The following is a 52,939-nucleotide window of genomic DNA, read 5'->3' on the forward strand; positions in this document are numbered from 1 at the left end:
CGCGCCCAGCTCCGCCAGCGCCAGGCCGACGCTGGCCGCCGTCGCGCCACCACCGAGGATCGTCGCGGTGCGCACCGGGCCGTCGTACCGCTCGCGCACCGCGGCCGCGGCCCCCGGCAGGTCGGTGTTGTCGCCCGCCCATCCGCTCGCCGACGGCACGAGCGTGTTCGCGCCGCCGGCCAGCTCGGCCCGCTCGGTCACCGTGGCGGCGAACGCGAGCGCCTCCCGCTTCAGCGGCGCGGTCACCGACACGCCGCGCCACGACTCGTCGAGCGAGCCGACGTAGGCCGCGAGCCCGCCGGCGGGCACCCGGACGGCGTCGTAGGACCAGCCGTCCAGGCCGAGCGCGGCGTACCCCGCGCGGTGCAGCGTCGGGGAGAGCGAGTGCGCGACGGGGTCGCCCACGACGGCACAGCGGTACTGGCCGGGTATCGAGTCAGGCATCGCTCAGCAGGCGCCGGCCGACTCGTTCGCGCAGTAGTCGCGCAGCTCGTTCTTGAACTGCAGGAACTCGTCGTAGTCCTCGGTGAACTTCGTCTCCCCCGTCTTGAGGTTGACCGTCACGTAGAAGAGCCAGTCCCCGTCCTCCGGGTTGAGGGCGGCCTGGATGGCCGCGTCGCCCGGCGCCTCGATGGGCGTCGGAGGGAGACCGGGGTTCTTGTAGGTGTTGTACGGCGTGTCCCTGGCGAGGTCGTCGCTGGTCGGTACGACGAGCAGCGACTGGTCGAGCCCATAGTTGACCGACGCGTCGATCTGCAGCAGACCGTTCGTCACCCCGTTGTCGGGGTTCTCCAGGCGGTTGTAGATCACTCGCGCGATCTTCGGCATGTCGTCGCCGCGGCCCTCGGCCTCGATGAGCGAGGCGATCGTCATGACCTCCGCCGGCGTGTAGCCCAGCTCCTCCGCCTTCGCCTCGAGGTCGTTCTCCTCGGCGGACTGCTGCCAGCGGGCGACCATCTTCTTGAGCATGTCGATCGGCTGGTCCGTGGGCGCGAAGGCGTAGGTGGCCGGGAAGAGGTAGCCCTCCGGGTTGCCCTCGGCGTAGTCCGGCAGGCCGAGCTGGTCGGTCTGCTCGAGCGCCGCCTGGAAGTCCGCCTTCTTGAACGGCGTCCCCTTGGCCAGCAGCTCGACGATGTCGACCACGCGCAGGCCCTCGGGGACCGCGACCGTGGTGGTCACGATGTTCGCCGGGTCGACGAGCACCGCGAGGGCGTCGGCCGCCTTCATCTCCTTCTGGAGCGTGTAGAAGCCGACCTGGATGCCGGCGGAGTCGGGGTTGGCGGTCGCGGCCGCGATGAAGGCGTCGACCGAGGCGATGACGCCGGCGTCCTTGAGGTTGCGGCCGATCTGCGCAGCCGTGTCGCCCTGGCGCACCTCGAAGGTGACCTCGCCGCCGGCCTGCTGTCCGGAGAAGTCGGAGGGCCCGCCGCCGAGCTTGTCCCCGAGGTCGAGGTCCATCAGCCGCGAGATCCCGAACCAGCCGCCACCGACGATCACCGCCAGCGCCACCAGGACCGCCAGGCAGCCGGGCAGCCCGCGGCCGGCCTTCTCGGCCCGGCGGCTGCCGCCGCGGCGTGGCTCGGACGCGCCGTCCTCGTCGACGTACTCCTCGGGCTCGTCGAGGAAGTCGTCCTCCATGGGCAGCACCGAGCCCTCGATCGGCTCCTCGGCCGGCACCGCGGGTCGTTCGGCGGTGTCGCCCCAGCTCTGCTCCGGGTGGTCCTGACTCATGCCGTTACCTCGACCATCTCTCCAGGCGCTTCCCCCGAGGCGCGTTCGCTGTCGAGGGCGTGCTGCAGGATCAGTACGGCGGCCGCCTGGTCCACCACGGCGCGCCGGCCCTGCCCCTTTCGCCCCCGGTCGCGGAGCATAGCCTCCGCGGAAACCGTGGTGAGTCGCTCGTCGACCAGCCGCACCGGCACCGGCGCCACCCGACGAGCGAGGACCGCAGCGAAGTCACGAACCTTCGCGGTGGCCGGGTTCTCTCCGCCCTTCAACGATCGGGGCAGGCCGACGACCACCTCGAGGAGCGTGCTCTCCTCGGCGATCTCGGCCAGGATCGCCGAGATCCTGGCCACGTCCCCCCGACCCCGCTTCACCGTCTCGACCGGTGTGGCGAGGAAGCCGCTCGGGTCGCTGCGGGCGACGCCGATCCGGGCGTCGCCCGGGTCGATCCCGACCCTCACCCCGGCCCGCATCGGGTCAGCCTCGCGCGACCAGGCCGGGCACCAGCCCGAGCGCCTCGTCGATGCGACCGACCTCGGTGCCGCCGCCCTGGGCCATGTCGTCCTTGCCGCCGCCCTTGCCGCCGAGGACCGGCCCGAGCTCGCGCAGGACGGCGTTGGCCGACAGCCCGCGGGCACGACCGGCGTCGTTGGTGGCCGCCACGATCGAGACCTTGCCGTCGGCATCTCCGATCACGACGACCAGCGCCGGGCGGTCGGCCTGGATCCGGCCGCGCACGTCGGTCGCCAGCGTGCGGACGTCGCCGGCGGCCGCACCGGTGACGTGGTGGGCGACCACGGCCACGCCGTCCACGTCGGTGGCAGCGGCCGCGATCTCCCCGGCTCGGGCGAGCAGCTGCCCGACGCGGACCTTCTCGATCTCCTTCTCCGCGCTGCGCAGCCGCTCGACCAGGTCGCCCACGCGGCCGACGAGGTCGTCGGGCTGCGCCTTGAGCAGGTCGGTGAGCTGGCTGACGACATCGCGCTCGCGGGCGAGGTAGCGGAAGCCCTCCACGCCGGTGAGCGCCTCGATGCGGCGGTTGCCCGAGCCGACCGAGGCCTCGCCGGTGACCACGACGGTGCCGATCTGGCTGGAGTGGTCGACGTGGGTGCCGCCGCACAGTTCGCGGCTCCAGGGGCCGCCGATCTCGACGACGCGCACCTTGGTGTCGTCGTACGTCTCGCCGAACAGCGCGATCGCGCCCCACTCCTTGGCCTGCTGCAGCGTCATGTAGTCCCACGACACCGGCAGGTCGGCCCGCAGCGCGTTGTTGGAGACCTCCTCGATCTCCTTGACCTGACCGGGCGTGAGGCCCTGGGTCCAGCCGAAGTCGAGGCGCAGGTAGCCGGGCCGGTTGTAGGAGCCGGACTGCAACGCGGTGGGGCCGAGCACCTCACGCAGGGCCGCGTGCACGACGTGCGTGCCCGAGTGCGCCTGCCGGGCGCCGATGCGCCACTCCTTGTCGACCTGGGCGTGGACCGCCGTGCCGGGGACGAACTCGCCGTCGACGACCCGCACCTGGTGCACCACCAGGCCCTTGACCGGGCGCTGCACGTCGAGGACCTCGAGGCGGCCCCCGTCGAACTCGATGATGCCGGCGTCGGCGGCCTGGCCACCGGACTCGGCGTAGAACGGGGTCCGGTCGAGTACCAGCTCGCCCACGTCGCCGTCGCGCAGCGCCGGCACCGGCGTGCCGCCCGCGAGGAGCGCCAGCGGCCGGGACTCGGTCTCCAGGGTGGAGTAGGCGAGCCACTCCGTGGGCCCGGTGGCGTCGAGGATGCCGCGGTAGACCGACAGGTCCGCGTGCTGCCCCTTCTTGGCCCGGGCGTCGGCCTTGGCCCGCTCACGCTGCTCGGCCATCAGGCCGCGGAACCCCTGCTCGTCCACCTGGAGTCCGGCCTCGGTCGCCATCTCCAGCGTCAGGTCGATCGGGAAGCCGTAGGTGTCGTGGAGCTGGAACGCCTTGTCTCCGGAGAGCACCGTGCCGCCCGCGTTCCTCACCTCGCCGGCGGCGAGGTCGAAGATCTGGGTGCCCGCCTCCAGCGTCTTGCGGAAGGTCTCCTCCTCGGCGGTGGCGACCCGGAGGATGCGGTCCCACTCGGAGTGCAGCTCGGTGTAGGTCTCCCCCATCTTGTCGCGGGAGACCGGCATCAGCTCCGGCAGCGCGGGGTCGGAGTAGCCCAGCAGCCGCACGTTGCGGATCGCGCGGCGCAACAGCCGGCGCAGCACGTAGCCCCGCGCCTCGTTGCCGGGCGTGACGCCGTCGCTGATGAGCATCATCGAGGAGCGGACATGGTCGGCGACGACGCGGAAGCGGACGTCGTCGTCCGGATTCGCGCCGTACTTCTTGCCGGTGAGCTCCATGGCCTTCTCGATGACCGGGAACATCACGTCGGTCTCGTACATGTTGCTCTTGCCCTGCAGCAGGTAGGCGACCCGCTCCAGGCCCATGCCGGTGTCGATGCTCTTCTGCGGCAGCGAGCCGGCGATGTCGACGTCGTACTTCGAGCGCGCCGCGGAGATGTCGTCCTGCATGAAGACGAGGTTCCAGAACTCCAGGTAGCGGTCGCCGGCGTCCCAGTCGCGGTCGGCGCCGTACGCCGGCCCGCGGTCGATGAGGATCTCCGAGCACGGGCCGCCCGGCCCCGGGACGCCCATGGACCAGTAGTTCTCCCGGGGCGGCAGCCGGACGATGCGGTCGTCGGGCAGCCCCGTGACCTTCTTCCAGATCGCGACCGCCTCGTCGTCCCCGTCCAGGACGCTCGGGTAGAGCACGCTCTCGTCGAGGCCGAAGCCACCGTCGGCCTGCGACTTCGTGACGAGCTCCCAGGCCAGCCGGATCGCGCCGTCCTTGAAGTAGTCCCCGAAGGAGAAGTTGCCGCACATCTCGAAGAAGGTGCCGTGGCGGGTCGTCTTGCCGACGTCCTCGATGTCGGGAGTGCGGATGCACTTCTGCACGCTGGTCGCGCGCGGGTACGGCGGCGTCTCCTGCCCGAGGAAGTACGGCTTGAACGGCACCATGCCCGCGTTGACGAAGAGCAGGTTCGGGTCGTCCAGCAGCAGCGACGCCGACGGCACGGCCGCGTGGGGCCCGACCGTGGTGTCGTGCTCGAAGTGGGCGATGAACCGCCGGCGGATCTCCGCGGTCTCCATCAGTGGGTGCCTTCCTTACTTTCGTCGGTCGAGTAGTCCTCGTGAGGAACGAGCGAGGGCGTATCGAGACCACTGCTCAGCTGCGGCGTCCGGTCGTACGCCGGCCCGAACCGCTCCCGCAGCTCGAGCTCCTTGTCGGTCTTGGCCTGGGCGACCTCCTCGCGGAACATCCGCGCCCCGACGCCGAGGGCCTGCCAACGGTCGTGGAGTCCGTCGGGTGTCAGCGCCTCGGCGGCGCGCCTCCCGCGGATCATGGCGTAGACGCCCATCCCCGCCCCGGCGACGAACCAGACAGCGCGGCTCATCCCGCGGGCTCCGGATCCAGCCCGGCCCGCCGGCGCGCGCGGTACTCGCGCAGCGCGGCGCGGACCTCGACCTTGCGGGCCTTGCGCGAGCGCTTGACCTCCCGCTTCATCTCGAAGCGGATCCGGTGGCGCACCTCGGGCCGCAGCGCGTGCCGCACGCCGTGGGCCAGGGCCGCCGCCTGCACCACGGTCTCGCGGACCACGGCGTCGGCGAAGGCGGGCGGCGTGAGGGTGACCCGTGCGGGGACGGGTGCCTCGGCCGGGTCGGGCTCGCCGAGCTGGGTGATGACGAACGACGCGGCGTCCGGCGCCGTCATCGACGACGACGACGGCATCTGCGCTGGCGCTGGCGCCGTGAGCCGCCGTTCCAGCTCGTCGAGGCGCACCTGCAGCGCGGCCATGGTCTCCTGGGCATCGGCCAGCCGGTGGGCCTGCGCCCGGCGCAGCCGGACCACGACGACGGCGAGGACGACGAGAGCGAGCGCGGCGAGCAGCAGCGCCGCCAGCATCGTGATCTCCCGTCCGGTCATGGCCCCCGACCCTATCGCGCTCGTGGCCGCGTGCCGCGAGTGCATGAGCGCCGTACCTACCGCTGCCCGCGGATGATGCGGCGGATCCGCTCCCACCGCTCCTTCACGCCGGCCTCCGCGCCGTGGGACGTGGGCTGGTAGTAGCCCGCGTCGCCCACGACGTCCGGCGCGTACTGCTGTTCGGCGATGCCGAACGGCTCGTCGTGGGCGTACTTGTAGGTCTCGCCGTGGCCGAGCTTCTTCGCCCCGCCGTAGTGGGCGTCGCGCAGGTGCGGTGGGACGGTCCCGATCTTTCCGGCCTTGACGTCCGCGATCGCGGCGAAGATCGCGGTGGTGACCGCGTTGGACTTCGGCGCGACCGCCAGCGCGATGGTCGCATGCGCCAGGGTCAGCTGCGCCTCCGGCATCCCGATCAGCTGGACCGTCTGCGCAGCGGCGACCGCGGTCGTCAGCGCCGTCGGGTCGGCCAGCCCGATGTCCTCGCTGGCCAGGATCATCAGCCGCCGCGCGATGAACCGGGGGTCCTCCCCTGCCTCGATCATCCGCGCCAGGTAGTGCAGCGCCGCATCCGCGTCGGAGCCACGCACGGACTTGATGAAGGCGCTGACGACGTCGTAGTGCTGGTCGCCCTGCCGGTCGTAGCGAACCGCGGCCTGGTCGACCGCCGTCTCGGCCATCGCCAGGTCGATGGTGCTGCTCCCCGTCGAGGTCGCCGCCCCGGCCGCCGCCTCCAGGTAGGTGAGGGAACGGCGGGCGTCGCCTCCGGCGAGGCGCACCAGGTGCTCCAGTGCCTCGTCGGTCAGCGTGTAGGCACCGGCCAGGCCGCGTTCGTCGGTCAGTGCACGCTGCAGCACCTCGCGCACGTCGTCGTCGGTCAGCGACTCGAGGCGGAGCAGCAGGCTGCGGCTCAGCAGCGGGGAGATGACGGAGAAGAAGGGGTTCTCCGTGGTGGCCGCCACCAAGGTGACCCACCGGTTCTCCACCCCGGGCAGCAGCGCGTCCTGCTGTGCCTTGCTGAAGCGGTGCACCTCGTCGACGAAGAGGACCGTCTCCTGGCCGGTGGCGACCAGCGCGGCCCGGGCCTGGTCGATCGCCGCGCGCACCTCCTTGACCCCGGCGGAGACGGCCGAGACCTCCATGAACCGGCGGTCGCCGCGACCGCCCTGCTGGCTCACGATCCCGGCGATGGTGGTCTTGCCGGTGCCGGGCGGACCCCACAGCAGCAGCGAGAGTGACTGGTCGCCCTCGATGAGCTGGCGCAGTGGCGAGCCGGGCGCGCGCAGCTGCTGCTGGCCGACGAGCTCGTCGAGCGTGCGCGGCCGCATCCGGACCGCCAGCGGCGCCGCGGCGTGGTCGGCCGCGCTGAGCGACCCACCGGCAGCGGGCGGTGCGCCCATCGGGAAGAGACCGTCGTCGGGCACCCTCAGCCCTTGACGACCGTCTTGCGCTCGAGGTCGAACCAGGAGTCGGCGTACCCCGGCCCGGTCGGCAGCTCGGCGGCCGGGCCGGCGGCGAGGTCCGGGGTCCCGGTCTCGTCGACGCCCAGCAGGCGCGGCGTGACCGGCTTCTCCGGCGCGTGGCCGAGCTCGCCCGGGAAGTGGCACGCCACCTTGTGCGTCGGCCCGACCTGCAGCAGTGGCGGCTCGACCCGGGCGCAGATCTCCTGCGCGAGCGGGCAGCGGGTCCGGAACCGGCAGCCCGAGGGCGGGTTGATCGGCGACGGCACGTCGCCCTGCAGCCGGATCCGGTCGCGGCGCCCGCCGACGGCGGCCTGCTTCACGTCCGGCACGGCGGACAGCAGCGCCTGCGTGTACGGGTGGTGCGGTCGGCTGTACAGCGTCTCACGGTCCGCGATCTCCACGATCTTGCCGAGGTACATCACCGCGACCTCGGGACAGAAGTGACGGACCACGGCCAGGTCGTGGGCGATGAAGAGGAACGCGATCCCGAACTCGCGCTGCAGGTCCTGCAGCAGGTTGACGACCTGCGCCTGGATCGACACGTCGAGCGCGGAGACGGGCTCGTCTGCCACCAGCAGCTTCGGCTGCAGCGTCAGGGCGCGGGCGATGCCGATGCGCTGGCGCTGGCCGCCGGAGAACTCGTGCGGATAGCGGTTGTAGTGCTCGGGGTTGAGACCCACGATCTCGAGCAGCTCCTGCACCCGGGCGAGCACCTTGTTGCGCGGCACGATCTTGTGGATCAGCAACGGCGCCCCCACGATCGCGCCGACCGTCTGGCGCGGGTTCAGCGAGGTGTACGGGTCCTGGAAGATCATCTGGATGTCGCGTCGCAGCGGGTGCAGCTCACGCTCGGAGGTCTGGGCGATGTCCCGGCCCTCGAAGCGGATGCTGCCGCCGGTCGGCTTGTAGAGCCGGGTGATCAGCCGACCCGTGGTCGACTTGCCACAGCCGGACTCGCCGACCAAACCGAGCGAGCCGCCGGCGTTGAGCTGGAAGGACACGCCGTCGACGGCCTGGACCTGGCCGACGGTACGGCGGATGATCCCGGAGCTCTTCACCGGGAAGTACATCTTGAGGTCCTCGACCTCGAGGATCGGGGCGCGCGTGTCCGGGGCGCTCGACGCCGCGTGACCGGTCAGCTCGTCGGTGGTCACTTGTCCTCCAGGATCTCGTCGACCAGGTCCGGCGCGATCTCGGGCAGGATCTCTGCCTCGTAGACCTCGTCGGGGTTGGTCAGGTGGCAGCGCTTGAGGTGGCCGAAGCCGCGCGTGCCGGGGGTCAGGTCGGGCTGCTGGGTGCGGCACAGGTCGCCGGGCACCTTGTCCTTGTGGGCGCAGCGCGGGTGGAACGCGCAACCCGTCGGCGGGTTGAGCAGGCTGGGCGGGTTGCCGGGGATCGGGATCAGCTTGGCGTCGGTGTCGCCGGTGACCTCGGGGATGCTGGAGAGCAGTCCCCAGGTGTAGGGCATCTCCGGGTGGGTGAGGATCTCCTTGCAGGCGCCGTACTCGACCGCCTTGCCGGCGTACATGACCAGGACGTCGTCGGCCATCTCGGCCACGACGCCGAGGTCGTGGGTGATGATCATGATCGCGGACTCGAACTCGCGCTGCAGGTCTTGCAGCAGGTCGAGGATCTGCGCCTGGACGGTGACGTCCAGGGCCGTCGTGGGCTCGTCGGCGATGAGCAGGCTGGGGTTGTTGACCAGCCCCATCGCGATCATGGCCCGCTGACGCATGCCGCCGGAGAACTGGTGCGGATAGTCGTCGACGCGTCGGTCGGGCTGCGGGATGCCGACCCGGTCGAGCATCTCGATCGCCCGCGTCCGCGCGGCCTTCTTGCTCACGTCGTTGTGGACCCGGTAGGCCTCCATGATCTGGTTGCCGACCGTGTAGTACGGGTGCATCGCGGAGAGCGGGTCCTGGAAGATCATGGAGACCTCCAGGCCGCGCTTGCGGCGCATCTCGTCGTCGCTGATCTTGAGCAGGTCGACGCCGTCGAGCAGGATCTCGCCGCTCACCTGGGCGTTGGTCTTGCGGTGCAGGCCCAGGATCGTCGAGGTGGAGACCGACTTGCCGGAGCCGGACTCGCCGACGATGCCGAGCGTCTTGCCCTTCTCGAGATCGAACGACAGACCGTCGGTGGCCTTGACGAGGCCGTCCGGCGTGGGGAAGTGGACCTTGAGGTCGCGGACGGAGAGGAAGCTGGTCACGGGAGACTCTCTTCTAGCTGGGCTTGTGGCCGGGCTTCTGGCCGGGGGTGGCAGCCGGCCCTCAGCCGACCCGCACGCGAGGGTCGATGAAGGCGTAGAGGACGTCGACGATGATGTTCGCGACGATCACGAACGAGCCCAGCAAGATGACCAGGCCCACGAGCGTGGGCAGGTCGAAGGTCTGGCTGGCGGTGACGGCGAGCTTGCCGAGACCGTTGTAGTTGAACACGCTCTCGGTGATGATCGCGCCGCCGAGCACCGACGCGATGTCGATGCCGGCCATCGTGACCAGGGGTGTGAGGGCGGCGCGCAGGCCGTGCTTGAACAGCACGGTCCGGCCCGGTAGCCCCTTGGCCCGGGCGGTGCGGACGTAGTCCTCGCTCATCGACTCGAGCACGAAGGCCCGCGTCATCCGGACATAGCCGGCCATGTAGAGCAGGGCCAACGTCAGCGCTGGCAGGAAGAGGTTCTTGGCCCACTCGAAGACGCCGCCGTCGGCGATGGCGACGTACTGCGGGAACGGGTAGATGTCCCACTTGATGGAGACCCAGCGCAGCAGGAACGTCCCGATGAAGAACGAGGGGAAGGCGTAGAAGATCAGCGCGGCCCCGACGATGCCGCGGTCGAGGATCGTGCCTCTGAAGACGGCCGCGGTCACTCCGAAGAGGACGCCGCCGGTGAGCCAGAGCAGGATCGCCATCAGCGCCACCGACGCCGAGATCGGCAGGGCGCCCTTGATCAGCTCGTTGATGGTCTTGCTGTTGTAGACCGAGTAGCCCAGGCACGGAGCCGCGCAGTGGGTCACGATCTCGGGCGCCGCCTCGCGCAGCTGCTCGTCGGCCGGGAAGTCGCGGCCGACCACGACGCCCTGGACGAAGTCGCTCCACTGCACGATCGTCGGCTTGTCGTAGCCGAGGGACTTCTTCGCGGCCTCGAGCGCCACCGGGTTGCCGGCGCAGGACTTGCCACACGCGAACCGTGCCGGGTCGATCGGCGAGGCGAAGAAGAGCACGAACGTCACCAGGCTCATCGCCAGGAGCAGCACGACGCCGATCACGACGCGGCGGATGACGTAGGCCAGCATGCGGGACCACCTTCGGTGGGGGTTCGATGACAAGGCTAGTCCGGGATGGCCGGGTTCGCCCTGGTCCGGGCAGTTCGGGCGGGTGGCGCCGCGGGGAGCGTTCCCTGGGCGGGCCCCACCCGAGAGCCGGGTGGGCGCGGTAGCGCCCACCCGGCCGGGTCGATCAGTGCTGGTCGACGACCAGCGTCAGATCAGTTCTTGACGCCGATGACGCCGAGGTCCGGGAACTCCGAGGAGGCCGGGGTGGTGTTGAAGTTGGCGACCTTCGAGCCGTGCAGGAAGTTGAAGACCGCGATCTCGAGCGGGATGTACGCGACGTCCTCGCCCAGGATCCTGTCGGCCTCCTGCAGCGCGGCGGTCTGCTCGTCGAGGGTCGCGGCGTTCGCGGCCTTGTCGATCGCAGCCTCGAACTCCGGCGTCGTGTAGGCGCCGTAGTTCTGGCCGTTGCTGCCCTTGGTCAGGTTGACCTTGCTGAACAGCGCCGGGGTGACGGTGATGGCCGACGGCCAGTCGGCGCCCCAGCCGGCCCAGTAGACGTCGGAGTCGTTGCCCGGCTTCTGGACGACGTCGTAGTAGGTGTCGCCCAGCGGGTCGAGGACGGTCTTGAAGCCGGCCTCGTCCCAGGTCTGCTTGAGGGCGGCAGCCTGCTTGTCAGCGGTGTCGGACTGCGGGTAGGTGAACTTGATCTCGACGTTCGACACGCCGGCCTCGGCGAGCAGCTGCTTCGCCTTCTCGACGTCACCGGAGTTCGGGCCGGCGAAGGCCGGGTTCGGCTCGTAGCCGACCACCGACGGGTTCACGATGGACTCGGCCGGGACGTAGGCCTTCTCGCCACCGCCGGCGGCGATCCAGGCGTCGATGTTGGTCGCGGCGGCGAGTGCCTCACGGACCTTGGGGTTCTTCATGTCGGGCGAGTTGAAGTTCGGCACCAGGTAGTCGACGTACGGCGACTCGATCGTGGTGAGACGCTCCTCGACCGGGCCGGTGATCTGCGAGAAGTACGCCGGGGGCACCCGCTGACCGGTGACGCCGGTCTGGGCCTCGCCACTGTCGGCGATGAGCTGGTCGTAGATGACCTCGGTGGTCTGGCCGATCTTGAAGGCGATCTTGTCCGGCAGCGCCTTGCGGATGTCGGTGCTGTCGGTGGCCGCGTCGTAGTTCTCGTTGCGGACCAGCGTGCCGCCGGAGTCCTTGTTCCAGGTGCCCTCGAGCTTGTAGGGACCGTTGGAGAAGATCTTGAAGTTGGACTTGTCGCCCTCGTCCTCGGACTGCTTGTACGGGTCCATCATGTGCAGACCCGCGACAGCGAGCGGGAAGTCCGGCCACGGCTTGTTGAAGCGGTAGGTGATCGTCTTGCCGTCGCAGGTGATCGCCTTGTCGAAGTGCTCCTGGCCCTCGCCGGTGTAGGGGCCCTTGTAGGCGGGCTCGCCGTCGACCTGCGGGATGTCGAGGTAGCTCACGATGTAGTTGGGGCCACCGGTGATGACGTCCTGGGCGAAGACACGGGAGGCGCCGTACTTGAAGTCCTCACACGTGATCTCCGAGCCGTCCTCCCACTTGATGCCGTCCTTCAGCGTGAAGGACCACACCTTGCCGCCCTCGGTGGCGGTACCGGTGTCGGTGGCGAGGTCCGGCACCGGGGTGCTGGCCTCGGTCGCGTCATCCGACGCGGGGAACGTGACCAGCGAGCGGTAGACCGTGCGACCGAAGTTGCTGATGTCGCGGCCGACGTAGATCCGCTGCGGGTCGACGTGCTCGATCGGAGCGTAGATGAAGTAGTTCAGGGTGCCGCCCTTGGCGGCGGAGGCGTTGCCGCCCTCCTCCGAACTGTTGTCGTCGCTCCCGCCGCCGCACGCGGCGAGCGCAACCGTCAGGGCAGCAGCAGCACTCGCTGCCACAGCCCGCTTCCGGTAGTTGGCCATTGCTTCTCCTTGGATGGGTGACGCGCCGGGGTCCGGCGGCACTTTCGACGGCGCCGTGCCGTCGAAGCTGGGGGTTATCCGGTTGTCGACCCGCGCCCGCTAGCGCGAGCTCTTGGGGTCGAGGGCGTCGCGGATGCCGTCGCCGAGCAGGTTGAACGAGACGACGATGATGCAGATCAGGAACGCGGGGGCGAAGAAGTAGATGAACGCCTCGGACGCGTGGGCGTACTGCAGCGCGTCCCGCAGCACGTTGCCGAGCGTCGGGGTCGGCGGCTTGATGCTGACGCCGAGGTAGGACAGCGCGGCCTCGGCCGAGATCGCCGCGGGCATGAACAGCGTGAAGCTGACCAGCACCGGGGCCCAGAGATTGGGGAGGATCTCCTTGAAGTAGATCCGGCCCTTCGAGGCGCCCAGGAGCACCGCTGCGTCGACGAACTCCCGCTCGCGGATGGTCAGGACCTGGCCCCGGATGATGCGGGCGATCGAGGGCCAGCCGAAGATGCCCAGCACGAGCACGACGTACGCGCCCTGCGCGAGGTTGCCGGCGGGGATGTGGACGTACTCGACCAGGAACGCGACGGCGGTGTACGACAGCGCGAGCAGCATCAGCGTCTGCGGGAAGGCCAGCGTCAGGTCGATGACGCGGCCGATGATCATGTCGAGCCAGCCGCGGCTGAAGCCGGCGATGATGCCGAGCACCACGCCCAGCACGAGGGCCACCAGGGTGGCCAGCATGGCGATGACCAGTGAGAACGTGATGCCGTACCACATCCGGGACAGCGCGTCCCGGCCAGCGCCGGGCTCGACGCCGAGTGGGTGGTCCCAGCTCATGCCGCCCCACTTGCCGGCAGGCAGCGTGTTCTCGTCGAGCAGGTTGCCCTCACCGCTGTTGTGCAGCGTGAAGGGGTCGAGCACACCGAACTTCACCAGGAAGGGCGCCGCGAGGGCGGCCAGGAGGTAGAGCGCGACGATGACGAACGCGATCATCGACAGCTTGTCCTTGCGGAAGCGCTCGACCGCGAGCCGGGTAGGCGACTTGCCAGCGACCTTCGCAGTCTCGTCCGGGTGACCTGTCGGGTCCGGCAGGTGCTCGGTCTCCAGGTTGCTCACCGTGGTGGTCATGTCACCTCTGTCCATTCATGTCGCCAGCCGGCTGCAGACGCCTGCCCGAGCGCCGACTCGCGGGCGCAGGATGGGTCGGGCGCCGTGCGTGACTCTATGTGAAGAGTGCGTACCGAGAGGTCACCTGTGCGTAACGATCTGGTCAAGACCACGCCGCGAGGCGTACGGCGGATCAGGCGTCGGCGGCCAGATCCTTCGGCGCAACGGCGTCCACACCGGCCTCCTTGCGCTGCTGGGCCGTGATCGGCGCAGGCGCCTCCGTGAGCGGGTCGAAGCCGCCGCCCGACTTCGGGAAGGCGATGACCTCGCGGATGGAGTCGGCCCCCGCGAGCATCGCGACGATGCGGTCCATGCCCACCGCGATGCCGCCGTGCGGCGGGGCGCCGTACTTGAAGGCGTCGAGGAGGAAGCCGAACTTCTCCTGCGCCTCCTCGTCGCCGATGCCCATCACGTTGAAGACCCGCTTCTGCACGTCCTCGCGGTGGATACGGATCGACCCGCCGCCGAGCTCGCTGCCGTTGCAGACGATGTCGTAGGCGTAGGCCAGCGCGCTGCCAGGGTCGGTGTCGAAGGTGTCGGCGAACTCCGGCTTGGGGCCGGTGAAGGCGTGGTGGACCGCGGTCCAGGCACCGGCACCCACCGCGACGTCGCCGCTGGCCACCGCGTCGGCGGCCGGCTCGAACATCGGGGCGTCGACCACCCAGGTGAACGCGAAGGCGCTCTCGTCGATCAGGCCGCAGCGTCGGCCGATCTCGAGGCGCGCGGCACCGAGCAGGGCGCGGCTGGACTTGGTGGCGCCGGCCGCGAAGAAGATGCAGTCGCCGGGCTGGGCGCCCGCGTGCTCAGCCAGGCCGGCCTGCTCGGTCTCGGAGAGGTTCTTGGCGACCGGGCCGCCGAGCGTGCCGTCCTCCTGGACGAGGACGTAGGCCAGTCCCTTGGCGCCGCGCTGCTTGGCCCAGTCCTGCCAGGCGTCGAGCTGCTTGCGCGGCTGGCTGGCGCCGCCCGGCATGACGACCGCGCCGACGTAGTCCGCCTGGAAGACGCGGAACGTGGTGTCCTTGAAGTAGTCGGTGAACTCGACCAGCTCGTAGCCCATGCGCAGGTCCGGCTTGTCCGAGCCGTAGCGGCGCATGGCGTCGGCGTAGGTCATCCGCGGGATCGGGCGCGGGATCTGCTGGCCGATCGTCGCCCACATCTCGGCGAGGACGTCCTCCATCAGCGCGATGACGTCCTCCTGGTCCACGAAGCTCATCTCGATGTCGAGCTGGGTGAACTCCGGCTGCCGGTCGGCGCGGAAGTCCTCGTCGCGGTAGCAGCGCGCGATCTGGTAGTAGCGCTCCAGGCCGCCGACCATGAGCAGCTGCTTGAACAGCTGCGGGCTCTGGGGCAGGGCGTACCAGCTGCCGGGGTGCAGGCGGGCCGGCACCAGGAAGTCGCGGGCGCCCTCGGGGGTGCTGCGGGTCAACGTGGGCGTCTCGACCTCGACGAAGCCGTGCCGGTCGAGCACGTCGCGTGCGGCCTTGTTGACCCGACTGCGCAGCCGGATGGCGCTGGCCGGGCCCGAGCGACGCAGGTCGAGGTAGCGGTGCTTGAGCCGCACCTCCTCCCCCACCTCCACGTGCTCGTCGATCGGGAACGGCAGTGGAGCGGCGGTGTTGAGCACCTCGATGTCGCCGGCCGTCACCTCGACCTCGCCCGTGGCGAGGTTCGGGTTGACGTTGCCCTCGGAGCGGGCGACGACCTCGCCGGTGACCTTGAGGCAGAACTCGTTGCGCAGCGCGTGCGCCGACGCCTCGTCGCGGATCACGACCTGGACCACGCCGCTGGCGTCGCGCAGGTCGATGAAGGTCACGCCGCCGTGATCGCGCCGCCGGGCCACCCAGCCGGCGAGGGTGACGGTCTGGCCGACGTGCGCGGCGCGCAGGGCGCCGGCCTCATGCGTGCGGATCACTGGATCTCCTCGATCTTCCTCAGGTAGGCGGCCAGCTCGGCCAACGGGACCGGGACCTGGTCGCCGGTGCTCATGGTCTTGACCTGCGCCACGCCCGCCTCGACGTCGCGCTCGCCGATGACGACGACGACCGGGGCCCCGGACCGGTCGGCGGCCTTCATGGCGCCCTTCAGGCCGCGCTCGCCGAAGACCTGGTCGGTGCGCAGGCCGGCGGCGCGGAGCTCGGCCACCACGAGGGCGGCCCGCTGGCGCGCGGCACCCAGCGGCACGACGTACGCGTCGAGCGGGGAGGCCGGCCCGGGCGTGAGTCCCTCGGCCCGGCAGGCGAGGAAGGTGCGGTCCAGGCCGAGGCCGAAGCCGATGCCGGAGAGCTCCTGGCCGCCGAGCTCGGCCATCAGGCCGTCGTAGCGGCCGCCCCCGCCAATCCCCGACTGCGCTCCCAGCCCGTCGTGGACGAACTCGAAGGTGGTCCGCGTGTAGTAGTCCAGGCCGCGCACCATCCGCGGGTTCACGACGTACGCCGTCCGCTGGGCGTCCAGCAGCGCGCGGACCGCGCCGAAGTGGTCGGCGCAGGCCTCGCACAGGTGGTCGAGCATCAGCGGCGCGTCGGCGAGCTGCTGCCGGACCTCGGGCCGCTTGTCGTCGAGGACGCGGAGCGGGTTGATCCGCGCGCGCTCCCGGGTGGGCTCGTCCAGGTCGAGGCCGTCGAGGAAGGCCACGAGCTTCTCGCGGTACGCCGGCCGGCACTCGCGACAGCCGAGGCTGGTGAGTTCGAGCCGATAGCCCGTCAGGCCGAGCGCGCGGTAGCCGCGGTCGGCGATCGTGATGACCTCGGCGTCCAGCACCGGGTCCTCGGAGCCGATCGCCTCGATGCCGAACTGCTGCAGCTGGCGATAGCGACCGTGCTGGGGGCGCTCGGCCCGGAAGAACGGGCCGGCGTACCAGACCTTCACCGGGAGCTGGCCGCGATCGAGCCGGTGCTCGATGACGCTGCGCATCACCCCCGCGGTGCCCTCGGGGCGCAGCGTGAGGGAGCGGTCGCCGCGGTCGGTGAAGGTGTACATCTCCTTGGAGACCACGTCGGTGGACTCGCCGACGCCGCGCACGTAGAGCGCGGTGTCCTCGAAGATCGGCAGCTCGACGTACCCGTAGCCGGCCAGCACGGCCTCGCGCGACAGGGCGTCCTTGATCGCCAGCCATGCCGCCGAGTCGGGCGGGAGGTACTCGGGGACGCCCTTGGGCGCCTGGATGGTGGTGTCGCTCATGCGCTGATCAGGTCCTGGAGGAAGGGGTTGGTCGCGCGCTCGCGACCGATGGACGTCTGCTCCCCGTGGCCGGGCAGCACCACGATGTCGTCGGCCAGCGGCAGCACCTTGGTGGCCAGGCTGCGCAGCATCGCGGCGTGGTCGCCGCCGGGCAGGTCGGTGCGGCCGATGGAGCCGGCGAAGAGGAGGTCACCGGAGAACATCAGCTCACTGACGTCCTCGCCGGCGTACGGCGTGCGGAAGGTGACCGACCCCTCGGTGTGGCCCGGGGTGTGGTCGACGACGAACCGCAGCCCGGCGAGCTCGAGCGCCTGGCCGTCGGAGATCTCCTTGACGTCGTCCGGCTCGGCCCAGCGGTAGTCGCCGCCCAGGAGCATCTGGGTCGTCTCCGGCGACATGCCGGCCATGGGGTCGGCGAGCAGGTGCCGGTCGTCGGGGTGGATCCAGGCGGTCGCGTCGTAGGTCCCGGCGACCGGGGCCACGCACCACATGTGGTCGACGTGGCCGTGGGTGACGAGCACCGCCACGGGCTTGAGCCGGTGCTCGCGGACGATCGCGTCGACCCCGGCCGCGGCGTCCTTGCCCGGGTCGATCACGACGCACTCACTGCCGGGGCCGGTGGCCGCGACATAGCAGTTCGTGCCCCAGGGACCGGCGGGGAAGCCTGCGATCAACACCGGCAAAGCCTATCGAGCCAGCACGGTCGCCGTCGCACCGGGCGGTCTGACTACGATGGGCGCCGTGACGAGTGAGCAGTGGGGCCGGGTCGACTCCGAAGGCAACGTCTACGTCAAGTCCGGCGACGACGAGCGCTGGGTCGGCCAGTACCCCGACGGCACCCCCGAAGAGGCCCTCAAGCTCTTCACCGACCGCTACGACCAGCTCGCCTTCGAGGTCGAGCAGCTCGAGCGGCGGGTCCACGCCGGCAAGGCCTCCCCCGACGAGGCGGCCGAGGCGGTCAAGACCGTGAAGGCCAAGGTCGCCGACGCGCACGCCGTGGGCGACCTGGCCAGCCTGGCGGGACGCCTCGACGCGCTCACCCCGATCATCGCCACGCAGCGCGACGCCCGGCGCGCCGAGCGCGCCGCGCGGGCCGAGGAGGCGCGCGCGGCCAAGGAGAAGATCGTCGCCGAGGCCGAGCGCCTCGCGCAGAGCGAGGACTGGCGCAACGGGGCCAACCGGCTGCGCGACCTCCTCGACCAGTGGAAGGCCCTGCCCCGGATCGACCGGTCCGGCGACGAGGCGCTGTGGAAGCGCTTCTCGACCGCGCGGACGGCGTACACCCGGCGCCGCAAGGCGCACTTCGCCCAGCTCAACGAGCAGCGCGAGTCGGCCCGCTCCGTCAAGGAGAAGCTCGTCGTCGAGGCGGAGGCGCTCGCCGAGTCCACCGACTGGGGTGCCACCGCCGGGCGCTACCGCGACCTGATGCAGCGCTGGAAGGCTGCCGGGCCGGCCCCCAAGGATGTCGACGACGCGCTGTGGCGGCGGTTCCGCACCGCCCAGGACACGTTCTTCGGCGCCCGCGACGCCGCCAACGCCCAGCTCGACGCCGAGTTCGCCGCCAACGCGGAGGTCAAGGAGTCGCTCCTGGCCGAGGCGGAGGCACTGCTCCCCCAGGTCGACACCGCTGGCGACCTCACCGCGGTCAAGGCAGCCTTCCGCGACATCGCCGAGCGCTGGGACGCGGCCGGCAAGGTGCCGCGCGACCGGATCCGCGACCTCGAGGGCCGGATCCGGAAGGTCGAGCAGGCGATCAAGTCCGCCGAGGACGAGCAGTGGCGCAAGTCCGACCCCGAGAAGTCCGCCCGTGCCGACGACATGATCACCAAGCTCGAGGCCGCGATCGCCCAGGTCGAGGCCGACCTCGCGAAGGCCCGGGCCGCCGGCGACGCGAAGAAGGTCGCGTCGCTCGAGGAGAACCTCGAGTCGCGCCAGCAGTTCCTCGACATGGCCCGCCGCGCCGCTTCGGACTTCTCGTAGCTCTCAGCCCGCGAGCCTGCGAGCGGGATGAGAACGCGGAGAGGGTCGAGCAAGCCCCGCGACCGAGCTTGCGAGGTCGCGACGGGCGTGTCGAGACACCACCGTCCTACTGGGTGACTCGATAAGCGTCGAAGACCCCCGGGACGCCGCGGACCGACTTCAGCACGGTGTCGAGGTGCTTGGCGTCGGCCATCTCGAAGGTGAACCTGCTCTTGGCGACCCGGTCGCGGGTCGTGGAGAGGTTCGCGCTGAGGATGTTCACGTGGGCGTCGGAGAGCGCCATCGTGATGTCGGAGAGCAGCCGGGACCGGTCGAGCGCCTCCACCTGGATGTTGACCAGGAAGGTGGCCGAGCCGCTCGAGCCCCACTCGACCTCGACCAGCCGCTCGGTCTGCGCGAGCAGCGCGGCGGCGTTGGTGCAGTCCTTGCGGTGCACCGAGACGCCACCGCCCTTGGTGACGAACCCGAGGATCGCGTCGCCCGGCACCGGGGTGCAGCACTTGGCGAGCTTGACCCACACGTCGGCGACGCCCTTGACGACCACGGCTGACTCGCCGTTGACGTCGGCCATGGCGCGGTTGCGCCGGGCCGTGATGGTGACGGCCTCGGCGAGGTCCTCCTGCGCGGCGTCGTCACCGCCGTGCTCCTCGATGACGCGGCGCACGACCGCCTGGGCGGAGAGGTTGCCTTCGCCGACGGCGGCGTAGAGCGCCGACACGTCGGCGATGTTGAAGTGCCGGGCGGCGAGCGTCAGCGACTCGTGCGACATCAGCCGCTTGAGGGGCAGGCCCTCCTTGCGCATCAGCTTGGCGATCTGCTCCTGGCCCTTCTCGATCGCCTCCTCGCGCCGCTCCTTGGTGAACCAGGCCCGGATCTTGGAGCGGGCGCGGTTGCTCTTCACGAAGCCGAGCCAGTCCTGCGAGGGGCCCGCCGTGGGCGACTTGGAGGTGAAGACCTCGACGACGTCGCTGTTCTCCAGCGTCGACTCCAGCGGCACCAGCCGCCCGTTCACCTTCGCACCGATGGTGTGGTGTCCGACCTCGGTGTGGACGGCGTAGGCGAAGTCGACCGGCGTCGCGCCCGCGGGAAGCGGGATGACGTCGCCCTTCGGGGTGAAGACGTAGACCTCGGTGCGGTTCATCTCCAACCGCAGCGACTCCAGGAACTCCCCCGGGTCCTCGACCTCGGACTGCCAGTCGATGAGCTGCTTGACCCAGCTCATGTCGGCCGCCGCGTCCTTGGGGTCACCGGCCCGCTTGTCGGTGTCGACGCCGTTGCGGCCGTCCTCCTTGTACTTCCAGTGCGCCGCGACGCCGTACTCGGCGCGGCGGTGCATCGCGAAGGTGCGGATCTGCATCTCCACGGGCTTGCCCTGCGGGCCGATGACGGTGGTGTGCAGCGACTGGTACATGTTGAACTTCGGCATCGCGACGTAGTCCTTGAACCGGCCCAGGACCGGGTTCCAGCGCGAGTGCAGCACGCCCAGTGCGGAGTAGCAGTCGCGGTCCTCGGCGACCAGGATCCGGATGCCGACCAGGTCGTAGATGTCGGCGAAGTCCTTTCCGCCGACGATCATCTTCTGGTAGATCGAGTAGTAGTGCTTCGGCCGCCCGGTGACCGTCGCCTTGATCTTGGCCTCGCGCAGGTCGTTCTCGACCTGGCTGATGACCTGCGCCAGGAACTGGTCCCGGGAGGGGGCGCGCTCGGCGACCAGGCGCACGATCTCGTCGTAGATCTTGGGGTGCAGCGTCGCGAACGCGAGGTCCTCGAGCTCCCACTTGATCGTGTTCATGCCGAGCCGGTGGGCCAGCGGAGCGTAGATGTCGAGCGTCTCGCGCGCCGACCGCTCCTGGCTCTTCAGCGGCACGTAGCGCAGCGTGCGCATGTTGTGCAGCCGGTCGGCGAGCTTGATGACCAGGACGCGGATGTCCTTGGCCATCGCCACGATCATCTTGCGGATCGTCTCCGACTGCGCCGAGTCGCCGTACTGCACCTTGTCGAGCTTGGTGACGCCGTCGACGAGGTGGGCCACCTCCTCGCCGAAGTCCCGCGTCAGCTGCTCCAGCGTGTACGGCGTGTCCTCGACGGTGTCGTGCAGCAGCGACGCGACGAGGGTCGGCTCGGTCATGCCGAGCTCGGCGAGGATCACCGTGACGGCCAGCGGATGGGTGATGTACGGGTCGCCGCTCTTGCGCTTCTGACCCTCGTGGAACCGCTCGGCGGTGCGATAGGCCCGCTCCAGCAGGGCGAGGTCGGCCTTGGGGTGGTTGGCGCGCACCGCGCGGAACAGGGGCTCGAGCACGGGGTTCGTCGTGGGGCCGCCGCGCGGGCCGATGCGGGCAAGCCGCGCGCGCATGCTGCGCCCCGAGGGCGCGGCGTCAGCGGGACGGGCCTCAGGGACACGGCCCCGAGGAGCTGCGACTGCGCGGTCCTCGCTCACGGGGCTCAGTCTAGGCCCCGTCGACCACCAGCAACGCTGTGAGGGGCAGATCGCCGGCGGCCTCCCGGCCGGGCAGGAACGCCAGCTCCATCAACACCGCGGCCGCGACGACCGTGCCACCGCACGCGGCGACCAGCTGCCGCGTGGCGGCCAGCGTGCCACCGGTCGCGAGCACGTCGTCGACCACCAGGACCCGCTCACCGGGCGCGATCGCGTCCTGGTGGATCTCGAGGGTCGCCTCGCCATACTCCAGCGCGTAGCCCACGGCGTGGGTCTCCCGCGGCAGCTTCCCGGCCTTGCGAACCGGGACGAAGCCGGCACCGAGCGCGAGCGCGACGGGCGCGGCGAGGATGAAGCCGCGCGCTTCCATGCCGACCACCTTGTCGACCACGGGCCGGCCCGCGTCGTCGCGACCGGCATCCGCGAGCGCCTGCACGACGGCGGTGAAGCCGTCATGGTCGGCCAGCAGCGGCGTGATGTCCTTGAACACCACGCCGGGCTGCGGGTAGCCGGGCACGTCCCGGATCATCGCCCCCAGCCGCGTGGCCAGCTCCGGGTCGCTCACGCTAGCTCTTGCCGCGACGCGAGCGCGGCTGCCGGGACGGCTGCTGCCGGCCCGCGGCGCCGCTGTCGCGGACCGGGCCCTTGGCCTGCGGCGCGATGCGCCCCTTGCCGTACGCCGCGGCGGCGCCGCTGCCCCGGGCCGGACCGCGCGAGACCGGGGTGCCCTGGTCGTCGTGGTCGGGGTCCTCGTCCTCGTCGCCGATCTCGAGGTCGCCGTAGTCGACGCCCACGTCCGAGCCCGGCGCCGCCTCGGTGAACACCGGGACCGAGGCGTAGGGGTCGGCCATGGCCTTCGCCCGCGCCTTCGCGCGCCGCTCGGCGAGCACCACCTCGGACTCGTTGGACTTCAGGTGGACCAGGATGCGCGGTGCCACCCAGACCGACGAGAAGACGCCGGCGGCCATGCCGACGAACTGCGAGAGCGCGAGGTCCTTGAGCGAGCTGGCGCCCAGCTGGACCGCGCTGACGTAGAGGATCGCGCCGATCGGGATCAGCGCCACGATGCCGGTGTTGATGGAGCGGACCAGCGTCTGGTTGACCGCCAGGTTGGCCGCCTGGGCGTAGGTCTGCCGGGTCTGCTTCATCGCCGCGGTGTTCTCGCGCACCTTGTCGAAGACGACGACGGTGTCGTAGAGCGAGAAGCCGAGGATCGCGAGCAGGCCGGTGACGGCGGCCGGCGTGACCGGGAACCCGGACAGCGAGTAGACGCCGATCGTGATGACGATGTCGTGGACGAGCGCGGCCAGGGCGGCGATCGACATCTTCCACTCGCGGAAGTAGAAGCCGATGAACAGCATGACCAGGACGAGGAACACCACGACGCCGGTGATGGCGCGCTGGGCCACCTCCTGACCCCAGCTGGCGCCGATCTCGGACGGCGAGATCTGCTCGTCGGTCACGTCGACCACCGAGCGGATCGCCTCGATGACCCTGGCGCTCTCCTCCTCGGTGAGCTCCTCGACCACGATGAGCATGCCGGCCCCGCCGCTGGTGTTGACCTGCGGATCCGCGGCGTTCTCGATGCCGGTGTCGGCGACGGCCTCACGCAGGTCGTCGGCGGTCCCCTGGGTGACCTGCGAGGACTCCAGCCCGTTGAGCTGGTACTGCACGCCGCCGGTGAACTCGACACCGAAGTTGAGGCCACGCAGGACGACGACCAGCAGCGCGACGAGGACGATGGCCCCCGAGACGGCGTACCAGAAGGCGCGCTTGCCGACGAAGTCGATCGACTTGTGGCCCGTGTAGAGCTCGTTGCCGAGCCGGTTGAACTTGCCCATCAGGCCTTCCCTCCCACGGTGGCCGGGGTGCCGGCCGGCGCGTCCATGCCGAGCGTCTCCTCGCTGAGGCCGGACAGCTTCCCGCCGCCGTTGAAGAACTTGTAGCGCGCCAGGTAGGACACCGCCGGCTTGGTGAACCAGAACAGCACGGCGAGGTCGATGAGCGTGGAGAGGCCGAGCGCGAAGCCGAAGCCCTTCACGACGCCCGTGGCGAAGATGTAGAGGACGGCCGCGGACAGCAGCGAGACCACGTTGGCGGCCAGTCGGGTGACCTTGGCGCGGACCCAGCCGGACTCCACCGCGACCCGCATCGACTTGCCGTCGCGCATCTCGTCGCGGATGCGTTCGAAGAAGATGATGAACGAGTCGGCGGTGACGCCCACGGCGATGATCAGACCGGCGATGCCGGGCAGGGTCAGCGTGAAGTTGGCCGTCTCGCTGAGCAGCAGCACCATGGCGTAGGTCCACGCCGCGGCCACGACCAGCGAGGCGAGCACGACCAGGCCCAGGCCGCGGTAGTAGAGCAGGCAGTAGAGCATGACGAGCCCGAGGCCGAAGGCGCCGGCGGTGAGGCCCGCGGAGAGCTGGTCACCGGCGAGCGTCGGGCCGATCACCTCGGCGGAGACGTCCTTCTCGAAGGCGACCGGCAGGGCGCCGTACTTCAGGCTCGTGGCGAGGCTCTCGGCCTCGGCCTGCGTGAAGTCACCGCTGATCTGGGCGTCGCCGACGATGCGGGTCTCGGCCGTCGGGGCCGAGATGACCTGGCCGTCCAGGACGATCGCGAACTGCTGGTTCGTCCCGGCGATGGTGCCGGTCGCGTCCGCGAAGACGTCGCCGCCCGGGCCGTCGAAGCTGAGGGACACGACGTACTGGACGTCGTTCTGCGGGATGCCGGCGGCGGCGTCGGTGACGTTGCGGCCCTCGATGATCGCCGGCGTGAGGAGGTACTTCGCGCTGCCGTCGGGCGAGCAGGTGACCAGCGGCTGGGCCGGGTCATCCACGAGGGTCTGCGGGTCGACGGGGCAGGTGAGCTCGTTGTACTTGGTGATCCACTCGGCCGGCGGGTTGTTCATGAACGCCACCGCGTCGTCGAAGCGGGCCTTGCCGGCGTTGTCACCGCCCTGTGTCGGGGACGGCGACGGCGTCGGCGTCGCGGTAGCGGCGGAGCCTGCGGTGGGCGCCGTGGTGGGCACAGCGGTGGGCGTGGCGGTCGCCGACGGCGTCGCCTCGCCGGCCTTGAGGTACCCGAGCGGGGCCCGAGGAGCCGCCGGCGCGGCCGGGTCGGCGGGCGCCGGGGTGCCGCCGGTCAGGCCCTGGTCCAGCCCGCCCGCCGGCGCGGCGCCGCCGCAGCCGCCGGTGGTGGAGTCGCACGCCACGAGGCGGAACCGCAGCTGCGCCTGGCGCTTGACGGTGTCGACCAGGTCGCGGCGGCTCGGTCCCGGGATCTCGACGACGATGATGTTGTCGCCCTGCGTGGTGACCTCGGCCTCGGTGACACCGGAGCCGTTGACGCGCTGGTCGATGATGCCGCGCGCCTCACGCATGTTCTCCGCGCTGGGGTCACCCTTCGCGATCAGCGTGATCCGGGTGCCGCCCTCGAGGTCGAGCCCCAGGGCCGGCTTCCAGGTGCCGGCGAGCGCGACGAGCCCGTAGGCGATCGCCAGGGCCAGGAAGAACACCACCAGGGTGCGTCCCGGCCGGTAGGCCTTGGCTGCCATGTGTCAGTTCTCCTCCGACCCGGGTGCGCTGATGTCGCCCTCGGGCTCAGGCTTCGGGACGACCCGGCCGATCGCGCCGCGGACGACCTTCACGGTCACCCCGGTCGCGACCTCGACCAGGAGGTACTCGTCGGTGATCTGCTCGATGGTGCCGAACAGTCCCGAGGTCAGCATGACCTCGTCACCGGGCTTCAACGCGGACTGCATCTGCTGGAGTTCCCGCGCCCGCCGCTGCTGCGGCCGGATGAGCAGGAACCAGAAGACGAGGACGATGAGTACGAGCGGCAGGATGGCGCCGAGGTCCGACACGAGTGATCTCTCCGACGAGGTGGGCTGGGCGTGACCGACCCAGATCGGCCGACGCGCAAGCATAGCCGTGCGCGTCGCCGCGTCGGGGAATCGGGCGAAATCGCCTGCTACTCCTGGAAGAGGGGGTCCTGCCCAGGCGTCGACGCCGGTGCGCTCAGCCCGAGATGGGCCCAGGCCGCGGACGTGGCGACCCGCCCCCGCGGGGTGCGGGCCAGGAAGCCGTTGCGGACCAGGAACGGCTCGGCGACCTCCTCGACGGTCTCCCGCTCCTCCCCCACCGCGACCGCCAGCGTGGCGACGCCGACCGGCCCGCCGCCGAAGCGGCGGCACAGCGCGTCGAGCACGGCACGGTCGAGCCGGTCCAGCCCCAGCGCGTCGACCTCGTAGAGGTCGAGCGCACGGCGGGCGAGCTCGAGCGTCACGGTGCCGTCCGCGCGCACCTGCGCGTAGTCGCGCACCCGGCGCAGCAGCCGGTTCGCGATCCGCGGCGTACCCCGTGAGCGCGAGGCGATCTCGGCGGCTCCCTCGTCGGTGAGGGGTACGCCGAGCAGCCCGGCCGAGCGCCGCACGATGAGCTCCAGCTCGCCTGTCTCGTAGAACTCCAGGTGTCCGGTGAAGCCGAACCGGTCCCGCAGCGGCCCGGGGAGCAGTCCCGCACGGGTGGTGGCGCCGACGATCGTGAACGGCGGCAGCTCCAACGGGATGGCCGTGGCGCCCGGACCCTTGCCGATGACGACGTCGACGCGGAAGTCCTCCATCGCCAGGTAGAGCATCTCCTCGGCCGGGCGCGACATCCGGTGGATCTCGTCGACGAAGAGGACGTCGCCCTCGTTCAGGCCCGACAGGATCGAGGCCAGGTCGCCGGCATGGGTGATGGCCGGACCGCTGGTGAGCCGCAGCGGGGCGCTCAGCTCGGCGGCGATGATCATCGCCAGCGTGGTCTTGCCCAGGCCCGGCGGGCCGCTGAGCAGCACGTGGTCGGGCGCCCTGCCGCGCTGGCGGGCGGCTTCGAGCACCAGGCCGAGCTGCGCCCGCACGCGGGCCTGCCCGACGACCTCGTCGAGGCTCTTGGGACGCAGCGCCGCCTCGACGACCCGCTCGTCGCCGTCGGCGTCCGCCGCCGTCAGGCGGCTGTCCAGGTGCGCCGACTCGAGTGCCGACAGCTGGTCGCTCTCCTCCTCGTGGAACGGCATCGGCTCAGGCCTTGCTCAGCGCCTGGAGAGCGGCTCGCAGCAGCGCCCCCACGTCGGGGATCGGCCCCGCCTCGTCGGCGACGGCGTCGACGGCCTTCTCGGCATCCTTGGCGTTGTAGCCGAGTCCCACCAGGCCCTGGTGGACCTGGTCCCGCCACGCGGGAGTGGTCACCGGAGCGCCGTCGGCGAGGCGGGCGGCGGTCGGCGACCCGATCCGGTCCCTGAGCTCGAGGATGATGCGCTGGGCGACCTTCTGCCCGATGCCGGGCACCTTGGTCAGCGTCTTCACGTCGTCGGTGGCGACCGCCGAGCGCAGCGCGTCGGGACTGAGCACGGCCAGCATCGCCTGGGCGAGCTTCGGCCCGACGCCCGAGGCCGTCTGCACCAGCTCGAAGGTGGCCTTCTCGTCGTCGTCGGCGAACCCGAACAGCGTCAACGAGTCCTCCCGCACGACCATGCTGGTGGGCAGCGCCGCCTCCTGCCCGGTGCGCAGGGTGGCGAGCGTGTTCGGGGTGCAGAGCAGCTCCAGACCGATCGATCCGGAAGCCCCACCGACCTCCACGACGGCGCTGGACAGCGACACGGCCGCGACCTTGCCACGGACGAAGGCGATCATCGGGTCCTCCCTGCGGCGAGACGGGCCGTCGCGGCGGCGGCAGCGGCCTCGAGGCGCGCCTGCGCCCCACCCCGCCAGATATGGGTGATGGCCAGCGCCAGCGCGTCGGCGGCGTCGGCCGGCTTCGGCATCGCGTCCAACCGCAGGATCCGGGTCACCATCGCGCCGACCTGCGCCTTGTCGGCCCGCCCGCTGCCGGACACCGCCGCCTTGACCTCCGACGGCGTGTGCAGCGCGACGGGCAGCCCGCGTCGGGCGGCGCAGACCATCGCGATGCCGGCGGCCTGGGCGGTCCCCATGATGGTCGAGACGTCGGAGCGGGCGAAGATCCGCTCGATCGCCACCGCATCGGGCCGGTGCTCCTCAATCCAGGCGTCGACGCCCTTCTCGATCGTGACGAGTCGCTGCGGCACCGGCAGCTGGGACGATGTGCGCAGCACGTTGACGTCCACGAGCGAGAGCGGCCGGCCGGCCTGACCCTCGACGACACCCATGCCGCACCGGGTCAGGCCCGGGTCGATGCCGAGCACACGCATGGGGCGCCCCTCCAGTTCCGATCGAACGTCTGTTCTACGGACGCAACCGTAGCCCGACCGCCACCGATGCGGGCCAGCGACACGCCCCGGGAACGGGCCGGGGGCTGCTAGGCGTCGAGCTCCTCGAGGACCTCGTCGGGGATGTCGGCGTTGCTGAAGACGTTCTGCACGTCGTCGAGGTCGTCGACGGCGTCGACGAGCTTCATCACCTTGGCGGCGGTCGCGGCGTCGGCGACCGGGATGTCCATCGTGGCGACGAACTCGACGTCGGCGGACTCGTAGTCCACCCCCGCCTCCTGGAGCGCCGAGCGCACCGCGACCACGTCGGTCGGCTCGGAGACGATCTGGAAGGCCTCCCCGAGATCGTTGACCTCCTCCGCGCCCGCGTCCAGGGTCGCCTCGAGGACGTCATCCTCCGAGACGCTCCTGCCCTCCTGCTCCTTGGCGACGACGACGACGCCCTTGCGGTTGAAGAGCCGGGAGACCGAGCCCGGGTCGGCCATCGTCCCGCCGTTGCGCGTCACGGCGGTGCGGACCTCCATGGCGGCACGGTTCTTGTTGTCGGTGAGGCACTCGACGAGGAGCGCGACGCCTTGCGGGCCGTAGACCTCGTACATGATGGTCTGGTACTCCGCGCCGCCGGCCTCCAGGCCGCCGCCGCGCTTGACCGCGCGGTCGATGTTGTCGTTCGGGACCGACTGCTTCTTCGCCTTCTGGATGGCGTCGTAGAGCGTGGGGTTGCCCGTCGGGTCGGGCCCGCCCAGCCGCGCGGCGATCTCGATGCTCTTGATGAGCTTCGCGAACAGCTTGCCGCGCTTGGCGTCGATGGCGGCCTTCTTGTGCTTCGTGGTCGCCCACTTGGAGTGGCCAGACATGGGGTCCTCTTCTACTCGCTCGGTCGGCGGCCGATCCTACCGCCGCCGCGGGAGGCTCAGCCGTGCACCAGGTCCAGGAACAGCCGATGGAGGCGCCCGTCCCCCTCGACCTCGGGATGGAAGGAGGTGGCGAGCAGGTGCCCCTGCCGTACGGCGACGGGGTGGTCGGCTGCCTCGGCGAGCACCTCGACCCCTGCACCCACCTCCTCGACCCAGGGAGCGCGGATGAACACCGCGTGGACCGGGTCGTCGATCCCCGCGACGACGAGCTCCTTCTCGAAGGAGTCGACCTGTCGCCCGAAGGCGTTGCGGCGCACGGTGACGTCGAGGCCGCCGAAGGTCTCCTGCCCCTCGGCCCCGCCCAGGATCCGGTCCGCGAGCATGATCATCCCGGCGCAGGTGCCGAAGACCGGCATGCCGTCCTCGATCCGCTGACGGATCGGGTCGAACAGCTCGAAGGTGCGCGCCAGCTTGGCCATCGTGGTCGACTCCCCGCCGGGGATGACGAGCCCCTGACACCCGTCGAGCTCGGAGGGACGTCGTACGGTCCGCACCCCCACGCCGAGCTCGCCGAGCATGCGCACGTGCTCGCGCACGTCGCCCTGGAGCGCGAAGACACCGATGGTCGCGGAGCTGGTCACGACGGGATCGTAGGCGCAGGCGCCTCCCTAGCCGGCGGTCAGGGTGAAGCTGCGGACGATCGTGCTGACGTTGCCCCACGAGTCGGTCGCGCGCACCGTCAGCGTGTACGCGCCGGCCGACGGGTAGGCGCGGTCGGCGAGGTTGTTGCTGCTGGCCGTGTTGAACCAGGCCGTGCCCGCGGCGATCGACGGCTGCCAGCTCGTGCAGTCGCCGGTGTAGGACGTGGTCGTGTCCTGCCAGCACTGGGCGTCCTTCTGCAGCCGGAACTGCACTACGACGCCCCCCGACGCGTCGGAGACGGTGCCGCAGGTGATCCGCTTCTTCGTGCACGCCGTGCTGACCGCCGTCTGCATCGCCGACACCGTGGTGCTGGTGCTGGTCGGAGCCGTCACCGTCAGCACGGGCGGATCGATCTCCTGACACACCGGCTGCGAGCTCTGGTTGTGCCCGGTCAGGAACTTCCAGGTCGTCGGTGGGGCCGTCCAGGAGGCCACGCCTGTCGGACGGGCCACCGCGGTCACGGTGACCATCGCGTCGGCCGCCACCGCGGACGGGTCGTAGCGGACGCTGAGCGTGTTCGGATCGAGCGAGCTGTCCACGGTCGGCGCTGTCGGAGGCGTCGTGGTGACGCCGCTGACCGTGACGTCGTAGGTCAGCGGGACGGCCGTGACCCTCGGCCAAGTCAGGTCGACCCCGCGCAGGCTGGTGGTGCCGGGGACCACGGTGCAGGTGGTGTTAGGCGGGGACGGGACCGTGTATGCCTGCTGGGTCGTGCCGGTGACGCTGGGCGCGTCGGTCCAGGACGCCAGCGTGGAGGCCGACCGGTGCTGCAGCACGAGCCCGGAGACCGCGGCGACGACGAGGAGCGGCACCACGGCGCCGGACCGGCCGGCGCGCCGCCGCCACGGCGTCCTCCCCCGGCGCCGGTGGCCTCCCGCCGGACGGCGCTCGTCGGACCGGCGCTCGTCGGGCCAGGGTCCACCGCCTGCCGGACCGCGCAGCAGCACGGAGAGCAGGAAGGCGGCGTACGCGCCGAGCAGCGCCATGCCGGCCGGGCTGGTCAGCCATCCCACGGCGTAGCCCACCCAGGGCAGGTGGAACAGCACGACGTCGGCGTGCGTCACGCGGTACGGCGCGGCGTCGACCACCTTGTTGGCGTCCCCCTTGAGCCGGAGGATCGCCGCGCCGGGGACCCGCTCGACCGCGTGGATCCGGTGGGTGACCCGGGCCCCGGCGGGAGTGGGGACGGAGACGATCTGGCCGCGCTCCAGGTCCCGGGCGGGGACCTGGTGGGAGATCGCCAGCGCGCCGGTGCCGATCGTCGGCGACATCGACCCCGACATGAAGACCAGCGGCCGCAGCCCGAACAGCAGCGCCGCGAGGGTGACGACGATGCACAGCAGCCCGGCGACCGCCCCCACGGTGAGGACGGTCTGTCGCACGCCCGTCGCGAGACGGGACGACCGGCCGGTCACGAGAGGTCCGAGGTGCCGGTGAACGTGAGGACGACATTCGAGACCGCGCCCTGGAGGGTCGTGGACGCGTTCGCGTCGAGCGTCACCTGGACACACACGGTCTCGCTGGCGCCTGCGGCCAGCTGACGCCCGGTCGCGAGCAACGGCCCGTTCAGGGTGGTCTGCGAGCCGGGCAGCGCGCTGCCGGCGCAGGTGGCGAACGGCGATGTCCCGGTGACGGTCGCGTCACCGGTGACCTTGACGACGAGGCTGCCCCGGAGGTTCTTGCCGTCGGCGTCGGTGGCCGTCGAGCCAGCGGTGTACTTCAGTGCCGCGGTCCCGGCGTTCGTGACGGTGAGCACGCCGGCGACCGAGTTGCCCGGGACCATGGTGGAGATGCTGAGCGTGGTGTAGCCGGTGACCGCATCGCTGCCGTTGACCTTCAGGTCGATGGTGGCGGCCGTGAAGGTCGTGCCGCTGACCGCCGTCGCGTCCGACCAGTGGGCGAAGGTGCCGGTGACGCACGCCGAGAGCACCACACCGAGCCCCAGCGCGGCCCGGATCCGGACGGACACGAGGGCATGGCGCAGGAACCCGCGCCGCGCCGGGCGCACCGCCCGCCTCGCCTTCGTCCCCATGGTCGCTCGTCCCCCCGTGCGCCGTTCAGTGCCGCGTCGATCGCAGCCGCACCCGCAGGTTGAACGGCTGCTGTCGACGCATCGTCGAGTTTCCTGCCTGTGGATGCAGCTGCACCCGCACCCAGACCCGCTTCACACCGCCGGGCCGGAGCCGGACGTTGAACATCCACCGGCCCCGTGGCCGGGCGATCCGGACCCAGCGCTGGCGCGTCTTCACGAAGAAGCGGAGATCGCCCGCCCGTACCAAGGTGTGCCGGTCGTCCATCGCGAGGCGGACCGACAGCCGCGCCTGCCCCTCGCCGCGGTTCTTCACGTAGAAGCTGTGCGTCGCGGTGTCGCCCGGCACCCAGACCATCCGGCTGTCGAACAGCGGCCCCGTGAGGTTCCGCTGCCAGTGGTGGCCGTCGTGGCTCACGGCGACCTTCGACCAGCGGCGTGGTGCGGCCTCGGACGGGCCCACCAGTGCGGCTCCCAGCGCCAGCGTCGTCAGCAGGACGACGAGGCCGCGGGACCGCCGTGTGCCCGGCGAGGTCATGACCCTGCTCCGCCCTCCACCGGCCGCTTGCGCCGACGGTCGCGAACGGCCCCGACCCACTGGGCGAGGGCGTAGCCGGCCAGGCCCACCGCGATCAGCCCGACCAGGACGCGGCGCTGCGCCGGCGAGACCGATGACGTCGCGTAGCCGACGTACGGCACGGCGTACCAGAGCCGGCCCCGCACCTGCTCCGGCAGCACCCAGGCCCGGTCGGCGGCGCTGTTCGCATCGCCCTTGGTCTGCCAACGCACGTCGCCCGCACCGTCGTAGCCCACCGAGAGCACGCGGTGCGTCACCACGGTGGGGTCGCCCGAGCGGAGCTGGTAGGTGATGACGTCGCCGGCGGCGATCGTCGACGGGTCCACCTGCCGTACGGCGACCAGCGTGCCCGGCGGCAGCTCCGGGCGCATGGAGCCGGTCTCCACGACGTAGGTGGTGGCCCCGGCGAGGCGGGGCACGACCAGCGTGACGAGGAGCAGCGCGCCGATCGACAGCACGACGAGCCAGGACACGACCTGGCCGAGCCAGGAGACAGCCCCGCGCGTACGCCGGCGGGGCTTCTCCTCGACTGCGGCGTCATTCCCCCCGGTCATGACGGCCATGGGACTAGACGTTCGGGTCGAGCTGCGTCGCGGTGAGCGTGACGTCGTCGAGCAGGGCGACCCCGGTCTGCGAGTCGTTCGTGGCGGCCACGAAGTCGAAGACCACCGTCACCGTCGCGCGGTAGGTCTTCGAGGCCGCCCCGTCCACGGTCGTGACACCGTCGACCACGGTCGAGTTGTCGGACGTGTCCTTCCAAACGGCCGTCGGGACGAGCTCGTCGTCGAGCGTGGTGGTCGCATCGGTCAGGTCCGGCGTACTGACACCGAGCTGGACCTTGATGTTGGTGCCGACCGTCGTGAGCGTGACATCGCAGACCTTCACGATGGTGTCGCCCGGCACGACCGTGTGGCTGGCCGGGTCGAAGACCTCGCCGTCATGGATTCCGCCGGAGAACTCCCACTCGTGGGTCCCGGCGCTCGTCGCGTCGTCGCAGACCGGCGTGTCCATGGTGATGCTGCCGGAGTTGATCGTCGCTCCGGCGATCGTGCCGGTGCCGGTCCAGAACGCCAGCGTCCCGGCGCCACCGAGCATCAGCGTGCCGGCCGCCAGTGCGGCCAGCGCCCCCTTCGTTGCCTTGTTCATGCCTTCCCCCCTTGGAAGTCACTAGGCGCGTGGGGCCATGGCCCGACGCCCCACGCGGACTCTCCACCACCGGGGGTCGGCGAGGTCGCGACTTCTCAGGGTTTGTAGATGACTTGACGACAAACTGTGGACGAACGGCGTTCGCCGAGGGGCGCTCGTTACCAGCCGCGCTCGGCCAGCCGGTGCGGCTGGGGCAGCTCCTCGACATTGATGCCGACCATCGCCTCGCCGAGGCCGCGGGAGACCTTGGCGACCATGTCGGGGTCGTCGTGGAAGGTGGTCGCCTTGACGATCGCCTCGGCCCGCCGGGCCGGGTCACCGGACTTGAAGATGCCGGAACCGACGAAGACGCCCTCGGCGCCGAGCTGCATCATCATCGCGGCGTCGGCCGGGGTGGCGATGCCACCGGCGGTGAACAGCACGACGGGCAGCTTGCCGTTGGCGGCGACCTCGCGGACCAGCTCGTACGGCGCCTGCAGCTCCTTCGCCGCGACGTACAGCTCGTCCTCCGAGAGCGAGCCGAGACGCCGGATCTCCTTGCGGATCGTGCGCATGTGGCCGACCGCGTTCGAGACGTCGCCGGTGCCGGCCTCGCCCTTGGAGCGGATCATCGCCGCGCCCTCGGTGATCCGGCGCAGCGCCTCGCCGAGGTTCGTGGCACCGCAGACGAACGGCACGGTGAACGCCCACTTGTCGATGTGGTTCTCGTAGTCGGCCGGGGTCAGCACCTCGGACTCGTCGATGTAGTCGACACCGAGCGACTGCAGCACCTGGGCCTCGGCGAAGTGGCCGATGCGGGCCTTGGCCATCACCGGGATCGAGACCGCCTCGATGATGCCGTCGATCATGTCGGGGTCGCTCATCCGCGAGACGCCGCCCTGGGCGCGGATGTCGGCGGGAACCCGCTCCAGCGCCATGACGGCGACCGCGCCGGCGTCCTCGGCGATGCGCGCCTGCTCGGGCGTGACGACGTCCATGATGACGCCGCCCTTGAGCATCTCGGCCATGCCCCGCTTCACACGGCTGCTGCCGACGATGGGGCCGGCGGCCGTGTGCTCGATGCCGGTGTCGATGCTGGTGCTGGTGTCGGTGCTGGCCTGGGGTCCGGTGCTGCTCATGGGTTTCATGCTAGGTCCGCTCGCGCGGGCCCGACGCCACGGGGGCCGTCCGTGGACCAGGTTTTACCCGGCCTGCTGGGCGAGCGCCTGCTGGCGCACCACCCAGATCCGCTGTCCGACCGTCACCGTGCTGGCGATCGCGAGCACCCACAGGGCGGCGTACATCAGCGGCGGGAAGTCGAAGATCGCCGAGAGTCCGGTGAGCACCAGCACGGTGACGAGCCGGTCGGCGCGCTCGGCGATGCCGACCTGCGCCTGGAAGCCGAGTGCCTCCGCACGGGCACGGGCGTAGGACGTCACCGATCCCATGACGGTGCACACCAGGGCGAGCACCAGATAGAGCCGGCTGTCGCCCGGCCCGGCGAAGTACAGCGCGAGGCCGCCGAAGATGGCCCCGTCGCCGATGCGGTCCAGGGTGGAGTCGAGGAAGGCGCCGAAGGAGGAGCTGCGCCCCTGACGGCGTGCCATCGCCCCGTCGACCAGGTCGCTGAAGACGAACGCGGTGATGAACAGGACCCCGGTCAGCAGGCGGCCCTGCGGGAAGAACACCAGCGCCCCGACGCACACGCCGACGGTGCCGACGAGGGTCACCGCGTCCGGGCTGACCTTGAGCTTGATGAGAAGGGTCACGACGGGCGCGAGGACGACGCCCTGCCAGAACGCCTTGAACCTGTCCAACATGGTGGCGTCAGGCTAGCGGGTCAGCGCGGCGCAGATCTCATCAACGGCTGTCGGCGCTCCGGCGACGGCCCAGGTCCGGCCCGCGGCCGCCACCTCTCGGGCCGTACCGCCCGCACCGAGGACCAGCGCGGCACCCGGCAGCCGGTCCCACGGCGGCACCGAGTGCTGACAGCTGGCGTGGAGCCGGCCCTGAGCCACCGCCGTGAGGTCCATGGAGCCCGAGCCCAGCATCCGCAGGGTGGCGGCGCGCGAGGCCACCGTGGTGAACGCGTCACCGACCGCGTCGCCGAAGAACGGCGGGTGGAGGTACGTCGTCAGGCACGACTCGCTCAGCGGACGGTCCGCGATCGGCTCGATCGGGACGCCGTTGCGGGTCGAGGGCAGCCCCGGGCCGCCGACGTAGAGCGCGTCGTCGGCCGGGTGGTAGATCGCCCCGAGCAGCAGGTCCTCGCCGTCGGTGAGGGCCAGGGCGGAGCACCACCACGACAGGCCCTGGACGAAGTTGTAGGTGCCGTCGACCGGGTCGATCACCCAGGTGCGGCCGCTGGTGCCGGGCGACGAGGCACCTTCCTCACCCAGGACTCCGTCGGCCGGCCGCTCGCTCGCGAGCCGGCGCACGACGATCTCCTCCGCCGCCCGGTCGGCGGCGGTGACGACGTCGGTGAGCGAGGTCTTGGTCTCGGTCTCGACGCCCTCGTGTCGCATGCGCAGAGCGAGCCGGCCGGCGGCGCGGACCAGCTCGCCGGCGAGCGTGACGTCCGCGGGGTCGGGAACGCGGGTCATGCCGGCCAGGCCCGGGCCAACAGGTCCCGGGTGTCACCGAGCAGCTCGGGCAGCGTCTTGGTGCGACCGATGATCGGCATGAAGTTGGCGTCGCCGACCCAGCGCGGCACGACATGCTGGTGCAGGTGCGCGGCGATCCCGGCACCGCCGGCGACGCCCTGGTTCATGCCGATGTTGAACCCCGGCGCCCCCGACACCGACCGCAGCACACGGAGCGCGGTCTTGGTCAGCTCGGCCATCTCGACGGCCTCAGCATCGGTCGTGTCGACGTACTCCGCGACGTGACGGTAGGGGCAGACCATGAGGTGACCCGCGGAGTACGGGTAGAGGTTGAGCACCACGAAGGCGAGCTCCCCGCGATGGACGACGAGCCCGTCGGCGTCGTCGAGACCGGGGATCCGGCAGAAGGGGCACTGCTCCTCGCTCGGGTCCTCCGGCTTGCTCTCCCCGCGGATGTAGGCCATCCGGTACGGCGTCCAGAGCCGCTCGAGCGCGTCGGGCTCCCCCACGCCGTCCTGCACGTGGGTCGCGACGGGGTCGGTCACAGACCGGCTCCGGGGACCACGGGGACGATGTCCTGGATGGGCTGCGCGGGATCGATGGTGACGCCGAAGGAGCGGGCGTGGCCGTCGACCACGAACCACACCGACTGGCTGACGAGTTCGATGAGCATCTCGGGACTCAGCCTACGGTCCGGCTGGAAGAGCCAGTTGCGCACCGAGGAGAACACGCCGCCCACGACGCCGTGCACCAGCGGGTCGAGCACGTCGGCCAGCTGCCCGTCGGTGACGCCACCGAGGACCTCCAGGCCGAGCGCGATCACCTCGCGGACCTGGTGCGCGATGCGCGCCAGTCCCTGCTCCAACGGACCGCCGCCGTGCTCGCCGTCCCGCTCGTGGTCGGCGAGGCGGTGCAGGGCCGGGTGGTCGACCGCCCAGCGGACGTAGGTGCCGACCGCCCGCCGGATCACGTCCGGCACCGTGCCGTCGAGGGCCAGCGACGGCACGAGCTGCTGCCAGACGTCCTCGAGGATCTGGGCCTGCACGGCTCGGTCGAGGTCGGCCCGGTCGGCGAAGTGCCGGTAGATCACCGACCGGTTGAGGCCGGCTCGCTCGGCGATCCGGGCGACGTTGACCTCGGCGCCGGGCTCGCCGTCCTCCACCACGGCGATGGCCGCGGCGATGATCTGGCGCCGCCGCTCGGAGTTGTGCTGCCGCCAGCGCGCCTGACGCCCGTCGCCCTGCCCCCCGGCGGTCATGTCACGCCCGGACCCGGAGCCTGCTGACGTTGCGCACCAGTCGGGTCGGCGAGTAGAGCGCGCCGGTTCGCTGCTCCCGGGCGATCCGCCGCATCTCCTCGACGTCGACGATCTTGACCCGGGGACGACCCGAGTCCTGTCCTCGCCGGCGCTCCTCGCGCTCGATGGCCTGCCAGCCCGCCAGGTCGACGACCTCCGGCTGGCGCCTGCGGACCATCGCAGCGATGGTCGCGGCGTTGCCGGCGGGCTCGGCGTAGTCGCCCTTGTCCAGGTCGTCGAGCACCTGCTCCACCGTCTGCTCGGAGTCGGTCTTGTTGGTCCCGATGAAGCCGTTCGGCCCGCGCTTGACCCAGCCCGAGACGTACACCCCGCGCGAGACTCGGCCGTTCTCGTTCGGCACGACGCCCCGCGCCGCGTCGTACGGGAGGTCGGCGACCGGCAGTCCCTTGTAGCCGACCGCACGGAGCACGATCCCGGCCTCGATGACCTCGGTCTCGCCGGTGGCCACGGCGCGCGTGGTGCCGTTCTCGTCCACCTCGAGCCGGTTGCGCGACACCTCGACCCCGGTGACCCGCTCGTCCCCGAGCACCCGGATCGGTGAGGCGAGGAAGCGGAGCACGATGGTGCGCTTCGCAGGGTCGAACGGCTTCTCGGCGAGGTCACGCAGGAGACGGGACTTGGTGTCCTCCCCGGTGATCGGGACGCCACCGGTGTCCACGACGACGTTGATGTCGTCGTGGCCGGCCAGGCCCACGAGCTCGGGCACGGTGAAGGCGGCCTCGGCCGGGCCGCGCCGGCCGAGCACGACCACCTCGCGCACGGAGCTGCGCCGCAGCCGCTCCAGCGGCAGCGTGGCGATGTCGGTGGACTCCAGGTGGGCGACGTCCTCGGTCAGCAGTCGCGCCACGTCGAGGGCGACGTTGCCGTTGCCGACCACCACGACGCGCCCCGACGCCACCGTGTCGAGCGGGATGAACAGGTCCTGCTTGTCCGGATGGCCGTTGTACCAGGCGACGAAGTCGGTGGCCGACAGCGAGCCGACCAGGTCCTCGCCGGGCACGGCCAGCGGCCGGTCGGCGGCAGCGCCGACGGTGTAGATCACCGCGTGGTAGTGCGCCGCCAGCTCGGCGTGGAGGATGTCCTTGCCGACCTCCACCCCGAGGAAGTAGCGGAAGCCGGGCTGCCGCTCGATCTCCTTGAAGAGCTTCTGCACCTGCTTGGTGTGCGGGTGATCGGGAGCGACGCCGAAGCGCACCAGGCCGTACGGCGTGGGCAGCCGGTCGTAGACGTCGACCGTGATCTCCGGGTGGGTCAGCAGCTCGTCCGCGGCGTACATGCCGGCCGGGCCGGCGCCGACGACGGCGACCCGGAAGGGGCCCTCGTTGAGCAGCCGGCGCTGCGGTGGGACCAGCGCCAACGGCGTCCGGTCGGCGTGCGGGAAGACCTGGTAGTACTCGGCGTTGAGCGCGAGGAACGGCTGCTGGGCCGGCGTCAGCGTCGTATGGGGCACGATCGCGTCAGCCGGGCACGCCGTGGTGCAGGCCCCGCAGTCGACGCAGTAGTTGGCGTCGACGTAGAGCATCTCGGCCTCGGCGAAGCCGGGCTCGCCGGGGGCCGGGTGGATGCAGTTGACCGGGCAGGCCAGGACGCAGGAACCGTCCGAGCAGCAGGACTGGATGACGACGTGAGGCACGTAGGCGGCTATCTAGGTGACGCGCGGACGCGGTGGCGGACGGGACTGCTGACGGTCAGTGCGTGGCGGAGGCCGGCTCGCCCCGGAAACGGGCCGGCTTGCCGTCGATGCCCACGGCCTTCCAGATCAGCTTGGTGACGGGGTTCCGCAGGCCGAGGTCGTCGGCGAGCATGCGGACGTCGGTGAACATGTCGCGCAGCGTCTTGCGCGAGTCCGGCGAGTCCCACCAGATCTCCTTGGCGACCTGGTCGGGAATGCCCATGTCGCGCCGGGCCTGCTTGCTGGGGACCATGATCACGTCGCACAGGCCGCGCATGATGATCGGGTACAGCACGGCGAGGATGTGCTTGCGCACCGGGTCGAGCCTCGGCACGTGGTGCTCGAGGTACTGGTGCGCGAACCCGATGTGGCGCGCCTCCTCGGCGATGTGGATCTGCATGATGCGGTCGATCAGCGGGTGGCTGCCGCCCGCCCGCATGACGCTCTTCTGCAGGTGGTCGATGGGCTCCTCGCCGGCGAGGATGCCGACGAAGAAGGCCTCGGGGAACCACGCGCCGGCGGAGGTGATCAAGGGAACGATCAGCTTGAACGGCGTCGACGCCCCGGCGACCTGGACCCCCGTGACCTCGGCGAACCGGTTCACGGCCTCCTGGAACATCTGGGTGTGGTGAGTCTCCTCGGTCACCTCGTGGGTGGCGTAGCGGAACTCCGGGTTGTTGTCCTCCATCCAGATCAGCCGCTGCATGACGCCGGCGACGAGCACCTGCTCGAACTGGCGGCCCACCTTGGCGATCTGCGCGTAGCGGTACATGCCGATCTCGATCTGCCGCTGGCGGGGCAGCGCCTTGTACCAGGGGTGCCGGCCGATCTCGTCGGCGTCGTTGAGGATGAACCGGTCGTCGTCGAGGAAGACGGCCATCGCCGGGTCGTCCCAGGCGATGTCCTTGAAGGCGTCGAAGTGCTGGTCGACCGAGGCCTGGGAGAGCGTGCGCAGGGTGTCGTAGTAGTCCTGCCTGCCCTGCGGCACGTGCTGCCCGGCCTGGGCCTGCTGGGACTGCCCGTGCTCGCGGTGCTTCTTCTCGGGCTGAACGGCGGTCATGTCGCTCACCTCTCGACGTTGAACGTAAGGACGTGACCCACGTTACTAGGACGGCTGTCCCACTTACAAGAGTTAGCGCGACGTGGCGTCACAATTATTTCGCACCCCGCCGCCCGGCCAGCGATCTGGCCTCACACCTGCACGTGGGTCTCCACGGCCGACACGACCCGCGCCACCGCGTCCTCGACGGAGACGCCGTTGTCCTGGCGTCCGTCGCGGTAGCGGAAGGAGACCGCACCGGCAGCCACATCATCGTCCCCAGCGATGAGCATGAAAGGGATTTTCTGCAACTGCGCGTTACGGATCTTCTTCTGCATGCGGTCGTCGGAGTGGTCCACCTCGACCCGGATGCCGGCCTTCGTGAGCCGTGCGGCCACCTCGTCGAGGTAGTCCGCATGCCGTTCGGCGACGGGGATCGCCACGACCTGGACGGGAGCCAGCCACGGCGGGAAGGCGCCGGCGTAGTGCTCCACGAGCACCCCGAGGAAGCGCTCGATCGAGCCGAACTTGGCGGAGTGGATCATCACCGGCTGCTGCTTGGAGCCGTCGGGGGCGACGTACTCCAGGCCGAACCGCTCGGGCTGGTTGAAGTCGTACTGGATCGTCGACATCTGCCAGGTGCGGCCGATCGCGTCGCGCGCCTGCACCGAGATCTTCGGCCCGTAGAACGCCGCGCCACCCGGGTCGGGGACGAGCTCGAGGCCGGAGTCGGTGGCGACCTGCTCCAGAATCATGGTCGCGGTCTCCCACTGCTCGTCGGTGCCGATGAACTTGTCGCTCTCGGGGTCGCGCGTCGACAGCTCCAGGTAGAAGTCGTCGAGGCCGAAGTCCTTGAGGACGCCCAACACGAAGTCGAGCAGGTGCTTGATCTCGGCCGGCGCCTGCTCCGGGGTCACGTAGGAGTGGCTGTCGTCCTGCGTCAGGCCGCGGACGCGGGTCAGGCCGTGGACGACGCCGGACTTCTCGTAGCGGTAGACGGTGCCGAACTCGAACAGGCGCAGCGGGAGCTCCCGGTAGGAGCGACCGCGGCTGGAGTAGATCAGGTTGTGCATCGGGCAGCTCATCGCCTTGAGCTGGTACTTCGCACCCTCCAGCTCCATCGGCGGGAACATCGTGTCGGCGTAGTAGGGCAGGTGGCCCGAGGTGTGGAACAGGCCGTCCTTGCTGATGTGCGGCGTGCCGACGTACGAGAAGCCCTCCTCGATGTGGCGCCGGCGGACGTAGTCCTCCATCTCGCGCTTGATGACGCCGCCCTTGGGGTGGAAGACCGCGAGGCCGGAGCCGAGCTCGTCGGGGAAGGAGAACAGGTCCAGCTCGCGACCGAGCTTGCGGTGGTCGCGCCGCTCGGCCTCCTCGATGCGGTGCAGGTGCTGCTCGAGGGCCTCGGCGGACTCCCAGGCGGTGCCGTAGATGCGCTGGAGCTGCTTGTTCTTCTCGTCGCCGCGCCAGTACGCCGCCGCGCTGCGCATCAGCTTGAAGGCGGGGATCCGCTTCGTCGTCGGGAGGTGCGGGCCGCGGCAGAGGTCCTTCCACGCCACCTCGCCGTTGCGGTCGAGGGTGTCGTAGATCGTCAGCTCGCCGGCGCCCACCTCGGCGGAGGCGCCCTCGGCGGCATCCGCCGCCGAGCCCTTCAGCCCGATCAGCTCGAGCTTGTAGGGCTCGTCGGCGAGCTCGACGCGGGCGTCGTCGTCGGTGGTGACGCGCCGGGAGAACTTCTGGTTGGCCTTGATGATCTTCTTCATCAAGGACTCGATCTTGGCGAGGTCCTCGGGCACGAACGGCGTCGGCACGTCGAAGTCGTAGTAGAAGCCGTCCTGGACCGGCGGCCCGATCCCGAGCTTGGCCTCGGGGAACAGCTGCTGCACCGCCTGCGCCATCACGTGCGCGGTGGAGTGGCGCAGGATGTCGCGGCCGTCGGGGCTGTCGATGGCGACGCCCTCGACGACGTCACCGTCCGCCACCTCGGTCGCGAGGTCCTTGAGCTGCCCGTTGATGCGGGCCGCGATGATCGAGGGGTCGTCGACGAACTGCTCCCATGCCTTGGTCACGGGCGCGATCGTAGCCCTCGCGCCACCACCTACGCTCGTGGGTTGGCGCCGCGACGGCGCGCGTGCAGCGTCGAGTCGTGGACGTCGACGCTGGCGCCGTCGCGCACCATCGTCCGCGGCCGCTGCTCGGCCGCGAGCACCTCGAAGTCCTCCGGGAGCCCCGGCAGCAGCTCCTCGGCGAGGAACATCGCGCGGCGGTGGCTCTCGCTCAGGTGGGTGAAGGTGTCCGAGGGTGCGTGGCCGACGACGAGGAGATGCCCGCCCGGCGCCACCGCCTGCGCCAGCCGGCGCGTGACGTCGACCATGCCGCCGTCCGGCGGGTGCAGGAAGTGCGTGGTGACCAGGTCGTAGCGCCGGCCGTCGGCCGCGAACGTGCGGGCGTCGACCTGCCACCAGTCGACGCGATCGCCGACACCTGCCTGCTCCGCGTGCCGGGCGGCCCTGGCCAGGCCGTTGGCCGAGAAGTCGGCGCCCGTGACGCGCCAGCCCTGCTGAGCCAGCCAGATCACGTCGCCGCCCTCGCCGCAGCCCACATCCAGCGCGGCCCCGGGCGTCAGCTCGGACACCTCGACGACCAGCTGGGCGTTGGGGTTGCCGCTCCAGATCGGCTCCTCGCCGGCGTACCGCTCCTCCCAGGCGTCGGGCTCGAACATCTCCTGCGCGTCGTGTCGGCTCATGCCACCAGCGTGCCGCGGCGCGCGCTGGACGCCCAGCGTCGTTGCCGTTGCGGCAAATGCCCGAGACCCCGCACGGAGGCAGGGCGTCCGTACGGGGTCTCGGTGCGGGTGGTGAGTCGCGGGCTCAGCGCACCGCGCTCAGCGCCAGCTTCGTCAGCTGGATCGACTGCGGGATGGAGGGCGCCGTGCCGTCCATCGACATCGCGCTGGCGTAGACGACGAACTTGCCCGAGCGCACGAAGAGCGTGTTCCCGATGACGGTCTGACCCGAGTACGTGGCGGTGGTCTGGTAGCCCCAGCGCTCGTTGCCGAGCTTGAAGCGGATCGGCTTGATCTTGGCCTTCACCTTCTGGCCGTCGATCGTCGGCGTCGCGACCGGGCACTTCTTGGTCGAGGCCGAGGAGGAGTGCAGGTACTTGATCGCGGCCTTCGCGGTCGGGAACCGCATCGCGGAGACGAAGACGCCCGGCCGGGCACCCGTCATCAGGTAGGAGGTCGGGTCCTCGTAGTTGACCGGAGCCGAGTACGACGCGGTGCGGGCGCTCGCGCCCTTGATCGGCTTGCCGGGCTTGCACTTCTTGCCGGGGCCGAGCACCTTGCTGGTGCTCTCCGAGGACGTGCCGCCGGCGAAGTGCGGGTAGACGGTCGCGACCTGGGCCACGGTCGGGACGCCCGGTCCGTTGACCGCTGCGGTGGCGGAGGTCGTGAGGGCGGGGGCGGCGAGGGTGGCGGGAACGACCAGCGCGATCAGCGCGCGCGTGAGCCAACGCTTGGGCATGAGGTTCTCTCTTCGGGTTGGGGATGGTCCGCGGCCGGGACCGGCGCGACCTACGTTGCCGGCCCGGGCTTGCGACGGGCTTGCGGCTGGCTTGTAGCGGCGACACCCCGAAGCGGTTCACCGCCGGGCGGGTCAGCCGAGGCTGCGGTACGCGCTCCTGAAGAAGACCAGCGGGTCGTCGGCGTCGCCGACGGTGAGTTCCTGCACCCGGCCGACGACGAGGTAGTGGTCACCGGCCTCGTGGACGGCCTCGATGGTGCAGTCGATCCACGCGAGGCTGCCGGTCAGCTGCGGATCGCCCAGTGCCGAGGACGACCAGTCCACTCCGGCGTACTTGTCGGCGCCGGTGCGCGCGAACTGGTTCGAGACCGCCTCCTGCCGGGCGGAGAGCAGGTTGACGGTGAAGTGGCCGGCGTCCTGGATCAGCGGCCAGGCCCGCGACGTCCGCGCGGGGACGAACATGACCAGTGGCGGCCGGAGCGAGACCGACGAGAACGACTGGCAGGTCAGCCCCACCGGGCCCGCCCCCGTCATCGCGGTCACGACCGTCACCCCGGAGCAGAACCGGCCCAGCACGTCGCGGAAGCCGCGCGCCTCCTGCTCCTCCTCTGCGGTGGTGGCCGCGTCCGCGGGCGGCAGCGGCGAGAAGTCGAAGCTGCCCTGGAAGGAGTCGATCAGCGCGCGTGGCAGCCGAGCCGGCGCGGCGTCGGCCGACACGTCCTCTGGGGTTCCCACACCACCATGGTGCCCGTTGGCCCGTGCGACCGAGCTCGCGGCCCCACGCCGAGACGGCCCGCTCAGAGCTTGGCGAGCCTCGCGAACGGGCTGGCGATGCGGATGAGCTGCGGGCGGAAGTCGACCGTCACGGCCTGTGCCTCGACGCTCACGACGCGCCCCATGCCGTAGGAGTCGTGCGAGACCATCTCGTCGACCTCGAACTGCAGGATGACCGGCTCGGGGTCGGCCTGGAAGGGACTGCTGGCGAGGTGGCGGCGCCGGGGCGCTGAGGTTGTCATCGACCCCAGTATGCGCCCCCGGCGGCCGGTCGGCGAGTTCCCGGCGGGCCCGCGAACCACGACCTCCGACGCGGACCCCGATGTCCGCCGGTGGGTACCGGGCGGCGTGACCACGCACACCGCACCTCCGCAACAGCCCGCCCACGCCACAGGACCGGCCCGCCCCGGCGGCCTGACGACCGCCGAGGTGAGGGAGCTCGGCCGCCGGCTGGACGCGATCCGGCAGGAGGTCCTCGACAGTCGCGGCGCACGCGACGCGGCGTACATCCGTCGTGTCATCACGGTGCAGCGGGCCCTCGAGGTCGGCAGTCGGGTCGTGCTTCTCGGCAGTCGCCACAAGGCGGCATGGCTGCTCGGCACGACCGGCCTCGCGGTGGCGAAGATCCTCGACAACATGGAGATCGGCCACAACGTCCTGCACGGCCAGTGGGACTGGATGCGCGACCCGAAGATCCACTCCAGCACCTGGGACTGGGACCACGCCTCGCCGCCGGAGCAGTGGAAGCGCGCCCACAACGAGGTGCACCACACCTTCACCAACATCGTCGGTCACGACAACGACCTCGGCTACGGGATCATGCGCGTGGACGAGGCCCAGGAGTGGCGGCCGCGCTACCTGGTGCAGCCGGTCTGGAACCTGCTCACCGCCTGCATCTTCGAGTGGGGCATCGCGATGTACGACCTCGACCTCGGCGACCACCTCCGCAACCGGCGCCCGATGTCTCCGGAGAAGAGGCGGGAGGCGTTGCGGACGCTGCGCAAGGTCGCCCAGCAGCTCGCCAAGGAGTACGTCGTCTGGCCGGCGCTCTCCGGCCGCGGCTGGCGCTCGACGGCGACGGCGAACGCCACCGCCAACCTGGTCCGCAACGTGTGGTCGCACTCGGTGATCATGTGCGGTCACTTCCCCGAGGGCGTCGAGGTCTTCGAGCTCGACGAGCTCGACCCGACCGAGAGCCGCGGGGACTGGTACCTGCGCCAGATGCTCGGGTCGGCGAACATCTCGGGGTCCAAGGCGATGCACCTGATGACCGGCAACCTCTCCCACCAGATCGAGCACCACCTCTTCCCCGACCTGCCGAGCAACCGCTACGCCGAGATCGCGCCGCGGGTCCGCGCGGTCTTCGCCGACTACGGCCTCCCCTACTGCGCCCGACCGCTGGTCGCCCAGGTCGGGTCCGCCTGGCATAAGGTCGTGCGCCTGGCGCTGCCCAACGGCTGGCTGCGCGAGACGCGTCGCGACAACCTGCTCCCCCAGCTGCGCAAGCTGCGCGGACGCCCGGCCTGAGACGCTCAGCCCTCCTCGGCCAACCGCATCGCCTCCACGGCGATGGGCGGCGGGGCGTGGAAGTCGTAGGCGCGGAACAGCGTGGCGTGACGTACGCCGAGCCGGCGCCCCTGCAGCGCCGCGACGCCGGTCAGCATCAGACGCGGCGGCGGGTGGCCGGTCCGGGCGGGGGCATCCCCGGAATCAGCGGTCCGACTGGCCGGGCAGCGCGCCCAGCTTGCGGTGGTCCCAGCTGGTCACCCGGACCGGCTCGACGATGACGCCGACGCGCTTGCGGGCCTGCCCGCTGACGATGTCGTCGAGGAACCTGCGGCCGTCCTCGTCGAGCGGCGTGTCACCGGCCATGCGTGCGCTGACGCGGGCGCCGAGCGCCTTGACCTCGTCGTACTCCTCGACCAGCGTCGCGGTGCCCTGGATGCTCACGCCCCGCAGCTCGAAGTAGTCCTCGCCGTCCTCGACCAGGCAGCTGATTCGCGGGTCACGGCGCAGGTTCGCGACCTTCTGGGACGCGCCATAGGTCCAGAAGGCGATCCGCCCCTCGTCGAGCACGTAGAACAAGGTGGTGAGGTGCGGGGCGCCGTCGGCCCCCACCGTGGCCACCTGCACCTTCATGCTGTCGGCGAGGAAGGCGGTCACCTCCTCGTCGCTGAGCCGCACCGCCTGGCGTCCCTGAGCCATGCCTCCACCTCTCCGGACCTCGCACCGTCGTCGCACCAGCAGAACGCGAACGGCCCCCGACGATGCCGGGGGCCGCTCTGCGCTGGTGGGCGATACTGGGTTTGAACCAGTGACCTCTTCCGTGTCAAGGAAGCGCGCTACCGCTGCGCCAATCGCCCGGGTCTTGAGTTGTGGTGGGGGTGGAGGTGGGTACGGGATTTGAACCCGTGTACACGGATTTGCAGTCCGTTGCCTCGCCTCTCGGCCAACCCACCGTGGAGGCCAGACACAGGCCGGAAGGATCCTGCTTGTGCCCCTCAGAGCGGACGACGAGGCTCGAACTCGCGACCTCAACCTTGGCAAGGTTGCGCTCTACCAACTGAGCTACGTCCGCTTGCTTCCCCGACCGGCTTCCCGGTCCGGGCAACGACGAGAACATTAGCGGAGACCCCAGACCGTGCCAAATCCGGGGTGTCGCAGTGAGACACAACGGTGTGATTCGGCCCGACACAGCGCGGCACGCCGCCGAGGGTTGCCTAGGGTTGCCGCCATGCTCACCTGGATCAACGGCGACCTCCTGCCCGACCCGACGACCCCGGCGGTCCGGGCCGACGACCACGGCCTCACCGTCGGCGACGCGGTCTTCGAGGCCGTCAAGGTCGTCGACGGGCAGCCGTTCGCGCTGACGCGCCATCTGGACCGGCTGCACCGCTCGGCCGCCGGCCTCGGGATCGGGCCGGTGGCCGACGAGCTGCTGCGCGACGGCGTGGCCGCCGTCCTGGCGGGACAGCGCCTGCCGCTGGGCCGGATCCGCATCACCGTGACCGCCGGACCGGCGCCGATGGGGTCGGGCCGGGGCGACGCCGCTCCCACCGTCATCGTCGCGGCCGGCCCGATGGCTCCCGCCGCCGACAGCGTCGCGGTCGTGACGGTCCCTTGGCCCCGCAACGAACGGGGCGCGCTGGCCGGGCTGAAGACCACCTCGTACGCCGAGAACGTCATCGCCCTCGCGGAGGCGCAGCGGCGGGGTGCCAGCGAGGCGATCTTCGCCAACACCCAGGGTCGCCTGTGCGAGGGCACCGGGACCAACGTCTTCTACGTCGTCGACGGCGAGCTGCGGACCCCGACGTTGGCCAGCGGCTGCCTGGCCGGCGTGACGCGGGCCTTGGTGCTGGAGTGGTACGGCGCCACCGAGGTCGACGAGCCCATCGAGGTCGTCGACCGGGCCAGCGAGGTCTTCTTGGTCTCGACCACCCGCGACGTGCAGCCGGTGGCGCGCTGGAACGACCGCGAGCTGCCGTGCGGGCCCATCACCCGAGCGGCCCAGCAGGCCTGGCGCGCCCGCGAGCCGGAGCTCCTGGGCCGCTGAGCCGGGCTGATCAGGAGGCCAGGAGAGCGGCGACGAGGCCGTCGAGGTCGAGATGGCGGCCCTCGGTGCCGACCGGGACCGCGGCGAAGGTCTGACCCAGGAACGCCTGGAGCTCGTGGGCGTCGGTCTCCGCGACCAGCCGGCCGTCGGGCGAGCTGAAGTCGAGGACCGCCACTCCGTCCCCGTCCTCGCCCAGGCCCGGCCAGACCTTGACGTCGCCCTCCCCCGCCGGCGCCGCGAGCCCCTGGAGGAGCAGGGTCCGCGACACCACCCACTCGACGTCGCCGGCGCTGGAGTGGAACAGCAGCGAGACGGCGTACGGGTCGTCGGTGCGGTAGCGCAAGGTGGTCTCGACCTCGACCAGGCGACCCCACGGGTCCAGACACCACAGCGTGATGTCACGGGCGAGCTCAGGTTGCTGGGTGTGCTTCCTGTGGTTGGTCATCGGTGTCTCCTCGTCGGTGCTTACCCTGTTAACGAGACGGACGCCGAGACGATCCGTGACGAAGGTCGTGATTTTTTCGTTCTGCTGGCCCCGATGTGAGTCCTCGGCGTGGATGCGCTAGCCTTTCGGCGCACCACAGCGGGCGATTGGCGCAGTGGTAGCGCGCTTCGTTCACACCGAAGAGGTCACTGGTTCGAACCCAGTATCGCCCACCAGGAGAAGGCCCCGCCAGCAGGTCGGGGCCTTCACCCTTTTCCGGGATGGCTGGGACGGGAAAACGGACCGGCAATTGGTCGCCGATCGGGCGGAAATGGACACGGCGTCCCCCAGCCCACCGGCCCAGGGGACGCCGTGCGTCTGTGGGGGAACCGATCAGTGGTCGCGCACCTGCAGGTCGAGAGCGACGTCAGTGGCGACGGCGGTGACGGCGGCCGGGCGGCTCGTGCGAGCACGCGGTCGTGAGGTCATGCGCGCAGACTAGGACATCGTCGTCACCGTGTGCACGAAACGGCCGAGGTCTGGACTCCGTCGTACCCCGTCGCACCCCGTCGCACCAGCCGGCACCCGTAGGGTTGCCCCTCGTGACGCAGATGCCGGCCGACCTGCTCGAGCACGCCCTGGCGGCGAAGGGCTTCATGCCGCCCGAGGAGGGCGCGCTGCTGTTCCGCCACGCCCTGCAGCGGCTGCCGCACGGGCCGGTGCTCGAGGTCGGCACCTACTGCGGCAAGAGCGCCGTCTACCTCGGCGCCGCCGCCCGCGAGGCCGGCGAGCCCGGTGCGGTCGTGTTCACGGTCGACCACCACCGCGGGTCGGAGGAGAACCAGGCCGGCTGGGAGCACCACGACACCACCCTCGTCGACCCCGACCTGGGCCGGATCGACACCCTGCCGTTCTTCCGCCGCACCATCGCCGCCGCCGGGCTGGAGGAGCACGTCGTGGCGGTCGTCGGCCGCAGCGGCACCGTCAGCGCGCACTGGCGCACCCCGCTGTCACTGCTGTTCATCGACGGGGGCCACGGCGAGCAGCCGGCGCGCGAGGACTTCGCGGGCTGGGCTCCCTGGGTGGCGTACGACGGCCTGCTGGTCGTCCACGACGTCTTCCCCGACCCTGCCGACGGCGGCCGGCCGCCGTACGAGCTGATCTACCTTCCCGCGCTGGCCTCCGGCGCCTTCGAGGAGGTCGAGGCGCTCGGGTCGATGCGGGTGCTGCGCCGGGTCCGCGGCGAGGCCGGCGACGCGCTGGGCTGAGGCCCCCGGCCGTCCAGGCCGCGCCGGAAGGACCTCAGCGCCCGCGAGCCGGTGGTCCAGGCGCGCTCGGCCGCGATCCCGACCAGCAGCGAGGCCGCGACCGCGAGGTAGGGATGGCCGGCCCCCTCCAGGCCCGGGTAGACCTGCCAGTGGGTGAGGTAGATCCACAGCGAGGCGGCGCCGACGACGCGCAGCGGCGTCGCGAGCAGCCGCGGCACGGTGACGGTCCGCACGGCCAGCAGGAGCACGACGGCGGCCACCACGGTGAGCTCGCGCTGCAGGTCGCCGAAGAAGCCGAGCCCGGCCGTCAGCGCGAGTGCGGCCACGGTGGCGCGCTGCCAGCGGCTGCGTGCCTCGTAGGCCACCCAGCCCAGCGCGACGCACCACAGCACGGGCCCGACGCTGTAGCGCTCCACCGGGCCGGCCTCCACGCCGACCCACGCGTAACGCGCCGTCAGCGCAGCCACGGTCACGGCGAGCGCGAACCCGAACGGGTGGGCTCGCTGCGCACGTCCCAGCCTCGGCACGGCGAGCAGCGCGGCGAGTCCGGCGCAGCCCCAGACCACCGCCTCGAGGAACCAGAACTGCCAGTCCGGCGACCACCGGTCGGTCCCGACGACGCCGTTGAGCAGCAACGCCGTGGTGGGCCGGTAGTCGCCGGTCACCAGCGCGGCGCCGCCGATCCACAGGGCGGACGGGACGGCGACGGCGGCGAGGGCGCCGAGCAGCCGACGTACGCGCCGGTGCTGCTGCGGAAGGACGAACCGTGCCAGGTTGTAGCCGACGAGCGCGAGCAGCAGGTGCGCGCCGCCCGGGACCTGCACGATGTCGGTGTGGGTGAGGAGCACCATCATGATCGCGACCGCCCGCAGCAGGGCCGGCAGCTCGACCGGTGTCGTCCACCGGCGGCGCGGCCCGGCCCGTTCGGCGAGCTCGGCGATCGTCAGGTGCTGCCAGCCGGCGGGGAGCTCACCGAGCCGGTCGGCCAGCCGCATGGAGACCTCGACGAACGAGAGCGAGTCGCCACCGAGGGTGACGAACGTGTCCTCGACGCGCGCTTCTGGCCGACCGAGCAGGACGGCGTAGAGGTCGCGCAGCGCCGCGGGGCTCGCCCCACCATCGGCGGGCGCGGGCGTCGACGCCGCGACCTCCTCGGCCGCGGTGGCGTGCCGGCCCAGCGCCGCGTAGTCGACCTTGCCGTTGGCCGTGCGGGCCAGCTCGTCGACGACGTGGACCTGCACCGCGGCGGCCGGGACCGCGGCCAGCCGGGCGACCCGGCCGCGCAGCTCGCGGGCGACGCGCTCGCTGTCGGTGAAGGCGTGCAGCGAGGAGCCGGGCGCCACCAGGCGTACGCCGGGTCCGGCCTGCTCCTCGAGCCGGTCCAGGTCCAGGCGCAGTCCGAAGACCTTGCCGAACCGGCTCAGCCGGCCGGTGATCTCCCACAGGCCGTCGTCGCACTGGCGCGCGAGGTCACCGGTGCGCAGCTCGCCGAGCTCGGGACCGCGGGCCAGATCGAGCGGCCCCGCGGCGTACCCCATCATCACGTTGGGACCGCTGTAGACCAGCTCCCCCAGGTCCTCGGGCAGGCCCGGGACGGGGTCGAGCCGGAAGGAGCCGCCGGGGATCGGCACGCCGATCGCCTCCGGCCGGTCCTCGGCCAGGTCCGGCGGCAGGTAGGCCATCCGGGCGGTCGCCTCGGTCTGGCCGTACATGACGAAGAGGTCCCAGCCCCGCTCACGGCCCAGCCGCGCGTGACGGCGGACCTGCTCGGGCGCCATCCGGCCGCCGGCCTGGGTCACCAGCCGGAGACTCGGCAGCCGGCGCCGCTCGAACCCGGAGGCGTCGAGCAGGTCGAAGGTGTAGGGCACTCCCGCAAACGACGTCGCCCGGGCCCGGTCGAAGAGCTGCCAGAAGCATTCGTCGGCGACCGAGTGACCGGTCAGCACGACGGCGGCGCCGGTCAGCAGGTGGCTGTTGAGCACTGACAGGCCGTAGCAGTAGTGCAGCGGCAGGGAGGTCATCGCGCGGTCGGTCGGCCGCAGCCCGAGGTAGTCGGCGATGCTGGCCGCGTTGGCGACGAGGTTGTCCCGGCTGAGCCGGACCAGCTTCGGGGAGCCGGTCGAGCCGGAGGTCGAGAGCAGGACGGCGAGGTCTGGGTGCAGCGCGCCGACACCCTCGCCGTCGCCCGGGCACTCCTCCAGGCGGTCACCGCGGGCGATCACCCCGGGGCGGTAGCGCTCCACCAGGTCGCCGTGCCGCGTGGCGTCACCCGGACCGACCAGGATCACCGGATGACGACCGGCCAGCGCAGCGAGGTAGGTGACGACGCTGTCGACGTCGTTGGACGCCTCGAGCATCACCAGGCGGCGCGCACCACCCAGCCTCTCGGTCCGCTGCGCGACGGCCTCCTCCAGCTCGGCGTAGCTGAGCGTGCGGTCCTCGGTGACCAGCGCCACGGCCTCGGGTGCGCCGCGCAGCAGCAGGTGGCCGACGTCGGGCCGGGTCCCGCCCTGCAGGGGCGTGCTGGTCACGGCAGCACCTCGGCGTCAACGGGGACGTCGACCGGGGCGCCCACCGGATCGGGGAACGCGACGGCGGACCCGGGGATCCGCAGCCGGACCCGGTCGCCGAGCGTCGCGGCCGCCTCGCCCGTGAGCCGGGCACCGACCACGTCTCCCGACGGCAGCCGGACCTGCAGCGTCCCGTCCTCGCCGCTCGCGACGACCTCACCGACCAGCAGCGTGGCGTGGCCGAGGAAGTCGGCGACCGCCGGCACCGGGTCGCTGCTGAGCTCGGCCGGCGTGCCCGCCTGCAGCAGCACACCGTCCGCGAGCACGGCGACCTGGTCGGCCAGCGAGAGCGCCTCACCCTGGTCGTGCGTGACCAGCACCGCGGCGGCGCCGCTGGCCCGCAGCGCCCGCACGACCGCACGTCCGGTCTCCTCGCGCAGTCCGGCGTCGAGCGAGGAGAACGGTTCGTCGAGCAACACCAGTCCGGGCTTCGGAGCCAGCGCGCGGGCGAGCGCGACGCGCTGCTGCTGGCCGCCGGAGAGCTGGTGGGGCTGCCGGTCGGCGAGACCACGCGGCAGCTCGACGAGGTCGAGCAGCTCAGTCACCCGGGCCGACCGCTCCTCCCGGCGCAGGCCGAAGCCGATGTTGCCCGCGACGTCGAGGTGCGGGAAGAGCGCGCCCTCCTGGGGCACGTAGCCGATGCCCCGCCGTCGGGGCGGCACGGCCCGACCGGCACCGACCACCGTGCGGCCGGCGATCGCGACCGTGCCGGCGTCGGGAGTGAGGAACCCCGCCACCACCCGGAGCAGCGTGGTCTTGCCGCAGCCGGAGTGGCCCAGCACCGCGGTGACGCCGCTCTCGACCCGCAGGGAGACGTCGCGGAGCACCGGCCGGGCGCCGTACGACGCGGTCAGGCCGGCCACCTCCAGCGCCGGCTCGGTCACCGTGGTCATGCCCGGCCTCCCGTCGCCAGCCGGCCCAGCAGCCAGGTCGCCGGGATCGACAGCAGCACCATCGCGACGGCGTACGGCGCGGCCGCGCCGTAGGCGACGGCGGACGCCTCGGACCAGAACTCGGTGGCCAGGGTCGTGGTGCCGAGCGGCGCCAGCAGCAGCGTCGCGGTCAGCTCCGTGGCGACGGCGAGCGAGACCAGGGCGACCGAGGTCGCGAGCCCGGGCACCAGCAGCGGCACGGTCACTCGCAGTACGGCGGTCGCGGGCGTGCAGCCGAGCGACTCGGCCGTCTCCTCGAGCCGTTGGGGTGCGAGCTCGAGGGTCGCCCGCACGCTCACCAGCGCGCGAGGCAGGAAGAGCACGACGTAGCCCGCCACCAGCACCGGCACGGTCTGGTAGAGCCCGGGCAGCCAGCGGATCGAGACGGTGACCAGGGCGAGCGCGACGACGATGCCGGGCAGGGCGCTGGTCGTGAACGCGGCGCGCTCGACGACGGTGGACAGCCGGCCGCGATGGCGCACCGCGAGCCAGACCACCGGGAGCGCGGCGAGCGTCGCCGCGGCGCCGGCGACCGCGGCCAGCGCGAGGGTGGTGCCCGCGGCGGTGGCCAGCGCGCCGACATCGACGGTGGCCG

52 protein-coding genes and 4 tRNA genes are annotated in these 52,939 nt (G+C 71.3%); 5 read left to right on the forward strand and 51 right to left on the reverse strand.

Annotated features, from left to right (window positions below; genetic code table 11):
• From VGE38_RS01210 to VGE38_RS01280, 15 genes are all read right to left on the reverse strand, one after another.
• On the reverse strand, positions 1-444 hold a 444-nt coding region (locus VGE38_RS01210; protein WP_414690882.1), incomplete at its 3' end, for a shikimate dehydrogenase family protein.
• A 3-nt stretch (positions 445-447) separates the two neighbouring features.
• Complete coding sequence (mltG, locus tag VGE38_RS01215; protein WP_331140708.1) at positions 448-1,731, reverse strand: endolytic transglycosylase MltG; 1,284 nt, start codon at positions 1,729-1,731, stop codon at positions 448-450.
• Positions 1,728-2,198, reverse strand: coding sequence for a Holliday junction resolvase RuvX (gene ruvX, locus VGE38_RS01220; protein ID WP_331140709.1), 471 nt, complete (start codon positions 2,196-2,198; stop codon positions 1,728-1,730). Before ruvX ends, mltG begins: the two co-directional genes overlap by 4 nt.
• Before the next feature lie 4 nt (positions 2,199-2,202).
• A complete protein-coding gene (alaS, locus tag VGE38_RS01225; RefSeq protein ID WP_331140710.1) occupies positions 2,203-4,878 on the reverse strand; it encodes an alanine--tRNA ligase in 2,676 nt (891 codons plus the stop codon).
• Positions 4,878-5,183: a DUF6167 family protein gene (locus VGE38_RS01230; protein ID WP_331140711.1), complete on the reverse strand. Its 306-nt coding sequence runs from the start codon at positions 5,181-5,183 to the stop codon at positions 4,878-4,880. Before VGE38_RS01230 ends, alaS begins: the two co-directional genes overlap by 1 nt.
• The gene (locus VGE38_RS01235) at positions 5,180-5,713 is read right to left on the reverse strand and encodes a hypothetical protein (RefSeq protein ID WP_331140712.1); all 534 of its coding nucleotides are present in this window, start codon (positions 5,711-5,713) and stop codon (positions 5,180-5,182) included. Before VGE38_RS01235 ends, VGE38_RS01230 begins: the two co-directional genes overlap by 4 nt.
• A gap of 56 nt (positions 5,714-5,769) precedes the next feature.
• Positions 5,770-7,110, reverse strand: coding sequence for a replication-associated recombination protein A (locus VGE38_RS01240; protein ID WP_331140755.1), 1,341 nt, complete (start codon positions 7,108-7,110; stop codon positions 5,770-5,772).
• Between the two features lie 26 nt (positions 7,111-7,136).
• Complete coding sequence (locus VGE38_RS01245; RefSeq protein WP_331140713.1) at positions 7,137-8,327, reverse strand: dipeptide ABC transporter ATP-binding protein; 1,191 nt, start codon at positions 8,325-8,327, stop codon at positions 7,137-7,139.
• The gene (locus VGE38_RS01250; RefSeq protein ID WP_331140714.1) at positions 8,324-9,382 is read right to left on the reverse strand and encodes an ABC transporter ATP-binding protein; all 1,059 of its coding nucleotides are present in this window, start codon (positions 9,380-9,382) and stop codon (positions 8,324-8,326) included. Before VGE38_RS01250 ends, VGE38_RS01245 begins: the two co-directional genes overlap by 4 nt.
• 61 nt (positions 9,383-9,443) lie before the next feature.
• A complete protein-coding gene (locus VGE38_RS01255; RefSeq protein ID WP_331140715.1) occupies positions 9,444-10,466 on the reverse strand; it encodes an ABC transporter permease in 1,023 nt (340 codons plus the stop codon).
• A 191-nt stretch (positions 10,467-10,657) separates the two neighbouring features.
• The gene (locus VGE38_RS01260) at positions 10,658-12,388 is read right to left on the reverse strand and encodes an ABC transporter substrate-binding protein (protein WP_331140716.1); all 1,731 of its coding nucleotides are present in this window, start codon (positions 12,386-12,388) and stop codon (positions 10,658-10,660) included.
• A 99-nt stretch (positions 12,389-12,487) separates the two neighbouring features.
• A complete protein-coding gene (locus VGE38_RS01265; protein ID WP_331140717.1) occupies positions 12,488-13,510 on the reverse strand; it encodes an ABC transporter permease in 1,023 nt (340 codons plus the stop codon).
• Between the two features lie 172 nt (positions 13,511-13,682).
• Positions 13,683-15,461: an aspartate--tRNA ligase gene (aspS, locus tag VGE38_RS01270; protein WP_331140718.1), complete on the reverse strand. Its 1,779-nt coding sequence runs from the start codon at positions 15,459-15,461 to the stop codon at positions 13,683-13,685.
• A complete protein-coding gene (gene hisS / locus VGE38_RS01275; RefSeq protein WP_331140719.1) occupies positions 15,458-16,726 on the reverse strand; it encodes a histidine--tRNA ligase in 1,269 nt (422 codons plus the stop codon). The genes aspS and hisS overlap by 4 nt, the downstream gene beginning before the upstream one ends.
• On the reverse strand, positions 16,723-17,403 hold the full coding sequence (locus tag VGE38_RS01280) for an MBL fold metallo-hydrolase (protein ID WP_331140720.1): 681 nt from the start codon (positions 17,401-17,403) through the stop codon (positions 16,723-16,725). The genes hisS and VGE38_RS01280 overlap by 4 nt, the downstream gene beginning before the upstream one ends.
• A 55-nt stretch (positions 17,404-17,458) precedes the next feature.
• On the opposite strand from VGE38_RS01280, the gene VGE38_RS01285 reads away from it, so the two are divergent.
• Complete coding sequence (locus VGE38_RS01285) at positions 17,459-18,706, forward strand: DUF349 domain-containing protein (protein ID WP_331140721.1); 1,248 nt, start codon at positions 17,459-17,461, stop codon at positions 18,704-18,706.
• Positions 18,707-18,812: 106 nt separating this feature from the next.
• On the opposite strand, the gene VGE38_RS01290 is transcribed toward VGE38_RS01285, so the two are convergent.
• The 27 genes from VGE38_RS01290 to VGE38_RS01420 all read right to left on the reverse strand — a co-directional run bounded on the left by VGE38_RS01290 (position 18,813) and on the right by VGE38_RS01420 (position 43,839).
• Positions 18,813-21,062 carry a RelA/SpoT family protein gene (locus VGE38_RS01290; protein WP_331140722.1) on the reverse strand — a complete coding sequence of 750 codons (2,250 nt, stop codon included), beginning with the start codon at positions 21,060-21,062 and terminating at the stop codon, positions 18,813-18,815.
• A 94-nt stretch (positions 21,063-21,156) separates the two neighbouring features.
• The gene (locus VGE38_RS01295; RefSeq protein WP_331140723.1) at positions 21,157-21,711 is read right to left on the reverse strand and encodes an adenine phosphoribosyltransferase; all 555 of its coding nucleotides are present in this window, start codon (positions 21,709-21,711) and stop codon (positions 21,157-21,159) included.
• A gap of 1 nt (position 21,712) precedes the next feature.
• On the reverse strand, positions 21,713-22,987 hold the full coding sequence (secF, locus tag VGE38_RS01300; protein WP_331140724.1) for a protein translocase subunit SecF: 1,275 nt from the start codon (positions 22,985-22,987) through the stop codon (positions 21,713-21,715).
• A complete protein-coding gene (secD, locus tag VGE38_RS01305) occupies positions 22,987-24,705 on the reverse strand; it encodes a protein translocase subunit SecD (RefSeq protein ID WP_331140725.1) in 1,719 nt (572 codons plus the stop codon). Before secD ends, secF begins: the two co-directional genes overlap by 1 nt.
• 3 nt (positions 24,706-24,708) lie before the next feature.
• Complete coding sequence (gene yajC / locus VGE38_RS01310; protein WP_331140726.1) at positions 24,709-25,014, reverse strand: preprotein translocase subunit YajC; 306 nt, start codon at positions 25,012-25,014, stop codon at positions 24,709-24,711.
• A gap of 107 nt (positions 25,015-25,121) precedes the next feature.
• Positions 25,122-26,207, reverse strand: a complete 1,086-nt coding sequence (gene ruvB, locus VGE38_RS01315; protein ID WP_331140727.1) for a Holliday junction branch migration DNA helicase RuvB — start codon at positions 26,205-26,207, stop codon at positions 25,122-25,124.
• A gap of 4 nt (positions 26,208-26,211) precedes the next feature.
• Positions 26,212-26,823 carry a Holliday junction branch migration protein RuvA gene (gene ruvA / locus VGE38_RS01320; protein ID WP_331140728.1) on the reverse strand — a complete coding sequence of 204 codons (612 nt, stop codon included), beginning with the start codon at positions 26,821-26,823 and terminating at the stop codon, positions 26,212-26,214.
• Positions 26,820-27,359 (reverse strand): crossover junction endodeoxyribonuclease RuvC, encoded by a 540-nt coding sequence (gene ruvC / locus VGE38_RS01325; RefSeq protein WP_331140729.1) that lies wholly within the window; start codon positions 27,357-27,359, stop codon positions 26,820-26,822. The genes ruvA and ruvC overlap by 4 nt, the downstream gene beginning before the upstream one ends.
• A gap of 107 nt (positions 27,360-27,466) precedes the next feature.
• Positions 27,467-28,234: a YebC/PmpR family DNA-binding transcriptional regulator gene (locus VGE38_RS01330; RefSeq protein ID WP_331140730.1), complete on the reverse strand. Its 768-nt coding sequence runs from the start codon at positions 28,232-28,234 to the stop codon at positions 27,467-27,469.
• Positions 28,235-28,290: 56 nt separating this feature from the next.
• On the reverse strand, positions 28,291-28,875 hold the full coding sequence (pdxT, locus tag VGE38_RS01335; RefSeq protein WP_331140731.1) for a pyridoxal 5'-phosphate synthase glutaminase subunit PdxT: 585 nt from the start codon (positions 28,873-28,875) through the stop codon (positions 28,291-28,293).
• A 27-nt stretch (positions 28,876-28,902) separates the two neighbouring features.
• Positions 28,903-30,318: a signal peptidase I gene (locus VGE38_RS01340; RefSeq protein ID WP_331140732.1), complete on the reverse strand. Its 1,416-nt coding sequence runs from the start codon at positions 30,316-30,318 to the stop codon at positions 28,903-28,905.
• A 29-nt stretch (positions 30,319-30,347) separates the two neighbouring features.
• Complete coding sequence (locus VGE38_RS01345; protein ID WP_331140733.1) at positions 30,348-30,968, reverse strand: TasA family protein; 621 nt, start codon at positions 30,966-30,968, stop codon at positions 30,348-30,350.
• Between the two features lie 25 nt (positions 30,969-30,993).
• Entirely contained in the window at positions 30,994-31,503 is a 510-nt protein-coding gene (locus VGE38_RS01350; protein ID WP_331140734.1) for a hypothetical protein, read from the reverse strand.
• Positions 31,500-32,096 carry a signal peptidase I gene (locus VGE38_RS01355; protein ID WP_331140735.1) on the reverse strand — a complete coding sequence of 199 codons (597 nt, stop codon included), beginning with the start codon at positions 32,094-32,096 and terminating at the stop codon, positions 31,500-31,502. Before VGE38_RS01355 ends, VGE38_RS01350 begins: the two co-directional genes overlap by 4 nt.
• Before the next feature lie 13 nt (positions 32,097-32,109).
• Entirely contained in the window at positions 32,110-32,688 is a 579-nt protein-coding gene (locus tag VGE38_RS01360; RefSeq protein WP_331140736.1) for an alternate-type signal peptide domain-containing protein, read from the reverse strand.
• A gap of 158 nt (positions 32,689-32,846) precedes the next feature.
• Complete coding sequence (gene pdxS, locus VGE38_RS01365; protein WP_331140756.1) at positions 32,847-33,695, reverse strand: pyridoxal 5'-phosphate synthase lyase subunit PdxS; 849 nt, start codon at positions 33,693-33,695, stop codon at positions 32,847-32,849.
• A 174-nt stretch (positions 33,696-33,869) separates the two neighbouring features.
• Positions 33,870-34,487 carry a phosphatidylinositol phosphate synthase gene (gene pgsA / locus VGE38_RS01370; protein WP_331140737.1) on the reverse strand — a complete coding sequence of 206 codons (618 nt, stop codon included), beginning with the start codon at positions 34,485-34,487 and terminating at the stop codon, positions 33,870-33,872.
• Between the two features lie 12 nt (positions 34,488-34,499).
• Positions 34,500-35,270, reverse strand: coding sequence for an inositol monophosphatase family protein (locus tag VGE38_RS01375; protein WP_331140738.1), 771 nt, complete (start codon positions 35,268-35,270; stop codon positions 34,500-34,502).
• On the reverse strand, positions 35,267-35,815 hold the full coding sequence (locus VGE38_RS01380; RefSeq protein ID WP_331140739.1) for an HIT family protein: 549 nt from the start codon (positions 35,813-35,815) through the stop codon (positions 35,267-35,269). The genes VGE38_RS01375 and VGE38_RS01380 overlap by 4 nt, the downstream gene beginning before the upstream one ends.
• Complete coding sequence (locus VGE38_RS01385; protein ID WP_331140740.1) at positions 35,812-36,528, reverse strand: TetR/AcrR family transcriptional regulator; 717 nt, start codon at positions 36,526-36,528, stop codon at positions 35,812-35,814. The genes VGE38_RS01380 and VGE38_RS01385 overlap by 4 nt, the downstream gene beginning before the upstream one ends.
• Before the next feature lies 1 nt (position 36,529).
• Positions 36,530-38,221, reverse strand: coding sequence for an FAD-dependent oxidoreductase (locus VGE38_RS01390; RefSeq protein WP_331140741.1), 1,692 nt, complete (start codon positions 38,219-38,221; stop codon positions 36,530-36,532).
• Positions 38,222-38,276: 55 nt separating this feature from the next.
• Entirely contained in the window at positions 38,277-39,320 is a 1,044-nt protein-coding gene (locus VGE38_RS01395; protein WP_331140742.1) for an AurF N-oxygenase family protein, read from the reverse strand.
• Between the two features lie 131 nt (positions 39,321-39,451).
• Positions 39,452-41,368: a threonine--tRNA ligase gene (thrS, locus tag VGE38_RS01400; protein WP_331140743.1), complete on the reverse strand. Its 1,917-nt coding sequence runs from the start codon at positions 41,366-41,368 to the stop codon at positions 39,452-39,454.
• Between the two features lie 29 nt (positions 41,369-41,397).
• Entirely contained in the window at positions 41,398-42,045 is a 648-nt protein-coding gene (locus VGE38_RS01405) for a class I SAM-dependent methyltransferase (RefSeq protein ID WP_331140744.1), read from the reverse strand.
• A 124-nt stretch (positions 42,046-42,169) separates the two neighbouring features.
• Positions 42,170-42,823, reverse strand: a complete 654-nt coding sequence (locus VGE38_RS01410) for a hypothetical protein (RefSeq protein ID WP_331140745.1) — start codon at positions 42,821-42,823, stop codon at positions 42,170-42,172.
• A gap of 132 nt (positions 42,824-42,955) precedes the next feature.
• Positions 42,956-43,558 carry a flavin reductase family protein gene (locus tag VGE38_RS01415; protein WP_331140746.1) on the reverse strand — a complete coding sequence of 201 codons (603 nt, stop codon included), beginning with the start codon at positions 43,556-43,558 and terminating at the stop codon, positions 42,956-42,958.
• 62 nt (positions 43,559-43,620) lie between these two features.
• Positions 43,621-43,839, reverse strand: coding sequence for a hypothetical protein (locus VGE38_RS01420; protein ID WP_331140747.1), 219 nt, complete (start codon positions 43,837-43,839; stop codon positions 43,621-43,623).
• 106 nt (positions 43,840-43,945) lie between these two features.
• Here VGE38_RS01420 and VGE38_RS01425 point away from each other — a divergent pair, with 106 nt between their 5' ends.
• Positions 43,946-45,124, forward strand: coding sequence for a fatty acid desaturase family protein (locus VGE38_RS01425; protein ID WP_524538537.1), 1,179 nt, complete (start codon positions 43,946-43,948; stop codon positions 45,122-45,124).
• Between the two features lie 5 nt (positions 45,125-45,129).
• Here the strand turns inward: VGE38_RS01425 and VGE38_RS01430 are convergent, their stop codons facing one another.
• The 5 genes from VGE38_RS01430 to VGE38_RS01450 form a co-directional block, all read right to left on the reverse strand.
• Positions 45,130-45,261: a hypothetical protein gene (locus tag VGE38_RS01430; protein ID WP_331140748.1), complete on the reverse strand. Its 132-nt coding sequence runs from the start codon at positions 45,259-45,261 to the stop codon at positions 45,130-45,132.
• A gap of 46 nt (positions 45,262-45,307) precedes the next feature.
• Positions 45,308-45,802, reverse strand: a complete 495-nt coding sequence (locus tag VGE38_RS01435; protein WP_331140749.1) for a pyridoxamine 5'-phosphate oxidase family protein — start codon at positions 45,800-45,802, stop codon at positions 45,308-45,310.
• Positions 45,803-45,885: 83 nt separating this feature from the next.
• Positions 45,886-45,960: transfer RNA gene (locus tag VGE38_RS01440), tRNA-Val, on the reverse strand.
• A 22-nt stretch (positions 45,961-45,982) separates the two neighbouring features.
• Positions 45,983-46,056 (reverse strand) — tRNA-Cys (locus VGE38_RS01445).
• A 46-nt stretch (positions 46,057-46,102) separates the two neighbouring features.
• Positions 46,103-46,175 (reverse strand) — tRNA-Gly (locus tag VGE38_RS01450).
• 156 nt (positions 46,176-46,331) lie between these two features.
• Here VGE38_RS01450 and VGE38_RS01455 point away from each other — a divergent pair.
• Positions 46,332-47,150, forward strand: a complete 819-nt coding sequence (locus VGE38_RS01455; RefSeq protein WP_331140750.1) for an aminotransferase class IV — start codon at positions 46,332-46,334, stop codon at positions 47,148-47,150.
• Positions 47,151-47,160: 10 nt separating this feature from the next.
• Here VGE38_RS01455 and VGE38_RS01460 read toward each other — a convergent pair whose 3' ends face one another.
• The gene (locus tag VGE38_RS01460) at positions 47,161-47,595 is read right to left on the reverse strand and encodes an SsgA family sporulation/cell division regulator (RefSeq protein ID WP_331140751.1); all 435 of its coding nucleotides are present in this window, start codon (positions 47,593-47,595) and stop codon (positions 47,161-47,163) included.
• 140 nt (positions 47,596-47,735) lie between these two features.
• Between VGE38_RS01460 and VGE38_RS01465 the strand changes: the two genes are divergently transcribed.
• Positions 47,736-47,810: transfer RNA gene (locus tag VGE38_RS01465), tRNA-Val, on the forward strand.
• A gap of 375 nt (positions 47,811-48,185) precedes the next feature.
• Positions 48,186-48,842 carry a class I SAM-dependent methyltransferase gene (locus tag VGE38_RS01470; protein WP_331140758.1) on the forward strand — a complete coding sequence of 219 codons (657 nt, stop codon included), beginning with the start codon at positions 48,186-48,188 and terminating at the stop codon, positions 48,840-48,842.
• Here VGE38_RS01470 and VGE38_RS01475 read toward each other — a convergent pair.
• The 3 genes from VGE38_RS01475 to VGE38_RS01485 form a co-directional block, all read right to left on the reverse strand.
• The gene (locus VGE38_RS01475) at positions 48,737-51,373 is read right to left on the reverse strand and encodes an AMP-binding protein (RefSeq protein WP_331140752.1); all 2,637 of its coding nucleotides are present in this window, start codon (positions 51,371-51,373) and stop codon (positions 48,737-48,739) included. The genes VGE38_RS01470 and VGE38_RS01475 overlap by 106 nt on opposite strands.
• Positions 51,370-52,305 carry an ABC transporter ATP-binding protein gene (locus tag VGE38_RS01480; protein ID WP_331140753.1) on the reverse strand — a complete coding sequence of 312 codons (936 nt, stop codon included), beginning with the start codon at positions 52,303-52,305 and terminating at the stop codon, positions 51,370-51,372. Before VGE38_RS01480 ends, VGE38_RS01475 begins: the two co-directional genes overlap by 4 nt.
• Positions 52,302-52,939, reverse strand: a 638-nt coding sequence (locus tag VGE38_RS01485; protein WP_331140754.1) for an ABC transporter permease subunit, incomplete at its 5' end; no start/stop codon positions are given. The genes VGE38_RS01480 and VGE38_RS01485, both read right to left, overlap by 4 nt.

The sequence above is a fragment of the Nocardioides sp. genome (assembly GCF_036405735.1).
Lineage (GTDB): Bacteria > Actinomycetota > Actinomycetes > Propionibacteriales > Nocardioidaceae > Nocardioides.

Coding starts and splice junctions, on each gene's coding strand:
- VGE38_RS01260 (WP_331140716.1), bottom strand. CDS start 12,388: ATGGCCAACTACCGGAAGCGGGCTGTGGCAGCGAGTGCTGCTGCTGCC.
- VGE38_RS01255 (WP_331140715.1), bottom strand. CDS start 10,466: ATGCTGGCCTACGTCATCCGCCGCGTCGTGATCGGCGTCGTGCTGCTC.
- VGE38_RS01435 (WP_331140749.1), bottom strand. CDS start 45,802: ATGGCTCAGGGACGCCAGGCGGTGCGGCTCAGCGACGAGGAGGTGACC.
- VGE38_RS01375 (WP_331140738.1), bottom strand. CDS start 35,270: ATGACCCGCGTTCCCGACCCCGCGGACGTCACGCTCGCCGGCGAGCTG.
- VGE38_RS01235 (WP_331140712.1), bottom strand. CDS start 5,713: ATGACCGGACGGGAGATCACGATGCTGGCGGCGCTGCTGCTCGCCGCG.
- VGE38_RS01240 (WP_331140755.1), bottom strand. CDS start 7,110: ATGGGCGCACCGCCCGCTGCCGGTGGGTCGCTCAGCGCGGCCGACCAC.
- secD (WP_331140725.1), bottom strand. CDS start 24,705: ATGGCAGCCAAGGCCTACCGGCCGGGACGCACCCTGGTGGTGTTCTTC.
- ruvB (WP_331140727.1), bottom strand. CDS start 26,207: ATGCCGTTCCACGAGGAGGAGAGCGACCAGCTGTCGGCACTCGAGTCG.
- VGE38_RS01460 (WP_331140751.1), bottom strand. CDS start 47,595: ATGACCAACCACAGGAAGCACACCCAGCAACCTGAGCTCGCCCGTGAC.
- VGE38_RS01285 (WP_331140721.1), top strand. CDS start 17,459: ATGGGCGCCGTGACGAGTGAGCAGTGGGGCCGGGTCGACTCCGAAGGC.
- ruvX (WP_331140709.1), bottom strand. CDS start 2,198: ATGCGGGCCGGGGTGAGGGTCGGGATCGACCCGGGCGACGCCCGGATC.
- VGE38_RS01405 (WP_331140744.1), bottom strand. CDS start 42,045: ATGAGCCGACACGACGCGCAGGAGATGTTCGAGCCCGACGCCTGGGAG.
- VGE38_RS01330 (WP_331140730.1), bottom strand. CDS start 28,234: ATGTCTGGCCACTCCAAGTGGGCGACCACGAAGCACAAGAAGGCCGCC.
- mltG (WP_331140708.1), bottom strand. CDS start 1,731: ATGAGTCAGGACCACCCGGAGCAGAGCTGGGGCGACACCGCCGAACGA.
- VGE38_RS01290 (WP_331140722.1), bottom strand. CDS start 21,062: ATGCGCGCGCGGCTTGCCCGCATCGGCCCGCGCGGCGGCCCCACGACG.
- VGE38_RS01430 (WP_331140748.1), bottom strand. CDS start 45,261: ATGCTGACCGGCGTCGCGGCGCTGCAGGGGCGCCGGCTCGGCGTACGT.
- VGE38_RS01345 (WP_331140733.1), bottom strand. CDS start 30,968: ATGGGGACGAAGGCGAGGCGGGCGGTGCGCCCGGCGCGGCGCGGGTTC.
- VGE38_RS01265 (WP_331140717.1), bottom strand. CDS start 13,510: ATGACCACCACGGTGAGCAACCTGGAGACCGAGCACCTGCCGGACCCG.
- VGE38_RS01230 (WP_331140711.1), bottom strand. CDS start 5,183: ATGAGCCGCGCTGTCTGGTTCGTCGCCGGGGCGGGGATGGGCGTCTAC.
- VGE38_RS01385 (WP_331140740.1), bottom strand. CDS start 36,528: ATGACCGCCGGGGGGCAGGGCGACGGGCGTCAGGCGCGCTGGCGGCAG.
- VGE38_RS01395 (WP_331140742.1), bottom strand. CDS start 39,320: ATGACCGCCGTTCAGCCCGAGAAGAAGCACCGCGAGCACGGGCAGTCC.
- VGE38_RS01480 (WP_331140753.1), bottom strand. CDS start 52,305: ATGACCACGGTGACCGAGCCGGCGCTGGAGGTGGCCGGCCTGACCGCG.
- VGE38_RS01470 (WP_331140758.1), top strand. CDS start 48,186: ATGCCGGCCGACCTGCTCGAGCACGCCCTGGCGGCGAAGGGCTTCATG.
- VGE38_RS01420 (WP_331140747.1), bottom strand. CDS start 43,839: ATGACAACCTCAGCGCCCCGGCGCCGCCACCTCGCCAGCAGTCCCTTC.
- VGE38_RS01455 (WP_331140750.1), top strand. CDS start 46,332: ATGCTCACCTGGATCAACGGCGACCTCCTGCCCGACCCGACGACCCCG.
- pgsA (WP_331140737.1), bottom strand. CDS start 34,487: ATGTTGGACAGGTTCAAGGCGTTCTGGCAGGGCGTCGTCCTCGCGCCC.
- VGE38_RS01350 (WP_331140734.1), bottom strand. CDS start 31,503: ATGACCTCGCCGGGCACACGGCGGTCCCGCGGCCTCGTCGTCCTGCTG.
- VGE38_RS01410 (WP_331140745.1), bottom strand. CDS start 42,823: ATGCCCAAGCGTTGGCTCACGCGCGCGCTGATCGCGCTGGTCGTTCCC.
- VGE38_RS01360 (WP_331140736.1), bottom strand. CDS start 32,688: ATGAACAAGGCAACGAAGGGGGCGCTGGCCGCACTGGCGGCCGGCACG.
- hisS (WP_331140719.1), bottom strand. CDS start 16,726: ATGAGCGACACCACCATCCAGGCGCCCAAGGGCGTCCCCGAGTACCTC.
- ruvA (WP_331140728.1), bottom strand. CDS start 26,823: ATGATCGCCTTCGTCCGTGGCAAGGTCGCGGCCGTGTCGCTGTCCAGC.
- pdxS (WP_331140756.1), bottom strand. CDS start 33,695: ATGGCCGAGATGCTCAAGGGCGGCGTCATCATGGACGTCGTCACGCCC.
- VGE38_RS01355 (WP_331140735.1), bottom strand. CDS start 32,096: ATGACCGGGGGGAATGACGCCGCAGTCGAGGAGAAGCCCCGCCGGCGT.
- ruvC (WP_331140729.1), bottom strand. CDS start 27,359: ATGCGTGTGCTCGGCATCGACCCGGGCCTGACCCGGTGCGGCATGGGT.
- alaS (WP_331140710.1), bottom strand. CDS start 4,878: ATGGAGACCGCGGAGATCCGCCGGCGGTTCATCGCCCACTTCGAGCAC.
- secF (WP_331140724.1), bottom strand. CDS start 22,987: ATGGGCAAGTTCAACCGGCTCGGCAACGAGCTCTACACGGGCCACAAG.